The sequence below is a fragment of the Sorangium sp. So ce185 genome, from assembly GCF_051526825.1.
Taxonomy (GTDB): Bacteria; Myxococcota_A; Polyangia; order Polyangiales; family Polyangiaceae; genus Sorangium; species Sorangium cellulosum_D.
The window spans coordinates 4079214-4136884 of record NZ_CP150316.1 but is presented as its reverse complement, the minus strand read 5'-3'; the positions used below and the strand labels follow the sequence as shown (position 1 = coordinate 4136884).

At 74.1% G+C, this 57671-nt stretch carries 44 protein-coding genes and 1 tRNA gene; 30 read left to right on the top strand and 15 right to left on the bottom strand.

Going from position 1 to position 57671, the window contains the following annotated elements:
- Positions 1-248 precede the first annotated feature (248 nt).
- Positions 249-1301 (top strand): class 1 fructose-bisphosphatase, encoded by a 1053-nt coding sequence (fbp, locus tag WMF26_RS15365; RefSeq protein WP_437320021.1) that lies wholly within the window; start codon positions 249-251, stop codon positions 1299-1301.
- Positions 1302-1367: 66 nt separating this feature from the next.
- On the opposite strand, the gene WMF26_RS15360 is transcribed toward fbp, so the two are convergent.
- From WMF26_RS15360 to nadC, 3 genes are all read right to left on the bottom strand, one after another.
- Positions 1368-2021 carry a radical SAM protein gene (locus WMF26_RS15360; protein ID WP_437337760.1) on the bottom strand — a complete coding sequence of 218 codons (654 nt, stop codon included), beginning with the start codon at positions 2019-2021 and terminating at the stop codon, positions 1368-1370.
- A 118-nt stretch (positions 2022-2139) separates the two neighbouring features.
- Positions 2140-2961, bottom strand: coding sequence for a biotin--[acetyl-CoA-carboxylase] ligase (locus WMF26_RS15355; RefSeq protein WP_438000931.1), 822 nt, complete (start codon positions 2959-2961; stop codon positions 2140-2142).
- Positions 2958-3809 carry a carboxylating nicotinate-nucleotide diphosphorylase gene (gene nadC, locus WMF26_RS15350; protein ID WP_437954071.1) on the bottom strand — a complete coding sequence of 284 codons (852 nt, stop codon included), beginning with the start codon at positions 3807-3809 and terminating at the stop codon, positions 2958-2960. The genes WMF26_RS15355 and nadC overlap by 4 nt, the downstream gene beginning before the upstream one ends.
- Positions 3810-4119: 310 nt before the next feature.
- On the opposite strand from nadC, the gene WMF26_RS15345 reads away from it, so the two are divergent.
- The 3 genes from WMF26_RS15345 to WMF26_RS15335 all read left to right on the top strand — a co-directional run bounded on the left by WMF26_RS15345 (position 4120) and on the right by WMF26_RS15335 (position 7448).
- Entirely contained in the window at positions 4120-6183 is a 2064-nt protein-coding gene (locus WMF26_RS15345) for a protein kinase domain-containing protein (RefSeq protein ID WP_438000930.1), read from the top strand.
- Positions 6184-6216: 33 nt separating this feature from the next.
- Complete coding sequence (locus WMF26_RS15340) at positions 6217-7146, top strand: hypothetical protein (protein ID WP_438000929.1); 930 nt, start codon at positions 6217-6219, stop codon at positions 7144-7146.
- A gap of 98 nt (positions 7147-7244) precedes the next feature.
- Positions 7245-7448 (top strand): hypothetical protein, encoded by a 204-nt coding sequence (locus WMF26_RS15335; RefSeq protein ID WP_020735039.1) that lies wholly within the window; start codon positions 7245-7247, stop codon positions 7446-7448.
- 46 nt (positions 7449-7494) lie between these two features.
- Here the strand turns inward: WMF26_RS15335 and uvrA are convergent, their stop codons facing one another.
- The 3 genes from uvrA to WMF26_RS15320 form a co-directional block, all read right to left on the bottom strand.
- The gene (uvrA, locus tag WMF26_RS15330; protein WP_438000928.1) at positions 7495-12855 is read right to left on the bottom strand and encodes an excinuclease ABC subunit UvrA; all 5361 of its coding nucleotides are present in this window, start codon (positions 12853-12855) and stop codon (positions 7495-7497) included.
- 301 nt (positions 12856-13156) lie between these two features.
- On the bottom strand, positions 13157-14527 hold the full coding sequence (locus WMF26_RS15325) for a collagen-like protein (protein WP_438000927.1): 1371 nt from the start codon (positions 14525-14527) through the stop codon (positions 13157-13159).
- 13 nt (positions 14528-14540) lie between these two features.
- Positions 14541-14897 (bottom strand): hypothetical protein, encoded by a 357-nt coding sequence (locus WMF26_RS15320; protein WP_438000926.1) that lies wholly within the window; start codon positions 14895-14897, stop codon positions 14541-14543.
- A gap of 319 nt (positions 14898-15216) precedes the next feature.
- Here WMF26_RS15320 and smpB point away from each other — a divergent pair, with 319 nt between their 5' ends.
- From smpB to WMF26_RS15305, 3 genes are all read left to right on the top strand, one after another.
- Positions 15217-15774 carry an SsrA-binding protein SmpB gene (smpB, locus tag WMF26_RS15315; protein ID WP_438000925.1) on the top strand — a complete coding sequence of 186 codons (558 nt, stop codon included), beginning with the start codon at positions 15217-15219 and terminating at the stop codon, positions 15772-15774.
- Positions 15771-16073 (top strand): hypothetical protein, encoded by a 303-nt coding sequence (locus WMF26_RS15310; protein ID WP_061621826.1) that lies wholly within the window; start codon positions 15771-15773, stop codon positions 16071-16073. Before smpB ends, WMF26_RS15310 begins: the two co-directional genes overlap by 4 nt.
- 205 nt (positions 16074-16278) lie before the next feature.
- Positions 16279-17733 (top strand): DUF362 domain-containing protein, encoded by a 1455-nt coding sequence (locus tag WMF26_RS15305; protein WP_437337752.1) that lies wholly within the window; start codon positions 16279-16281, stop codon positions 17731-17733.
- Here WMF26_RS15305 and WMF26_RS15300 read toward each other — a convergent pair.
- The 7 genes from WMF26_RS15300 to WMF26_RS15270 form a co-directional block, all read right to left on the bottom strand.
- The gene (locus WMF26_RS15300; protein WP_061621824.1) at positions 17711-18253 is read right to left on the bottom strand and encodes a hypothetical protein; all 543 of its coding nucleotides are present in this window, start codon (positions 18251-18253) and stop codon (positions 17711-17713) included. The two genes, WMF26_RS15305 and WMF26_RS15300, sit on opposite strands and share 23 nt — an antisense overlap.
- A gap of 44 nt (positions 18254-18297) precedes the next feature.
- Complete coding sequence (locus WMF26_RS15295; protein ID WP_437337750.1) at positions 18298-18711, bottom strand: hypothetical protein; 414 nt, start codon at positions 18709-18711, stop codon at positions 18298-18300.
- A 151-nt stretch (positions 18712-18862) separates the two neighbouring features.
- Positions 18863-19627, bottom strand: coding sequence for a hypothetical protein (locus tag WMF26_RS15290; protein WP_438000924.1), 765 nt, complete (start codon positions 19625-19627; stop codon positions 18863-18865).
- Complete coding sequence (locus tag WMF26_RS15285; protein WP_438000923.1) at positions 19617-20786, bottom strand: ABC transporter ATP-binding protein; 1170 nt, start codon at positions 20784-20786, stop codon at positions 19617-19619. The genes WMF26_RS15290 and WMF26_RS15285 overlap by 11 nt, the downstream gene beginning before the upstream one ends.
- The gene (locus WMF26_RS15280; protein WP_438000922.1) at positions 20783-21481 is read right to left on the bottom strand and encodes a hypothetical protein; all 699 of its coding nucleotides are present in this window, start codon (positions 21479-21481) and stop codon (positions 20783-20785) included. Before WMF26_RS15280 ends, WMF26_RS15285 begins: the two co-directional genes overlap by 4 nt.
- A gap of 255 nt (positions 21482-21736) precedes the next feature.
- Entirely contained in the window at positions 21737-23023 is a 1287-nt protein-coding gene (locus WMF26_RS15275; RefSeq protein WP_438000921.1) for a formylglycine-generating enzyme family protein, read from the bottom strand.
- Positions 23024-23027: 4 nt separating this feature from the next.
- On the bottom strand, positions 23028-24467 hold the full coding sequence (locus WMF26_RS15270; RefSeq protein WP_437339484.1) for a sigma-54-dependent transcriptional regulator: 1440 nt from the start codon (positions 24465-24467) through the stop codon (positions 23028-23030).
- 289 nt (positions 24468-24756) lie between these two features.
- On the opposite strand from WMF26_RS15270, the gene WMF26_RS15265 reads away from it, so the two are divergent.
- The 12 genes from WMF26_RS15265 (at position 24757) to cyaY (ending at position 35901) form a co-directional block, all read left to right on the top strand.
- Complete coding sequence (locus WMF26_RS15265; RefSeq protein WP_438000920.1) at positions 24757-25617, top strand: tetratricopeptide repeat protein; 861 nt, start codon at positions 24757-24759, stop codon at positions 25615-25617.
- A 256-nt stretch (positions 25618-25873) separates the two neighbouring features.
- Positions 25874-26983: a hypothetical protein gene (locus tag WMF26_RS15260; RefSeq protein ID WP_438000919.1), complete on the top strand. Its 1110-nt coding sequence runs from the start codon at positions 25874-25876 to the stop codon at positions 26981-26983.
- Complete coding sequence (locus WMF26_RS15255) at positions 26980-28281, top strand: hypothetical protein (RefSeq protein ID WP_438000918.1); 1302 nt, start codon at positions 26980-26982, stop codon at positions 28279-28281. Before WMF26_RS15260 ends, WMF26_RS15255 begins: the two co-directional genes overlap by 4 nt.
- Before the next feature lie 10 nt (positions 28282-28291).
- Complete coding sequence (locus WMF26_RS15250) at positions 28292-28870, top strand: hypothetical protein (protein WP_438000917.1); 579 nt, start codon at positions 28292-28294, stop codon at positions 28868-28870.
- 135 nt (positions 28871-29005) lie between these two features.
- The gene (locus WMF26_RS15245; protein WP_437337741.1) at positions 29006-29707 is read left to right on the top strand and encodes a winged helix-turn-helix domain-containing protein; all 702 of its coding nucleotides are present in this window, start codon (positions 29006-29008) and stop codon (positions 29705-29707) included.
- 3 nt (positions 29708-29710) lie between these two features.
- On the top strand, positions 29711-31081 hold the full coding sequence (locus WMF26_RS15240; protein ID WP_061625065.1) for a histidine kinase dimerization/phospho-acceptor domain-containing protein: 1371 nt from the start codon (positions 29711-29713) through the stop codon (positions 31079-31081).
- A 295-nt stretch (positions 31082-31376) separates the two neighbouring features.
- Positions 31377-32117: a polyprenyl diphosphate synthase gene (gene uppS, locus WMF26_RS15235; RefSeq protein WP_438000916.1), complete on the top strand. Its 741-nt coding sequence runs from the start codon at positions 31377-31379 to the stop codon at positions 32115-32117.
- Between the two features lie 105 nt (positions 32118-32222).
- A tRNA-Arg gene (locus tag WMF26_RS15230) sits at positions 32223-32296 on the top strand.
- Positions 32297-32360: 64 nt separating this feature from the next.
- On the top strand, positions 32361-32642 hold the full coding sequence (locus WMF26_RS15225) for a hypothetical protein (protein WP_020735016.1): 282 nt from the start codon (positions 32361-32363) through the stop codon (positions 32640-32642).
- A gap of 103 nt (positions 32643-32745) precedes the next feature.
- Positions 32746-34023, top strand: coding sequence for a phosphonoacetate hydrolase (phnA, locus tag WMF26_RS15220; RefSeq protein ID WP_438000915.1), 1278 nt, complete (start codon positions 32746-32748; stop codon positions 34021-34023).
- 33 nt (positions 34024-34056) lie between these two features.
- Positions 34057-35505: a phosphonoacetaldehyde dehydrogenase gene (gene phnY, locus WMF26_RS15215; protein ID WP_438000914.1), complete on the top strand. Its 1449-nt coding sequence runs from the start codon at positions 34057-34059 to the stop codon at positions 35503-35505.
- A 57-nt stretch (positions 35506-35562) separates the two neighbouring features.
- Positions 35563-35901, top strand: coding sequence for an iron donor protein CyaY (gene cyaY / locus WMF26_RS15210; protein ID WP_061625070.1), 339 nt, complete (start codon positions 35563-35565; stop codon positions 35899-35901).
- 10 nt (positions 35902-35911) lie between these two features.
- Here the strand turns inward: cyaY and WMF26_RS15205 are convergent, their stop codons facing one another.
- Complete coding sequence (locus WMF26_RS15205) at positions 35912-37537, bottom strand: PEGA domain-containing protein (protein WP_438000913.1); 1626 nt, start codon at positions 37535-37537, stop codon at positions 35912-35914.
- Between the two features lie 434 nt (positions 37538-37971).
- Between WMF26_RS15205 and WMF26_RS15200 the strand changes: the two genes are divergently transcribed.
- The 9 genes from WMF26_RS15200 to WMF26_RS15160 all read left to right on the top strand — a co-directional run bounded on the left by WMF26_RS15200 (position 37972) and on the right by WMF26_RS15160 (position 53167).
- Positions 37972-40179: a pseudouridine synthase gene (locus WMF26_RS15200; protein WP_438000912.1), complete on the top strand. Its 2208-nt coding sequence runs from the start codon at positions 37972-37974 to the stop codon at positions 40177-40179.
- A gap of 252 nt (positions 40180-40431) precedes the next feature.
- A complete protein-coding gene (locus WMF26_RS15195) occupies positions 40432-41919 on the top strand; it encodes an HD domain-containing phosphohydrolase (RefSeq protein ID WP_437561950.1) in 1488 nt (495 codons plus the stop codon).
- Positions 41920-41922: 3 nt separating this feature from the next.
- A complete protein-coding gene (lipB, locus tag WMF26_RS15190; RefSeq protein ID WP_438000911.1) occupies positions 41923-42771 on the top strand; it encodes a lipoyl(octanoyl) transferase LipB in 849 nt (282 codons plus the stop codon).
- Between the two features lie 101 nt (positions 42772-42872).
- Positions 42873-45146: a hypothetical protein gene (locus WMF26_RS15185; protein ID WP_438000910.1), complete on the top strand. Its 2274-nt coding sequence runs from the start codon at positions 42873-42875 to the stop codon at positions 45144-45146.
- A 169-nt stretch (positions 45147-45315) separates the two neighbouring features.
- Entirely contained in the window at positions 45316-46014 is a 699-nt protein-coding gene (locus WMF26_RS15180) for a hypothetical protein (RefSeq protein WP_438000909.1), read from the top strand.
- A 127-nt stretch (positions 46015-46141) separates the two neighbouring features.
- Positions 46142-46696 (top strand): hypothetical protein, encoded by a 555-nt coding sequence (locus WMF26_RS15175; RefSeq protein ID WP_061621744.1) that lies wholly within the window; start codon positions 46142-46144, stop codon positions 46694-46696.
- A 107-nt stretch (positions 46697-46803) separates the two neighbouring features.
- On the top strand, positions 46804-47847 hold the full coding sequence (locus WMF26_RS15170; RefSeq protein ID WP_438000908.1) for a PQQ-dependent sugar dehydrogenase: 1044 nt from the start codon (positions 46804-46806) through the stop codon (positions 47845-47847).
- 181 nt (positions 47848-48028) lie between these two features.
- Complete coding sequence (locus WMF26_RS15165; RefSeq protein WP_438000907.1) at positions 48029-50947, top strand: hypothetical protein; 2919 nt, start codon at positions 48029-48031, stop codon at positions 50945-50947.
- A 123-nt stretch (positions 50948-51070) separates the two neighbouring features.
- Complete coding sequence (locus tag WMF26_RS15160; protein ID WP_438000906.1) at positions 51071-53167, top strand: S9 family peptidase; 2097 nt, start codon at positions 51071-51073, stop codon at positions 53165-53167.
- 125 nt (positions 53168-53292) lie between these two features.
- Here WMF26_RS15160 and WMF26_RS15155 read toward each other — a convergent pair whose 3' ends face one another.
- Complete coding sequence (locus WMF26_RS15155) at positions 53293-54012, bottom strand: hypothetical protein (RefSeq protein WP_438000905.1); 720 nt, start codon at positions 54010-54012, stop codon at positions 53293-53295.
- 378 nt (positions 54013-54390) lie between these two features.
- Here WMF26_RS15155 and WMF26_RS15150 point away from each other — a divergent pair, with 378 nt between their 5' ends.
- On the top strand, positions 54391-54987 hold the full coding sequence (locus tag WMF26_RS15150) for a hypothetical protein (RefSeq protein ID WP_438000904.1): 597 nt from the start codon (positions 54391-54393) through the stop codon (positions 54985-54987).
- A 39-nt stretch (positions 54988-55026) separates the two neighbouring features.
- Positions 55027-57270 carry a type VI secretion system Vgr family protein gene (locus tag WMF26_RS15145; protein ID WP_438000903.1) on the top strand — a complete coding sequence of 748 codons (2244 nt, stop codon included), beginning with the start codon at positions 55027-55029 and terminating at the stop codon, positions 57268-57270.
- The last annotated feature ends 401 nt before the right edge of the window (positions 57271-57671 follow it).

Sequence of the window (57671 nt, the reverse complement as noted above, 5' to 3'; positions counted from 1 at the left end):
CCGTCCTGCCCCGCGGCCCGGGTCGACGCCAGCGAGCGAGGAAGCCCTGGCATTGTCCGAGGACCCGAGACGAACGTATCGAGCCGAACACCCCGGTCGAGCAGCGCTTGGAGGATGTTGTACGGAGCCGTCGGATACGCAATTCTCGTCGCCGCGCCGGTCGGCTCTGCGGGAGCAATCAGCAGCAGAGGCCGCGAGCGCGAGCACGTGGCGGGGCGGCGACGTCCTTGCCATCACGCGGAGGGATCATGTCGCTCTCATCGGACCAACGGAATCTGAGCTGGAAGCCGCCCGAGGCGCAGTCGCGCATCGGGATCACGCTCGAGACGTACATCCTCGAGGGAATGCTCGGGTTCCCCGCGGCGACGGGGGCGTTCACCTCGCTGCTGAACCAGTTCGGCCTGGCGGCGAAGCTCGTGACATCGAAGGTCCGGCGCGCCGGCCTCGCCAACGTCCTCGGGTACACCGGCCAGACGAACGTGCAGGGCGAGATCGTGCAGAAGCTCGACGAGGTCGCCAACGAGACGCTGCTCAGCGTGCTCGGACGGCGCGGGCACTGCGCCGCCGTGGTGAGCGAGGAGCTCGGCGAAATGAGGCTCCTCTCCACGGATCCGCGCGCCAAGTACATCGTCGTCGTGGACCCGCTCGACGGATCGTCGAACATCGACGTGAACATCTCGATCGGCACGATCTTCGGCGTGCTCCGCAAGAGCGACGCCAAGATGGGCGCCGACCCCTCGGATTTCCTGCGCCCCGGCCGCGATCTGGTCGCGGCCGGCTACGTGCTCTACGGGTCGTCGACGCTGCTCGTCATCACCACCGGCCTCGGCGGCGTGCACGGGTTCACCTACGATCCGACCGTCGGCGAGTTCTTCCTTTCCCACGAGAACATCCGGATTCCGGAGCGCGGCTCGACCTACTCGATCAACGAGGGCCACAGCGCGCGGTGGCCCGAGGACGTGCGCCGCTGGAACACGTGGATCAAGGAGGAAAACAAGCACGAGGGGAGGCCCTACGGCGCCCGGTACGTGGGATCGCTGGTGGCGGACGCGCACCGGACGCTGCTCAAGGGCGGCATCTTCGCGTACCCCGCCGATCGAAGCGGCCAGGGCAAGCTGCGGCTGCTCTACGAAGCGAACCCGTTCGCCTTCATCTTCGAGGCCGCCGGCGGCAAGGCGAGCACGGGCTCCGATCGCATCCTCGATCTGGTGCCGAAGTCGCTCCACGAGCGCGTGCCGCTCGTCCTCGGCTCGCCCCGCGACGTCGACGACTTCGAGCAGTTCCAGCGCGGCGAGCGCTGACGCCGCGAGAGGACGCCGCCGCCCCTTCCCATTACGAGCCGAGCGTGGAGGGGGCGGCCCCGCGGGTCAGACCCCCTGCGCGTCGGCGCCCCAGATCACCTTGTGGAGCTGCACCTGCACGCGGACGCGAAGGCCGTCGTCGAGCACCCACTGGACGAGATCTCTCGGCGCGAGCTTGCCCCAGACGCACGAGGCGAGCAGCGTCACGCCGCGCGCGTCGAGGCGGCGCTCGCGGATGGTGCCCCGCATCCATTCGTAGTCCGCCCGATCGGCGAGCACGAACTTGATCTCGTCGCGCGGCGTGAGATGGTCGAGGTTCGACCAGCGGTTCCGGTGGGATTCCCCGGAGCCGGGCGCCTTCAGATCCATGATCTTGTGCACGCGTGGGTCGACGCGCGACACGTCGGCCTCGCCGCTGGTCTCGACGAGGACCGTGCGGCCCGCGTCGCAGAGCTCCTTGAGGAGCGGGAGCGACCCGGGCTGAAGGAGGGGCTCCCCGCCCGTGAGCTCGACGAGCGGCGTGCCGAGGGCGAGCGCGCGCTCGAGGACGTCGCTGCGGCGGAGGCGCTTGCCGCCGTAGAAGGCCTGCGAGGTGTCGCACCAGGCGCAGCGCAGGTTGCACCCGGTGAGCCGGACGAAGGTGCACGGCAGCCCGGCAAACGTCGATTCGCCCTGCACGCTGGCGTAGATTTCGTGGACGACGAGGGTGTCTTCTTTCAAGGAAGCGACGCCTCCGAGGAGCTCGGGCCGGCCTCGGCGGCTCCGCGCCGCCGGCGACCCGCGATGAGGCCGCAAGCTTTGGCCGCGCCGACCGCGCAACGCAAGCGGCGCGAGGCGCTCAGCCGGTGATGACGCTGACCTCGCCCGCCGCCACCGCGCGGAGGACGCCGTCCCCTCCGCGGATCAGCAGGTGCCCCTCCGGGTCGATCCCCGCCGCGACGCCGGCCACGCCGGCGACCTCGACGCGACGGCCGCGCAGCCAGTCCATCCGGGCGAGATCCTCCGCGAAGGGCGCGAGCCTTCCCGCCTCGAACCTCGACGCGGCGTCGCCGATCGCCTGGAGCAGCTCCGCCGCGACGAGCTCGCGCGGAACGTCGTCGATCCCGAGCATCGCGAGCGACGTGGCCCGGCCCGAGAGCTCCGGCGGGAAGCTCGACGCGTGGACGTTCAGCCCGACGCCGACGATCACGCTGCTCACCGATTCGCCGCGCAGCTGGGCCTCGACCAGGATCCCCGCCAGCTTGCGGCCCCCGGCGAGCACGTCGTTCGGCCACTTGAGCCGCACCTCGGCGGCGGCGCCGTCGCCGCGGCGCGGACCGGGCGCGAGCCGTGCGAGCTGTCGATCGACGACCGACGCCACGGCGAGGCCCATGACGAGGGCAATGGGGGCCACGCTACTCGCCGGGAGGCCGGGGCGCAGCACGACCGACAGGTACAAGTTCTCCCCGGGCGGAGAGTGCCAGGCGCGCCCGCCGCGCCCGCGCCCCTGGGTCTGCGCGTCGGCGAGGAACGCCGCCCCGTGCGGCGCCCCGGCGGCCGCCGCGTTCCGGGCGTCGTCGTTCGTCGACGCCGTCTCCCACGCAACGGCGAGCGGCCTCCCGATCGGCGCGCCGAGGCGCGCGAGCTCGCGCTCGATGGCCCCGGCGTCGAGCCGCCTCACAGCGAGAGATCCAGCGCGATGTCGGCCGAGCGGGCCGAGTGCGTCAGCGCGCCGACGCTGATGATGTCGATGCCCGCCGCGGCGAGCTCGGGGATGCGCTCCAGCGTGATCCCGCCGGAGACCTCGAGGAGAGGCCGGCCGTGCTGCGCCGACCGGACGCGCGCGGACGCCGTCTTGACGTCGGTCAGCGTGAAGTTGTCGAGCATGATGATGTCCGCGCCGGCAGAGAGCGCCTCGTCGAGCTCGCGGAGCGAGGCGACCTCGACCTCGATCTTCGTCGTGTGCGGGGCGCGCGCCCGGGCTCGGCCGATGGCGGTGGCGATGCCGCCCGCCGCGACGATGTGGTTGTCCTTGATGAGCACCGCGCTCCCGAGGCTGTCGCGGTGGTTGTGCGCGCCTCCGACGCGCACCGCGTAGCGCTCCAGCGCGCGCAGGCCGGGCGTCGTCTTGCGGGTGTCGGTGATGCGCACGCCGGACCCCTGCGGGATCGCCGCGGCGTAGCGGCGCGCCTCGGAGGCGACGCCGCTCATCCGCTGCGCGAAGTTGAGCGCGGTGCGCTCCGCGCTGAGGAGGGTGCGCGCGAGGCCGCGCACCGTCCAGAGCACGGCGCCGGTATCGACCGCGGTGCCGTCCGCGATCAGCACCTCGCCCTCGACCTGCGGATCCAGGCGCTGAAAGACGCGGAGAAACACGTCCCCACCGCAAACGACGAGCGGCTTGCGCGCCACCGCCTTCGCGGTCGCGCGCGCGGAAGCCTCGACACAGGCCTCGGTGGTGAGATCGCCTCCCGCGAGATCTTCTTCCAGAGCGCGATCGATCAGGGCATCCAGCAACGGCGCAGCCAGCACAGGCATCTCCTCGAGCGCCGCAACCCCCGGCGGCGCCCCCAGGTATACTCGTTCCCGCACGCGCGCATCAGCGACGTCGCACCCCCCCGAGGTGGGCGACGCAACGCGTCATCAAGAGTCGTGCCAGGGCGTACGAGCTCGGCGGCGCGGCTGCCCGGGACGGGAGCCCTGCGGCGCGGATCGGGCCCGCGGCGCCGAAAAGCGGTGCGGTTCGCGACCTTCGCGACGCTGTGTCGCACAAATGGGGCTGACGTTCGTCTACCAGCCTGTGAGACTCTCCGAGCAACTCCAGCGCCCTCAACGGAGATCGATGCGTCCGCAGGCAGGCCAGGTCATCCACAACAAGTACCGACTCGTGCGCCTCATCGGCGACGGCGGCATGGGGAGCGTCTACGAAGCCCGCCACGAGGTGCTGGGGACGACGGTCGCCCTCAAGTTTCTCCACCCCGAGCTGTCCCGCCGCTCCGGCCTGGTGCAGCGCTTCCTGCAAGAGGCGCGCGTCTCCGCGCAAATCCAGAGCGCGCACGTGGTCCGCGTGGTCGACGTCGACCAGACCGCCGGCGGCCTGGCGTTCATCGTGATGGAGTACCTGGAGGGGAAGACGCTCCAGACGCTGTACGAGGAGCTCTACCGGGCCGGCATCCGGCTCGCCTACGCCGACGCCCTCGAGTACGCGATGCAGATGCTCGAGGGCGTCGAGGCCGCCCATCGCGCGGGCGTGGTCCACCGGGACCTCAAGCCGGACAACGTCATCATCACGAGGACGACCAAGGGAGAGCCGCTCATCAAGCTGCTCGACTTCGGCATCGCCAAGCTGAAGGTCACGGGGGAGCTCGATCGCGGGCTCACGCGGCCGGGCGTGATCATGGGCACCCCCGAGTACATGGCGCCCGAGCAGGCCTACTCGGCGGACTCCGTCGACGCGCGCGCGGACATCTTCTCGCTGGGCGTCATCATCTTCGAGATGCTGGCCGGCCGCCGGCCGGTCGGCGGCGACGAGCCCCAGCAGATCGCGGGCGCCTACCTGTCGGGCCAGATCTCGCGGCTCTCGGACCTGGCGCCGGAGCTCGCGCCGGGCCTCTGCGCCGCCGTCCACCGCGCGATGGCGGCCTCGCCAGCCGATCGGTTCGCGACCACCGCCGAGCTCCGCGGCGCCCTCGAGCCGTTCGCCCGCGCCGCCCGCGCCCCCTCGGCGCTCACCCCATCGCCGTCCGAGGTCAGCGTGGCGCGGTCGTCCGGGCCCGCCCTGCCCGCAGCCCTCGCCGCGCCCGCGATGCTTGCGGCCTCCGCGGCTGCGCCCGCGGCCAACCCGATGGGCGACGGTCGCACGAGCTCCGTCCCCAAGACGATCCCGCCCGAGAACGGCGGCGCACCGCACGCTGCGAGCGCCCCCCCGGGCGCGCTCGGACCCTCGACGCCCCTGGGCGGCTTCGCCTCGGACGCCCGGGGTCCGTCGGCGTCGACGCCGGGAGCGCCAGGGTTCACGCCCAGGCCAGAGCCGTCCTCGGGCCCGTACTTCGCTCAGGGCGGCTACCCCCCGGTCGGCCAGCCTGCGACCGTGAGCGCCGCGCCCTACATGCCCCCGCAAGGGGTGCCCGGCGTGCCAGCGACGAGCTACGAGCCCGGGCCGTTCGATGTGTCGCCTCGCCCAGGCGGGACCGCGGTCGGCAACGCGCCCTTCATGGACCGGAGCTCGGCCGGCGCGTTCAACGGAGCTCCGGCGCCCGGCTACGGCGGCGCCTACGGGGGCGGCGCGCAGGGGTACATCCCTGGGACGGCGCCGATGGATCCGCTGCCCAGGACCTCGCACGCCGCGTCGGCGCACGGGGCGAAGCAGCCCGCGCGGCGCGGGACCTCGCTGTTCACCATCCTGCTGCTCGCCACGGGGATCACCGGGGCCGTCGTGGGAGGCGTGTACATCGCCAGCGAGCTCGGTCGGAGGGAGCAGGCCGACGTGGCGCCGGCCATGCCGACGTTCCAGCCGACCGCGACGGCGCCCTCGGAGCCGAGCACCCCCGCGACGACGGCGCCCCCCGCCGTGACGCCGCCCCCGGTCGAGCCGCCGCCGGTGGTCGCCAAGCCCCAGCCCCGGCCGACGTCGACCTCCACCTCGAAGCCGCCGGCGACGCCGAGCGCGACGGGGACGCAGCCGGCGCCGACGACGCGCCCCAGCGGGACGGCGATCCTCCCCAACCTGCCGCCGATCGTCATCCCGTCGACGTTCCCGTTCCCGTTCCCCGCGCCGCCCGGCGCGCAGCCGCCGGCCAACAACCCCCAGCCCACCCCGAACACGACGACCCCGGCGCCGACGACGCCGCCCACCACGCCGTCCAGCAAGCCGCCACGGCGCGTGATCATCGTACCGAACAACTGACTCGCCCGGCGCAGGCGGTAGGATGCGATCTCGATGAGCAATCAGAATAGCGGTCCGCCGCCCGGATGGCCTGCGCCCCCGAGCGGCATGTACGGCCCTGGCAAGACCGTGCCCGGCGAGCCTCCGCTCGCAGGGCTCAACTCGCCTCAGGGCGCCTTCCCCGTGCCGCCCGGCACCGCGCCGCACGATCCAGGAGCCGCGGGCGGAGCCGTGCCGCGGACCATCGTCGAGGGCGGGGGCAACAGCGCGCCCCCGCCCGGCGCGCCAGCCCCTTACGGATCCCCGGCAGGCGCGTACAGCGCGCCGCCGGCAGGCGCGCCCGGCCCGTACGGGCCCGGCGCAACCGCGAATTACGGCGGCCCTCCAGGACCAGGGGGCGCCTACGGGCAGCCGCTCCCGCCTCCCGCGAGCCCGTACGGCGGCTCGCCGTTCGGGGCTCCGAGCGGGGCCGCCGGCGCGCCGGGGTTTCACGGCGGCGGCGCTCCGGCGCTGCCGGGCAGCGGCGGGCCGTACGCGGCGCCGATCCCCGCCCGGCCTCGCCCGAAGAGCTCCGGCCCGACGCTCGCGCTGATCGGGATCGGCGCCTTCGTGGTCATCGGGGGCCTCACGACCGCCTTCTTCGTGATGCGCAGCGGAAGCTCGTCCGACGGCGCGACGGCGCTGCCGTCGGTCGACACGCCGCCGGCGCCGGCGTCCGTCGCCAGCGATCCGGCGCCTCCGCCGCCGGCCGCAACCACGACGCCCGAACCGCCCCCGCCGGAGCCGGTCCCCGTCCCCGCAGCGGCCCCGAAACCGCCGCCGAAAGCACAGCCCAAGCCGGCGAACCCGACCACCACGCCGACGATCCCGTCGACGACCGCTCAGCCGACGATCCCGACGACGCCCAGCGCGACGACCCCGACCACCACCCCGTCCGCATCCTCGACGGGCCGGAAGAAGATCATCCTGCCCGGCAGGAATTGAGCGGATCTCTGCGGCCTGCCGCGCCGCAGCGGGCGCAATCCGAAGCTTTCGCTCGAGTCCGCTTGACAAGGCGATCAGGGTGATCAGCTTCCGACCTCATGAGCAAATCCGGGATCGCCGCAGTTCTGTCCTTTCTCATTCCGGGCGTTGGGCAGCTCTACAACGGCGCGTTTCTGCGCTGCATCTTCTGGCTGATCGTCACCCCCGGCCTGTGGATCGGCACCGGCGGATGGCTCGGCTGGATCTGCCACCTGATCTCCGCCTACACCGCGTACCAGTACGCGAAGCGCTCGGGCGGCTGAGCCGCGACCCGCGAGGCGGCGCGCCGGGCCGAGCCGGCGCGCCCGCTCACGTCGCCTTCGCGAAGATCCTCTTCAGCACCTCGCCCGTCGCCGTCGGCTGACGCGAAAGCTCGCGCGGGGTGCCCTCGGCCACGATGCGCCCCCCGCCGGCGCCGCCCTCCGGGCCCAGCTCGACCACGTGATCCGCGCAAGCGATGACCGCCGGGTGGTGCTCGATGATCACCAGCGTGTCGCCGCGCTCGACCAGGCGATCGAGCACGCGGACGAGGCGCGTCACGTCCGCCAGGTGCAGGCCGGTCGTGGGCTCGTCGAGGACGTAGAGCGTCGGCTTGGGCCGCACGCCCGCCGTCAGCTCCGCCGCGAGCTTGAGCCGCTGGGCCTCGCCGCCCGAGAGCGTGTGCGAGCCCTGGCCGATGTGGAGGTAGCCCACGCCGAGGTCGCACATGGTCGAGAGCGGCGCGCGGATCCGCGGGTGCGCCGCGAAGACCTCGACCGCCTCCTCGGCGGTGAGATCGAGGACCTCGCCGACGGACAGGCCGAGGTAGCGCACGTCGAGCGTCGCCGGCTCGAAGCGCGCGCCGCCGCACGCCTCGCACGGCGTGGTCACGTCGGGCAAAAACGACATCTCGTGCGCGATGACGCCCTGCCCCTCGCACGCGGGGCACCGCCCGCCCGAGGCCGTGTTGAAGGAGAACCGCGCGGGGCCGTAGCCGCGCACCTGCGCGTCGGGACAGGCGGCGTAGAGCTTGCGAACCTCGTCCCAGACGCCCAGGAACGTCGCCGGGATCGAGCGCGGCGTCCGGCCGATGGGCGACTGGTCGACGGCCACCGCGCGCAGGATGCTCTTCGGCAGCCGCAGCGCCTTGTGCGGGCCCGGCTCGGGCGCCTCGAGCTTCAGCGCGCGGCGCGCGGCGGGGTAGAGCACCTTCTGGATCAGCGTGCTCTTCCCGGAGCCGGACACGCCGGCGACCACCGTCATCCGGCCCGCGGGGATCCGGAGCGCGTCGCCCTGGAGGTTGTGCGCCCGGGCGCCGAGGAGCTCGATGTGCTCGCGCGCCGGCGGGCGCGCCGGGCGCGCGCTGAGCAGGGCGTCCTCGCCGGCGAGCGCGCGCGCGGTCGGCGAGTCGGGGTTCGCGAGCACCTCGCGCGACGGGCCCGCCGCGACGATCCTGCCGCCCTTGCGGCCGCCCGAGGGGCCGAGATCGATCAGGTGGTCCGCGGCGCGGATCGTGTCGGCGTCGTGCTCCACCATGAGCACGGTGCTCCCCATGCTGGCGAGCCGCCGCAGGTTGGAGAGCAGCCGATCGGTGTCGCGCGGGTGGAGGCCGATGGTCGGCTCGTCGAGGACGTACAGCGCCCCGGTGAGGCCGCTGCCGAGCTGCGCCGCGAGCCGCAGGCGCTGCATCTCGCCGCCCGAGAGGGTCGACGCGCGCCGATCGAGCGTGAGGTAGCCGAGGCCCACCTCGCAGACGAAGTCGAGCCGGCGGCAGAGCTCCTTGTGCGGCGCCTCGGCGATCAGCGCGCGATCGCCCGTGAAGCGCAGGCCCCTCGCCCAGGCGGCGGCCGCAGCCACCGACCGGCCCGACGCCTGGTGGTAACGCTCGCCGGCGAGCCGGACGGCCCGGGGGATCGGCGCGAGGCGCGAGCCGCCGCACGCCTCGCACGGATCGGGCGTCGCGAGCGCGTCGTCGTCGAAATCCGAGGCGCCGGTCCCCTCGCACGCCTCGCAGCGGCCCTGCTTCGTGTTGAACGAGAACCAGCGGGGATCGAGCTCCGGGACGCCGACGCCGCAGCGCGGGCAGGTGCGCGTGGTGGAGAGCAGCTGCTCGCCGCCGCGGCCGCCGGCGAGCTTCACCGCGCCCCGCCCGAACGCGAGGGCGCGATCGAAGAGCGCGCGATCGAGGGCGTCCATGCGCCCCTCGTAGATCACGAGGTCGATCGAGTGCTCGCGGCGCTTGTCGAGGCGGGGAGGGCTGTCGGTCGCGCACGGCTCGCCGTCGGCGAGCGCGCGGGTGATGCCGGCGCGGGCGGCCGCGGTGAAGACGTCGAGGTACGTCCCCTTGCGCGCCACGACCGCGGGGGCGAGCAGCGTCCGCGCGCCGCGCGTCGCGAGCAGCGAACGATAGACCTCGTCCGGCGAGCGCGCCTCGATCGGCACGTCGCAGTCCGGGCAGCGCGCCTCGCCGACCTTGGCGTAGAGCAGCCGCAGGTAGTGCGCGATCTCGGTCACCGTCGCGACGGTGGAGTTGGCGCCGGAGCGCGTGGTGCGCTGCTCGAGCGCGATCGACGGCGGTACGCCGGTGACGCGATCGACGTCCGGCCGCGGCAGCGTGGGGAGGAACTGGCGCGCGTAGGGGGTCAAGGTCTCGAGGAAGCGCCGCTGGCCCTCGGCGAAGACCACGTCGAACGCGAGGGTGCTCTTGCCGGAGCCGCTCGGGCCGGTCACGACGACGAGCTCGCCGTGCGGGATCACCGTCGAGACCTCGGCGAGGTTGTGCTCGCGGGCGCCCTCCACCTCGATGCGCCGCCGATCGAGCGACGGGCGCGCCGCGCCGTTGCCATGGCCGTTGCGTTTGCCGGACTTCGGGGCGGCGGCAGGCGCCGCGGCCTTGGCGCCGCGGCGCGGCCTCGGCGCCGCGCCGTCGCCCCGCAGCGCGAACCACTCGGCCAGCGCGCCGCCGGTCCGCGTCGCCGTCCTGGCCACCGCCTCGGGCGTCCCTTCCGCGACCACGCTCCCGCCCTCGCTGCCCGCGCCCGGCCCGAGATCGATGACCCAGTCGGCCGCCGCGATGACGTCGAGGTCGTGGTCGACCACGAGCACGGAGGCGCCCTCGGCCACGAGCACCGACAGCGAAGCGTTGAGGTGCTTCACCTCCTCCGGGTGCAGGCCGGCGCTCGGCTCGTCGAGGAGGAAGAGCGCGCCCGCGCAGGGCTCGCCGAGCGCGCGCGCGATCTTGAGCCGCTGCGCCTCGCCGCCGGAGAGCGTCGAGAGCGGCTGGCCGAGCGTGAGGTAGCCGAGGCCGAGCTGCTTGAGCGGCGCGAGCGCCCGCCGGACCGCGGGCTCCCGCTCGAAGGCCGCGAACGCCTCGTCGATCGAGAGATCGAGCACGTCGGCGACCGAGCGGCCGTCGAGCTTCACCTCGAGCACCTCGTCGCGGAAGCGCTTGCCCTTGCAGGTCGGGCAGGTCAGCGACACGTCGGCCAAGAACTGCATCTCGATCGTCTCGCTCCCCTCGCCGGCGCACGCCTCGCAGCGCCCGAGCGCGACGTTGAACGAGAAGTGGCCGGGCCCGAGATCCCGCGCCGCCGCCTCGGGCTGCTCGGCGAAGAGCGCGCGGATGCGGTTCCACGCGCCGGTGTAGGTCGCGGGGTTGCCCCGCGAGGTGCGCCCGAGCGGCGCCTGATCGACGAGCGTGACGGTGCGGATGTCGGCCGTGCCCTCGATGCGCCGGTACAGGCCCGGCGCATCGACGTCCTTGTAGCCGCGGGCCCTCGCGATGTGCCGGTAGAGCACGTCGTTCACCAGCGTGCTCTTGCCTGACCCGCTCGGCCCCGTGATCGCCACCACGACGCCGAGCGGGACGTCGACGGAGACGTCGCGCAGGTTGTTCTCGCGAGCGCCGTGGATCGTGATCTTGCCGCTCGGCGACCTTCGCTCCGCGGGCGCGGCGGGCAGCGGCCTCTGCGCGGCGAGCCCCTCGGGAGGCCCGTCGAAGGTGACGCGCCCGCCCTGCTTGCCCGCGCCGGGGCCGAGCTCGACGACGCGATCGCTCGCCCGGATGACGAGGGGCTCGTGCTCGATGACGAGCACGGCGTTGCCGCGGTCGGCGAGCTCGCGCATGGCCGCGATGAGCGGCGGGATGTCCGTCGGATGCAGCCCGACGGTCGGCTCGTCGAGCACGAAGAGCGCGCCCGTCAGCGACGTGCCTAGCGCCGCGGTGAGCGCGACGCGCTGCGCCTCGCCGCCCGAGAGCGTGCGCGCCTGGCGGGAGAGCGAGAGGTAGCCGAGCCCGACGCGCTCGAGGTAGCCGAGCCGCGCGATGAGCTCGCGGCGCGCCATCTCCCCCTGGCCCGTCTGGGGGCGCTCGGCCTCGAGGCGCGCGCGCGCCTCGCGGAGCTCAAGCTCGTGCCACGCGGCGAGATCGAGGCCGCCGACGCGGTACAGGAGCGACTCGGGCGAGAGCCGCTTGCCGTGGCACGCGCCGCACACGTCGTAGGTGCGGTAGCGCGCGAGCAGCACGCGGACGTGCATCTTGTAGGTGCGCGTCTCGAGCCAGCGGAACCAGGCCTTCACGCCGGGGTACTTGCCCTGGCTCCACGTGCCCTCGCCCTCGAGCACGAGCGCGCGCTGCGCCTCGGAGAGATCGCGCCACGGCCGATCGGTGCGGATGCCGTTCCGCTCGCAGAACGCGCGGAGCACCTTCCGCTCCCACGTGGTGGAGCGGCCGTTCCAGGGGCGGATCGCGCCGCCCGCGATCGACTTCGACGGGTCCGGGATCACCTTGTCGTAGTCGATGCCGAGGGTGCGGCCGAAGCCGCGGCACGAGGCGCACGCGCCGGTCGGCGACTGGTACGAGAAGAGCCCCGGGCGCGGCGGATCGAAGGCGCGGGCGCACGAGGGGCAGGCGAGCCCGCGCACGAGCCGGAGCCGCGTCGACCCAGCCCCGTTGCCGCCCGGCTCCTCGGCCTTGCGCTGCAGGTGGAGCGACGCGTCGCCTCCCCCGCCCTTCCACGCCTCCTCGATGGCGGCGCCGAGGCGCCGGCGCTCCCGCGGGGCGACGCGGACGCGATCGACGATGACCTCGACCTTGTCGGTGCCGCTCATCGCCTCGGAGGGCGCCACGCTGTCGAGGTCGCGCGCCTCGCCGCGGACGAGCAGGCGCCGGTAGCCGGCGGCGAGCAGCGACTCGCGCACGTCGAGGAACCGCTCGGTCCCCGCGACGGCGACCGGGTACGTGACGAGCGCGGTCGCGCCCTCGTGCTGGCTCGCGGCGAGCTCGGCCGCGCGCACCGGGTCGGTCCGCGCCGCCGGCGCCTCGCAGGACGGGCAGACGGGCACCGCCTCGCGCGCGAAGAGCGCGCAGAAGTACGGCTCGAGGTCGGCCATCGTGGCGACGGTCGACCGCGAGCTCTTGACCGGCGCGCGGCGGTCGACGGCGACGCCGGCCGCCACGGGCTCGAGCGCGTCGATCGGCGGCCGCTCGAGCCGCTCGAGGAACTGACGAGCGTACGGGCTGAAGCTCTCGACGAACCGGCGCTGCCCTTCGGAGTAGAGCGTGTCGAGCGCGAGCGAGGACTTGCCGGCGCCGGACACGCCGGCGATGGCCACGAGCTCGCCGGGCCGGAAGTCGAGGTCGATGCCCTGGAGGTTGTGCGTGCGGGCGCCGCGGAGACAGATGGATTGCATAGGAGGCGCGGATGGGTGGGCCCCGCGGGGGTGGCGTCCGGGGTGGACAGGCCCGCGTGAAACCGCGAGTGTTTAGCCCCCTTTCCGCCGATCGTCGCGGACGATCGTACGTGACGGCGCGCAGAGCGCGGGCCGAGTTGCATTGCGCTGTTCGGCGCGGGATTCTCGCGTTCGTGTCGAGGCGCGCGGTGGGAGCGCGCGTGCTCCGAGCTGCTCCGTCTGCCCGGTGCGTCCGTTGCGACCGACGGACTCAGCGGCTGATCGCGCTGGACTCAGCAGCTAGCCGCGGCGGCCCCTGCGGCTAGCCGCCGTTGACGAGGAGGACCGAGATGTAGCCGTAATCGTTGCTGTTCCAGTTGCGGCTCAACGTCTGGCCGCACATCCCGATGTTGTACGTGCCCGGGCTGAGGCCTGTAATGACGGCGCTGAGCCCGAAGGGCACGCGCGTGCCTGGGGGGACCCTGCCTCCAGTCATCCCAAGGCCGACCGTCTGAATCGGGCCGAACACCGGGGGGCCCTCCGGCTCGGAAAGATCCTGCTGGTAGCACATGAACAGGCTGAGGCTGTTCGCCGGCTCGGTGCCCGAGCCCAGGTAACGATGCGCGGTCGCGTAGATCGACTGGCTCCCCGACGAGACCGCCACCTTGACCGTCGGGCCGAAGAAGTCGATGGCCACTCCCGACGGGAGCGTGGGGTGCGGGCCGACGCCGCTGGCCATCACCGAGAGCACGACCCCCTGAGGCCCGGTAGGCCCAGTGGGGCCCGTGAAACCGCGGGGCCCCTGAGGCCCGACGGGGCCCTCGGGACCGACCGGACCCGTCGGTCCTTCAGGGCCCGTCGGTCCAATCGGACCCTCCGGGCCGATCGGACCTATCGGACCTTGAGGGCCCATGGGACCGATCGGGCCCATCGGTCCCATGGGGCCGACCGGGCCCTCCGGCCCGATCGGGCCCGCCGCCCCAGCAGGCCCGACCGGGCCTTCCGGGCCCCTGGGACCGACCGGGCCTTCCGGCCCCGTGGGGCCGGCTGGCCCCGTTGCGCCCGTCGGACCCGCGGGACCCGTCGGCCCTTCCGGGCCCGTCGCGCCGGTCGGCCCGGTGGGGCCCGGCGGCCCTTGCGGCCCTTCCGGCCCTTCGAGCCCTGCCGGCGAGCCGACCCACTCCCCGTCCTCGTTGATCACCTGGCCGCCGTTCACGACGACCCCGCTCTCGTCGATCACCACCGTGCTGCCGTTCGCGGTGTTCACCGTGACCGAGGTCGGCGTGATGTCGCCGTTCACGTTCCCGGCGAGGAGCGCGTACGGCACGCTCGCGACCGTCGCGCGCGGCTTCAGCTCGACGTCGTCGCCGACCGTGATGCCGAGGTACCGCTCGGCGCCGTCGAAGATCGCGCCCTGGAACGGCGTGATCGAGCCGAGGCGCACCGAGAAGAAGCCGTCCTCGAACGTGATCGCGTGGACCTCGCTCCAGATGGGGATCGACGCGTCGCGAGCGTCGTAGAGGGCGAAGACGACGTCGAGCGTCTCGTTGATCGGCGCGTCGCGATCGTCGAAGAGCCGGCCCTGGTGGGTGATGGTGGCCGGCACCGCCGCGGCCGCGGTCCCTGCGCTCGCGAGAGCGCCCGCCGCCAGGGCGGAGGCCGTCATGCGCCGCGCGATCCTCGATGTCCTCATCGCCACATCCTCGTCATGGCAAGCTCCCGTTGGCTCCGAGGAGCCCACCCTGCATCCGCACCTTGGGCGAGGCCGACGTCCCCTGGTTCTGCGTCGGCTGGCCGAGCGTGAACACCATCCGGTAGCGGGAGCTCCTCGCGACCTCGCCGGCGGTCACCGTCTCGGTCGCCTCCACGCCCGTCTCCGCGGGCACGCTCCCGCCCTGCCCCTCGCCGCCGTGCCCGCCGCCGCCGCCCTCTCCGCCGCTGCCGGAGCTCGCGCCCTGACCGCCGTCGCCCCCGACCCCGGCGCTGCTCGCGTATGGCGCGTCGACCATCGAGTCGGCGGCGCAGCTGCAGCTCCACGCGGGGGCCACCGCAGAGATCGCCACCACCGCTCCGAGCCAGGCGGAAAAGCCCCGTCCGCGATTCACTCCGTCCTCCGGCCCGACAGCACGTCGCGCTCGATGCATCCATTGGACGAGCAGCGGCGCTCGGCGTCAAGCGACCGCGCCGCGGCCGCGCGGCACAGAAGCGACGGCGCGGCGCCGCAGGGCGCCGCACGGACCGCACGACCCCACACAGGGCCGCGCCGCCCCGCCGACCCGCCGCCCCGGCGCGCCGGCGCGATCCGCCGCCCCGGCGCGCCGGCCACGGCGCCATGCGCGGAGAGGCGGTGGACAGACGGCGGCGCGCGCGCTATGCGGCCGCGTGAGCCGCGCTGGCAAAGAGAAGGAACGAGAGGGGGAGAAGCTCATCGTGCGCAACAAGCGCGCGACGTTCGACTACACCCTCGACGATCGGTTCGAGGCGGGGTTGGTGCTGCTCGGCAGCGAGGTGAAGATGCTCCGCGAGGGCGCCGCCGAGCTGACGGACAGCTGGTGCGCCATCGAGCACGGCGAGGTGTTCCTGAAGGGCGTCAACATCCCCGTGATGCCCGGGGCCGCCTTCGGGCACGAGGCGAAGCGCCCGCGCAAGCTGCTGCTCCACGAGGCCGAGATCGAGGCGATCCGCAAGGGCGTGGAGCGCGAGGGCATGACCGTGATCGCGACCCGCCTCTACTTCAAGCACGGCCGCGTGAAGGCCGAGATCGCCCTCGCGAAGGGGAAGAAGACCGTCGACAAACGCGAGAGCCTGAAGGAGAAGGACGCCGCCCGCGAGGCCCGCGCGGCGATCGAGCGGGCCCGCGGCGGCGGCGACCGCGGGCGCAGCCCCGCGCCCCGCGCGGCGCGCGGCGAGGCTCGACCGAACCCCCGGAGGCCGGAATGAGCTGGCATCTCACCTGGTCGAGGGGCGGCGAGGCGGAGCTCGTCGAGCTCGACGGCGACCGCGTGCGGCTCCGCTCGACCGCATCGTCGGCCCCCGGAGCGCGCGTCGAGGGCGCGCTCCGGTCGACGGGGACGGCGATCCGGCTGAAGGTGGCCCGGTGCCGCCTGCGCGCCCCCCACGAGCCCACCGAACAAGCGCCGGCCGAACGCATCTACGAGCTCGAAGGCCGGCTCATCGACGCGACGCGTGAGGTCCGCGCCGAGCTCGCGCGGCTCGTCGGCAGCGAGCGTCCGGGCTGATCCGCACCGCGCGGCGGCGGAGCTGTCCGCGCTGCACCACGGCGGGCGTCCGGGCCGATCGGGACCCCGCTGCGGCCCGTTCGGCAGCAGGTGTTGCGGTGACTCACGGCGACACTTACGCTGGTGATCTATGAAAATCGCGTCGCGCCCTCGTGTAATTTTGCGGCGCTGCTCGACGTATGATGTGGAGAAGATCCGCAGCATCGTGCGCAGCGGTCTCGAGGAGCTCTCGCTGCGCCCCCGCGGCCGGACGCTCATCAAGCCGAACGTCGTCGCGTCCGGCGCGCACTTCCCGCACGCCTATACGCGGCCCGAGTTCATCGAGGGGGTGATCGGCGCGCTCAGGGATCGCGACGACGGGCGCGTGACCGAGCTCGCCGTCGGCGAGCGGTGCGGCATCACGCTCCCGACCCGCATGACCTACGAGGGCGCCGGCTATTACCCGATGTTCCGGCGGACCGGGGTCAAGCACTACCACTTCGAGGAAGAGCAGCAGGTCGAGATCCGGCTCACGCACGAGGGCCGGCTGCGCGACTACCTGTTCACGCCGGAGCCCGTCGCGAAGGCCGACTTCTTCGTGAACTGCCCCAAGTTCAAGTCGCACCCCTGGACCACCGTGACCTTCTCGATGAAGAACTACATCGGGATCCAGGACGACCGGCACCGGCTCATCGATCACGACCACCGGCTGAACGAGAAGGTCGCCGACCTCCAGTACATCGTGCAGCCGCAGTTCATCGCGATCGACGCCATCACCGCCGGCGAGGGCCGGATGCTCACGCCGACGCCGTTCGACCTCGGCCTCATCATCATGGGGAACAACCAGGTCGCCTTCGATTCGGTCTGCTGCCAGATCATCGGCGTCGATCCGAGGAGCGTCGACCACATCCGCCTGGCCTCCGAGCGCGGCTTCGGCCCGATGGACCTCGGCGAGATCGAGATCACCGGCGACGTGACGCTCGAGGAGGCGAAGCAGAAGGCCAAGGGGTTCAAGGTGGGCCTCGTCCGCGTCGAGAAGTACTTCGAGGGCACCAACATCACCGCCTACGCGGGCACGCCGCCCGAGCCCGAGCACACCGACTACTGCTGGGGCGGCTGCCCAGGCGCCATCGAGGAGGCGATCGAGATCTTGCGCGAGTACGACAAGGAGTGCGACGCGAAGATGCCGCGGATGCACGTGGTGTTCGGCGCCTACGAGGGCCCCATCGACGCCAAGCCGGGCGAGAAGGTGGTCTTCATCGGCGACTGCGCGACGTACAAGGGCAAGATCGGCGATCAGCTGATCAGCATCGACAGCCTGTACCGCGAGCGCAGCGCGCGCGACCCCTACACCGCGAAGCACGACGACGTGCTGGCGAAGATGGTGAAGGTGACGACGAAGCTCGCGAAGGCCCGGAACGAGAGCGTCATCCGGCTCGAGGGCTGCCCCGTCAGCGTGGCGGAGCAGGTGCTCACGCTCGTCACGCTGGGCAAGACGAAGAACCCCTACTTCGCCGCCGATCAGGTGCTCGAGTTCAACAAGGCCTACGTCGCCTGGCGCGGGGCCTCGCTCGCGAAGCGCCTCGCCGGCAAGCCCTACCAGGTCCACGGGGCGTGCTCGCGCGGCGAGGCCGCCCCGGAGCTCCCCGCCGAGCCGCCTACCCCGCCGGCCGCAGAGTGAGGTCGAAGAGGACCTCGAGCTCGTCCCGCACCTTGAAGGCGCCGAGCGGCCCCTTGACCTCGCGCACGCCGAGCGCAGCCAGCGAGAGCTGACAGCCCCCCGTCACCCCGATGCGCCCCTCGCCGAGATCGCGCGAGGACAGGCGCGCCGCGAGCGCGGCGCTCCCCGAGGCGACCTGCACGCGCACGTCGGCGCGATCGCGCGCGGCCCCCGAGGCGCGGACCTCCACGACATCGGTGCCCCCGAGCACCTCGCCCTGGATGCGGCGCTCGATGTCGCGGCGATCCCCGGCCGAGAGCGCGTCCGGGTCGAGCCGGTCGCCGCGCAGGACGCCCGCGACGCGGAGATCGGCGACGCGGACCTCGAGCTCGGCGGTCCATGCGTCGCCGTCGAGCCGCGCCCGGCCGCGCAGCGCTGGCGCGGTGATCTCGAGGTCGTGCGCGAGCCGCGCGAGCATCCCGGCGGCGCGGGTCCGGATCGTCAGGCGGGACGCGGCAGGATCGAGGTGCAGCTCGTTCACGGGGCGGGATCCTTGGGACGCTTTCAGGAAGGAGGACGCCGCGCTCAGCGGCGCTTGGAGCGGCGCGGTCCGTCAGGGACCAGCACGTACCGGCTCGAGGCCGGCTCGGGCTGGCGGAGGAGCTCGGCGCGGAGCAGCGCCTCGGAGAGCCGCGCCTCGATGACCTCGTCCGTGACGCCGGGCTCCAGGGTCACCACCGCGGCCTGGATGTCGCGCGCCAGCGCGTCGAACTCCGCGCTGTCGAAGGCGTAGATGTCGTCGGGGAACAGGAGCGCGAGCGGCTTCCGCTCCACGGCCGTGTTCGTCAGCGCCGCGAGGTCGCTCTCGACGATGAGCATGACGCGGGCCCGCAGGCACATCCCCCTGCAGCGCGCCGCGAGCGCCTCCGCCGAGCCGACGAGCAGGACCGAGCGAGGCGTGTTGACCGCCTTGGTGGCCTCGTCGTCGTCGTGAGTCATCCCTCGAAGAGTACGTGAACGGGCGGATGAAGCCATCCCCCTCGCGTGGCCGGCAGCTCCGCGCCTCGGCACGGCGGTCGAGCGGCCGGTCGCGGCCGCCGGCCGGCCGCGATCGCCGGAACGGGCGCCCGCGCCGCGGCGGCGCGCGACGCTACTCCCTGCAGCGCGCCGCCGCGGCGAGCGCGAGGAGAACGGCGCTCAGCGCGAGCAAGCCGGCGCTCGCCGGCTGCCCGAGCCCGAGCGGCGCGGGACCGCCGAGGAGGTTCACGGCGTTGCCCCGCGGCATCAGCGCGCCGACCACACCGGCCGAGCCTCCGAAGAGGAAATCGGCCGCGAGCGGCGCGAAGCGGCCGAGGCCGCGCCGGTGGAAGGTCGCGCCGAGCGAGAACCAGCCGGCGTAGGCGGCGCCGACGAGCGCGCCGATCCACCCACTGATGAGCATGTCTTGGACAAACGGCGCAGCGCCGGGCCCCTGGGCGGTCGCGACGACGACGACGGCGAGCAGCGCGCCCACACCGGCGGCGGCGAGGGCCGTGGCCAGGGCGATACCGAGCGCGACATGGTGGGAGGACGCGCCGAAGCGGGCCGCCGGCCAGGCCGCGTCGCGCAGGGCGGTTCGATCCGCGGCGTCGGCGGCGAGGGCGAAGATCGTGAGCGGTGTGACCAGGCGGAACGTGGCGAGCAGCGCCCGGTCGACGGCGCCGGACGACCCGAACGCGAGCTCGATCACCGCCGCCGCGACCGCGAGCGCCACGCCGAGGCCGAGCGCCAGCAGCGGGCGCCGCGCGCGGAGGCGGCTCAGGGCCATCTCCATGCCGAGCCGGACGCCCACCCGCGCGGGCGTCGCCCGCTCGGAGCCCCCCTCCGCGGGGGGAACCGGCGGCGCTGCGTCGATCGGAGCGCTCTCACCCACCATGCTGGCGTCCTGTCTCCGCGGCCTGCGGCGAGCCGTCGGCCGCCGGCGCGTCGAACGCCGCCACGGCGACGGGGCCCTGGGGCGGCGCGCCGGGCAGCGGCGCCGCGCCGTCCCCCGCGGGCGCGCCGAACGGCCGGCGCGGGCGAACGGCGGCGAGGTGCAGCGCGGTCGCGGCCCGCACGTCGCGCAGCGACGGCGCCGGGGACGAGATCGCGATCAGCGCGACGTCCTCCTGCGCGGCCGCATCCACGAGCGCGAGCGCCGCTGCATCCCGGTCCGCAGCCCGGATCCGCAGCGTCGACGACGCCTCGGCCGGCCCCGGCTCCCACGCGCCCGCGCGCACCGCGGGGGAGCGCGCGAGCGCGGCGGCGAGCGCGCGAGCGCCGGGCGCGCCGGGCGCGCGCTCGTGGACGAGCACGTGGAGCTCGATCTCGGGCCCCGCGGCGCCGGGCGCGGCCGGGCTCGGGGCGACGGCGAGGCGCTCGCCGTCGCCGGGCTCGGTCCGGGCGATGACGCCGCGATCGAGCACGTGGATGCGATCGGCGAGGGCGCGCGCGTCCACCGCCGAGGACGTGATGAGCACGACGCAGGCGCCGCCCGCCGCGAACGCGCGCAGGCGCTCGCGGACCGGCGCGGGCGACGGCACGGCGACGTCGGCGAACGGCTCGACGAGGCAGAGCAGGAGCGGCTGCGGCACCCCCAGGGCGAGCGAAAGCTCGATCGCCCGGGTCTCGGCGAAGCTGAGCGAGGCGGTGCGGCGCGCGAGGAGCGGCGCGACGCCGAGCGCGTCGAGCAGCGCGGCGGCGCTGCTCGCGGGCGCGCCGCGGGCGCGGAGCGCCACCGCCATGCAGGACGCCACCGACGCGCCGTCGGGCAGCTCCGGGGCGATGGAGAGGACGCCGATCCGCGCCCGCGTCGCCGCGCTCCGGTACGGCTCGCGCCCCCCCACGAGGACGCGGCCGGCGAGGGGCGCGGCGCGCCCGGCGAGCACCTCGGCGAGCGCCAGCGTCCCGTCCTCCGGCGCGCCGAGGACGGCATGCACGCCCGGGCCGAGCGCCGCCGCCGCGCCGAAGAGGCTCCCGCGGGGGCGACCCGCCTCGCCGGCGCTGTCGCGCGCGCGCACGCCCTCGAGCGCCGCGATGGGCGCGCCCGGGATCATCCAGCGGGGCTCCCGGCCGAGCGGGCCGCGAAGGAGAGTAACGCGCCGAGCGCGCCCGGGATCGACCAGCGCGCGTCGCCGGCGAGGTCGGCGAGGGCCCAGGGGACGAGGGTCAGCGAGAGGAACAGGGCGCGCCCGCGCGCGCCGGCGATGCGGCCGCTCGCCGCGGCGAGCCCGCCGAGCGTCACGCCGGAGACGGCGCCGAACAGGGCGAGCGCGGCGCCGAACGCGAGGTGCTGGAGCGCGAGCAGCACCGAGCCGGAGAGGAGCGCCGCGAGCGCCGAGAGCGCGGCCAGCGGGAGCGCGACGACGCGCGCGATCTCCAGCATCGCGGCGAGGCTGCGCGCCCCGTGCAGCGAGGCCCGCGAGATCCCCCGCGACGCGGCGAGCGCCTCGACGCCGTCGCGGCGGTCGGACGCGGGCCGGTCGTGCGCCGCGGCGAGGGCGATGGGGCCGGCGGCGGCCCACGCGAGCCCGCGCGCCGCGGACCCGAGCAGCCCCTCGAGCGACGTCGTCCCGTCGTCGAGCCGGAGCACGAGCGCCGTGGCGCCGTACCCGAGCGAGATCAGCGCCGCCATGGCGAGGCCGAGCTGCCCGCCGCGCGCGCCGCGCAGCCGCGCGCGCCCCAGCGCGACCGCGGCGCGCAGCGCCTTCCGCGCGGCCGCGCGCCGCCGCCCGGGATCGTCCGGACGCATGCTCGGCGCGTCGCGCGGTTCGGGGTCGTGCGGGCGGGTCATCGAAGGGGGCGTGCCGAGGGAGCGTGCAGGCGGGCGCGCAGGCAGAGCGGCGGCGGCGCGCTGCTAGCGCTGCCCTTCCAGGCGCGCGGGCGCAAGGTCAATGTGCCACGGGCCGGCGCGCCGCTGGAATGTGATCGCCGCCGCGCGAAAGCGCCACCCCCGCTGTGACCGAAGCGCCGCGCTACGCGGACGCGCGCCCTGCCCGGTCGTCGCCTAGTCGAACGAGAGCCCGCGACGGCCCTTGTGCCTGCGTTTGCGCTCCTTGTCGGCGACGCCGATCTTCCCCCACTCGTAGGTGATCCGGCGGCGGAAGACGCCCAGCGCGTCGCCGCCGTAGAGCAGGAGCTCGCGCGGGGAGTCGGTCTCCCCGAGCGTGGGCTCCCAGAGGTCCGTCGAGACGAACGCGAGCAGCGCGGGCGTGCTCAGACGCATCCGCGCGACGAGGAGCCCGCACGTCGCCTTGTCGCCCGGCCGCGCCCGCTTCGCGCGCTTGCCGCGGCCGCGCGCCTCCTTCGCGCCGGGGCGCGCGCAGCCGCCGCCGAGCACGAGCTCCTCGTTGCCCCGGGGGTGCCAGGTCCACATGCGCTCGACCTTGAACGCGGCCTCGGGCGATCCGGCCTGGGCTGCGGCGCGCGCCTCCTCCGGCGCGAGCTCGGCGAGCTGCGCCGCCACGCGCGGGTCGACGAGCGGCTCCAGCCGGAGCGGGCGATCGCGCGTCACCTCGAGCACCACCTCGAAGCTGTTCACCTCCCCGGCGCAGCAGCGCACGCCGACCTCGGGGCGGCGCGTGTCCGGCTTGACGCCGCGCCCGTGGGCGCAGCGCCCCACGAGCTCGCCCGAGGGCCCGTTGCCCCCGCGCAGCGTCACGAGCCCCGGCTTGCTGGTGTCCCGCTGCCACTGGCTCGAGGTCCAGGTCCACACGCCGCCGTGGAGATCGTGCACCCCGAACGCGCTCACGCACCCGGCGTTCACGCCGTTCGGCGTCAGCACCCGGCTCTGCCCGGTCGCGCACACCGAGGCCTTGTACGCGTCGCCGTACTCGTACGTGGTGTTCGCCGGCCCCTTGCAGGCCCGCTCGATCTCGAGCTCCGTGCAGAGGCGCTTGCCCTGCGCCTCGCAGAGCGCGCGCGCCTCGTCCTGCGTGACGTTCGTGGTCGGGATCGCGCCGACCTCGTTGGGGTACGAAAAGACGTCGATGTAGAAGCCGTGCATCACCACCTGCGCGCCCGCCATCTCCTCGTCGGCGATGCGCGGCAGCCGGTCCGGCGGCGTGCCGGCGATGAGCACGCCCTTCGGGATCCACGCCATGCCGGGGCGCGGCTCCGGCTCGGCCTGGCCCACGTCCCAGGGCGGCGCGGCGTCGAGGTCGGCGTCCGTGCCGGGCGAGGCGCCGCCGCGCTCGCAGCCGGCGGAGGCCGCGAGGAGGACGGCGAGCGACGCGGCGGCCGCGAGCGCCTTCCCCCTCAGCGCGCGGACGGAGCGCTGCTCGCCGGGGCCCACGGTCTCACTCGGGGTCGCGCTCGCGGAGGTTCAGCTCCTTCATCTTGAGCTGGAGCCCCTTGCGAGAGATCTTGAGGAGCCGCGCGGCGTGGGTGACGTTGCCGTGCGTCTGCTTGAGGGCGCGCTCGATGAGGTCGCGCTCCAGCTTGCTCATCGCCGCCTTGACCTGCTCCTTCAGGCCGTCGGGCGTCGAAGGCGCGAGGGCGGTGTCGGCGGCCGCGGGCGGCAGCGACGCGCCGGGCGCCGACGGGGCGCCGCTGCGGATCTCCTCCGGCAGATCGTCGAGCCGGATGCGCGCGCCGTCGGCGAAGAGCAGCGCGCGCTCGACGACGTTCTCGAGCTCGCGGATGTTCCCCGGCCACGCGTGCGACGACAGGCGCTCGAGCGCCTCGGGCTCGATGCCCTCGATGCTCTTCTTGAGGCGCGCGTTGAACTTCGCGACGAAGTGGGCGCAGAGGTGGGGGATGTCGCTCCTCCGATCGCGCAGCGCGGGGAGCGCGATCGGGACGACGTTGAGCCGGTAGAAGAGGTCTTCCCGGAACGTGCCCGCCGCGATCTCCCGCTTGAGATCGCGGTTCGTGGCGGCGACGAGCCGGACGTCGACGTGGATGGTCTTGATGCCCCCGACCCGTTCGAACTCGCTCTCCTGCAGGACGCGCAGGAGCTTCACCTGCATCTCGGTCGGGATCTCGCCGATCTCGTCGAGGAAGAGCGTCCCGCCGGAGGCGAGCTCGAAGCGCCCCGGCTTGGAGGCGACCGCGCCCGTGAAGGCGCCGCGCTCGTAGCCGAAGAGCTCCGACTCCATGAGATCCTTCGGGATGGCCGCGCAGTTGACCTTGATGAACGGCCGGTCGCGCCGGCTGGAGTTCTCGTGCAGCGCCCGCGCGACGAGCTCCTTCCCGGTGCCGCTCTCGCCGCTGATGAGCACCGTGGTCGGCGTGTCGGCGACCCGCTCGAGGATCGCGTAGAGCTCCTGGATGGGCGGGCTCTCGCCGATGATGCCGAAGCGGTCCGAGCCGCCGCGGGGCGGCGCCGCGGAGACGTCGCGCGTGGCGTCCGCGCTCGCGAGATCGCGGGTGCGGAGGGCCTTCTTCACGACGACGCGCACCTCGTTCTGATCGAACGGCTTCGTGATGTAGTCGAACGCGCCCGTCTTGAGCGCCTCGACGGCGTTGTCGACCGTCCCGTGCGCCGTGAGGAGCACGACCGGGCGCGAGGGGTCGTCGCGGAGCGCGGCCCGGAGCAGGTCCATGCCGTCGACCTTGGGCATCCGGAGATCGGTGATGACCAGGTCGATGTGGTGCTCCTTGAGGAACGCGAGGCCCTCCTCGCCGTCTTCGGCGGTGTGGACCTCGTAGCCATCCCGGCCGAGCTGGGCGCTGAGGACCCGCCGGAGGTTCGCCTCGTCATCGACGACGAGGATCTGCTTCTTTTCGGGGAGCATCACCGGGCGAGACTAGCAGAACCGGCAACCGGGCAAGCGCCGTGACCGATCCCTGGCGCTCCGGGTCGGTCGTCGTCGGTCGTCATCGGTCGTCGACGACGACCAAGCCGCGCGCGATGGTCGCGCCGGCGGGCGCCGGATCCGGCCCGCCGCCTCGCTCGGCCGCCCGTCCCGCGGTCGACGGGCCGAGCGCATTGCCCCGAAGTCCGCCGTGATGCCTTTTTCTCGCTGCCGGCGAAACGGATCAGTATGCTGCGCCCACTTCTCGTGGAGGGCGGCTCGGATGCGTGTGCTTCGGACTTGGCTGGTCGGTCTCGGCGCGGGGATGTTCCTCGCCGCGGGGTTGGCCGTAGCAGGAGATCCGGCCATCGAGTACCCCGAGTGCAACCGCACCGCGACGCCCGCTGACCTGGAAGGCGCCAAGGGCGCACACAAGGCCGCCACGCAGTTCTACGAGCGGGCCGACTACGACCGCGCCATCCAGTACTGGAAGGACGCTTACCGGCTCGACTGCGCGGCGCACGCGGTGCTCATCAACATCGCCAACGCCTACGAGAAGAAGGGCGACCGCGCCGAGGCGGTCACCGCGCTGGAGACGTACCTGGCCCGCATGCCGGACGCGACCGACGCGCAGACGATCCAGGACAAGATCCAGAACCTCAAGAACTCCATCCGGCCGGCGCCGACCCCGACCGCCAGCGAGTCGGCGTCCGCGCCCGTGCCGCCGCCGACGCTCCCCACCGCCTCGGCGACCCCGAGCCTCTCCGCGGAGCCGCCTCCGCCGCCGCAGCCCCCGTACGGGTATGCGCCGTGGGTCGCGACCGGCGCCGGCGTGGTCACGCTGCTGGTCGGCGGGATCCTGACCTCGAGCGGCTTCGCGGACATCGGCGCCGCCGAGGACAGCTGTCAGGGGCGCGTCAACTGCGAGCCGGACGTGGCCGATCTGGGCAACCAGGGCCGCACCCACGCCACCGTCGGCGGCGTGCTCCTCGGGCTGGGCGCCGCCGGCGTCGCGGGAGGCCTCATCTGGGAGCTCGGGTTCAACCAGCCCCGGCCGTCCGCCAGCTCGCCTGCGCCCTCCGCCGGGATCCGGCTGACCCCGGTCGCCGGTCCAGGCGCGGCCGGGGTCGGCGTGTCGGGCCGCTTCTGAGCAGCCCCGGCGCGCCGCCGGCCTCCGAGCCGGCGCCGGCGCGCCACGACCGGCGGGATCCGCTGCCCTGGCCCGCGGAGGCGCGCCGCCGCGGGGAGCGCCGGGCCGCCCGCGAGCGAGCGCTCGCGGGCACATCGTCTACTCTTCCATCGTGCGTTTCAGCTCCTCCGCCCGCTTGCTCCTCACACGGTCATCTCTGAACAGAATCGCGCTTCCGGGCGCGCTGCTCGCCGCGCTGTCGGTCGCGGGAGCCGCGGTGCTCGCCCGCGGCGAGGCCCCCGCGCCCGCGCTCGCGCGGATCGGCCACCTCCTCGTGCCCGCGGCCGCCGCGGCGCCCGCTGCGAGCGCCGCCGCCGCCCGGGTCGCGATCCTCGCGACGTCGCCGGGGGCGACCCGGACCACGCTCCACATCGCCGCCGTCGGGGGTGGCCAGGCCGGCCCCGCCCTGGCCACGCTCCAGCACCTCGGCGACGCGGTCGTCCGCGCCCGCGTCGTGCCGCGGACGCCGATCGTCGTCGCGACCGCCGACACGCGCCCGTCGCGCGATCGCTCGTTCAACGCGACCCTCTTCCGCGTCGAGCCGCACGCCGAGCCGGTCGCGCTCTGCGACGGCGTGGTGCACGCGAGCCGCCCGCTCGTCACCGCCGACGGGCGCGTCTTCGTCTCGCGCGGCGTCGCCGGCCCGGAGCCGCCGATGGACGGCGACCTCGCGCAGCTCCGGGTCGACGCGCTCACGATCGACGAGGTCGACCTCGCCACCGGCGCGACGCGCACCGCGCACCGGCACACGGGCTACCTCGCCTTCCTCGCCGGCGCGTGGAACGGCGAGCTCGTCGTCTACCGCGTCTCCCCTGGGTCGGCCGACCTCGTCCTCGTGAACCCCGACTCGGGCGCGTCGCGCGTGCTCGCCCCGTCGATCCCGCCGTTCGCGCGCGATTTCTCGATCGACGCGACCACGGGCGCGCTCGTGTTCCAGGAGCGGCACGAGACCGATCCCGGCCTGTGGGTCATCGATCGCCTCGATCTCGCCCGCGGCAAGCGCGCCCGGCTCGAGGTGAGCGCGAACAGCGGCCTCGCCCCGCACGCATGGCCGGGCGGCGGGCTCGCGTACACGCCCGATCGCGCCGCCGGGCTCCGCGTGGTCGGCGCCAGCGCCGAGGTCCGCGGTCCGCTCGGCGCCGGCGTCGACGCCATCCAGGCCGTCTCGCCGGATGGGGCGTGGGTCGCCGCGCTGCACACGAACCCCTCCGCGTTCGCCGTCCCCTTCGCGATCCACGCGGAGAGCGGCGAGGCCTTCGCGATCCCCGCGCCGTCCGGCGCGCGCATCGCCGTCGCCGGCTTCACCACCGCGAAGGAGGAGCCGTGAGGGGCCGCCTTCTCCTGGTCCCGGCGGCGATCTCCGCGGCCGCGCTTCTGGCGCCGGACGCCCGCGCGGCGTACTGCCCCTGCTTCACCGCGTCGAGCGCCTACAACGATCGCGGGTGCGCGATCGAGGCCGTGCCCGGGATCAACCCGTCGGTCGCGGAGTGGAACGCCATCTTCGATCTCGTCTCGCGGGGCCCCGCGGCCTGGGGGGACGCCGGCCCGGAGACCATCGATCTCGGCCAGGGCTGCGAGAAGCCCGAGGCGCCGCGGCAGGTCGACGCGACGTTCCCGTGCGAGCTGCTGAAGGCGATCGCCATGCAGGAGTCGGGGTGGCAGCAGTTCTGCGCGCCGGACCGGCCGATGGATCAGGCGGGGGCGAGCTCGCGGACGATCATCTCGTTCGACTGCGGCTACGGCGCGTCGCAGATCACGAGCGGCATGCGCGGCGGCGACAGCCCGGATTTCGATCCGCGCCGCGTGGCCGCGGACCCGACGTACAACGCGGCCACGGGCACGCACATCCTCGCGATGAAGTGGAAGGCCACGCGCTGCGTCGGCGACCGGCAGCCGTCGATCGTCGAGCACTGGTACAGCGCCGTGTGGGCGTACAACGGGCTCTCGTACGTCAACAACCCGAACAACCCGAACTATGACGCGGGGCGCGGCGTCTACGATCCGGCGATCGGCGGCGCCGCTCCGTACCAGGAGCGGGTGTTCGGCCGGATGGAGCACACCGGCGGGCGCTGGGAGAAGATCGAGGTCGCCTACCCGGCCCTCGGCGAGATCGGCGCCGGCGGCGCGCCGGCCGCGCTCTCCGATCCGCGCTGCGCTTCGCCGACGGACTGCACGCGCACGCGGCCCCTCCACGTCACGCGCTGCGCCGACGACGGCGGCCCGACGGGCGACGGCGGCGCGGGGGGCGTGGGCGGCAGCGACGGCGCGGGCGGCAGCGGTGCGGGCGGCGGCGGCGGCGGCAATGCCGGCAGCGGCGGCGCGGGCGGAAGCGACGCTGCAGGCGGCAGCGCAGGCAGCGGCGGCGTGGGCGGCAGCGGCGGACCGGACGGCAACGCCGGAGGCGCGCCCGTGACCGCAGGCCAGGGAGGACCCGGAGGCCCCGTGGACGACGACGGCAACGACGACGGAACGACCACGACGACGGTGGGCCTCTACGGCCGGTGCTCCTGCGACCTGCCCGGGGGCGGCGGCGCCGCAGGCGCGGCGTCCTGGATGGCGCTCGGCGCGGGCGCGCTCGCCGCGGCGTGGCGGCGGAGACTTCCGAGGCGCGGTCGCGGGGATTAACCTCGCAGGCATGCCGCCTTCGCTCGGCTCCGAGCTCATCGCAGCGTGGGCTGCCCGGCGGGGCCTCGCCTTCACCGCGCGCCCCGACGAGGCCTGGTTCCGTCGCTGGGAGCCGTACGACACGATCGCGCCCCCTTCCGCCTACCTGTCCTCGTGCACGTGGACGGCGAACCCCGGGCACGCGGTCATCGCCGAGCCGTGGTACGCGGACGGCGACGCCGAGCCGCTCGAGCGATCGCTGCTCGGCTTCGCGGCGCACCCGGCGCTCCAGCGCCGCGCCGCGATGCGCGTCGGCGAGCATTTCCTGACCCGCGTCGCCTTCATCGAGAGCGCCCCGCCGCCCCGGGTAGTCCTCGGCGACGCGCTCTGGGACACCCACGTGACGACCTTCGCCGCCTCGCCGCGCGAGGCCGCCGCCGCGTTCCACCCGCGCCTGCGCAAGCTCCTCGCTCGCCGCGGCTTCCAGGGTCACCTCGAGCTCCGCCCCGGCGGGCTCGTGGTGCACTGCGCCGGCCTGCGGCCCATCCCGGAGCACTACGACCGGCTGCTCGGCATCGTGCGCGAGCTCGTGAACGCGGCGCTCCCGTGAGCGCGGGTCGCGCGGATTGCCCGGAGCGCCCGGCCACGCCACGCAAGTGCGCGTGACCACGCCACAATGTGGCGGCACGACCCCGCCGGCCAGCCCTGTCGACGCGTCCGCCGCGCCGGTCTAGGCTCCCCGATCATGGCCAAGGTCCTGGTCGTCGAGGATGAGCCGGCCATCGCCGAGTCGATCGCCTATTTCCTGCGCCGCGACGGGTTCGCCGCCACGGTCGCCACCACGCTCGCGGCCGCCGAGCGGGAGATCGACAAGGCGGACCTCATCATCCTCGACCTGATGCTCCCCGACGGCAGCGGCTTCGATCTCATCGGCCAGGTGCGGCGGAGCGGGGCGCGCGCCGCGATCATCGTCCTGTCGAGCCGCGACGGCGAGGCCGACCGCGTCGCCGCGCTCGAGACCGGCGCCGACGACTACGTGACCAAGCCGTTCTCGCCGCGGGAGATCGTCGCGCGGGTGCGGGCCGTCCTGCGCCGCGCCGCGCGGCCGCAGGCGCCCGACGCCGCCCCCGCGCCGCTGCCGCTCATGGTCGACGAGGCCACGCGGAGGGCGCACGTCAACGGCCAGAAGGTCGACCTCACCCGCGTCGAGTTCGACCTGCTCGCCTGCATGCTCGCCGCGCCGGGCAGGGTGTTCACGCGCGCGCAGCTGATCGACCGCGTCTGGGGCGACGGGTTCGCGATCACCGACCGGACCATCGACTCGCACGTGAAGGGGCTCCGGAAGAAGGTCGTCGAGGCCGGGGGCGACGCCGACCTCATCGAGACGGTGCGCGGCGTCGGCTACCGCGTCACCGACAAGCCGAGCCCCCCGGAAGGCGGCGCCTAGCCCATGGTGCGCCTCGTCGTCACCGCGGCGGCGGCCGTCTCGATCATCCTGCTCGTCGCGCTGTTCGCCTCCCGCCTCGTCCGCGCCCGGACGGCCGGGATGAGCATCCGGATGCAGATCTTCATCGCGCTCGGCGGCATCGTCGGCGCGTTCGCGTTCGGGCTCGGGCTGCTCGTCATCGATCGCATCGAGGCGCGCGCGACGCTGCTCGCCGAGGGCAGCGCGCGCGACGAGGCGGCCGCGTTCGCCGCCGTCGCCGCGATGGAGATGGAGGTCCGCGGCGTCGACCTCGCGGCCGTGCGCGCGCTCGACGGCGAGGGCCCGACGGCCCAGAACATCGCGCTGCTCGACCCGGAGGGGCGCGTGCTCCGGGCCCGCGGCGCGTCGCCGGGCGAGCCCGGGACCGTCTTCGTGACCGCGCCCATCGAGGTCCGCGGCCGGCGCGTCGGGAGCGTGCAGGTCGTGAAGCCGACCATCGTCGTGCAGCGGATGGTCGCCGACTTCGCCCCGCCGATCCTCGTGATCAGCACGGTGCTCGGCGCCGCGGCGGCGCTCTCGTCCTTCCTGATCGGCCGCGCCATCGCGACGCCGATCGAGGCGCTCACCGAGTTCGCCGTGCGCGTGAGCGAGGGGGAGGTGCGCGCGGCGCCGCCGCCGGCCCAGGGCCGCGAGGTCCAGCGGCTGACGCGCGCCATCGACTCGATGCGGCGCCAGCTCGAGGGCCGCCCCTTCGTCGAGACGTTCGCCGCGGACCTGTCGCACGAGCTCAAGAACCCGGTCGCCGCGATCCGCGCCAGCGCCGAGGTGCTCTCCGAGGGCGCGCTCGACGACCCCGAGGAGGCCGCGCGCTTCGTCGCCCGCATCCGCGAGGCGATCACCCGGATCGAGGCGCTCCTCGGGGAGCTCCTGTCGCTCGCGCGCCTCGAGGCGCGCGGCGTGGAGCACGCCGCGGTCATCGACCTCGTCGCGATCGCGCAGGCCGCCGCCGCGCGGGCGCGGGAGCGCGGCAGCCGCGTCGAGCTCGACGCGCCGAGCTCGGCGGCCGTGCGCGGCGACGAGCTCTGGCTGTCGCGCGCGCTCGACAACCTGCTCGACAACGCGCGCACACACGGCGACGCCGCGGCGCCCATCCACATCGCCGTGTCCCGCCTGGGCGGACAGGTCGCGATCGCGATCCGCAACCGCGGCGAGATCGGGCGGCACGTCGCCGGCCGCCTGTTCCGCCGGTTCGTGACGACCCGCGCCGACCGAGGCGGCACCGGCCTCGGCCTCGCGATTGTCAAGGCGATCGCCGAGGCCCACAGCGGCTCGGCCGAGTGCACCCACCGCGGGCCGCCCGAGGTCGAGTTCAAGCTGTCGCTGCCGGGGGCCTGAGCCGCCCGGAAACCACGAGCTCCCCCGCTCCATTTCACCCCCCCGACTCACCGCCAGGAGCATTTGGGTTTCCGGGAGGTTTCTCCGGTTTGACAGCGCACCCGATCGGTGGTGCGAAGACGCGGCTGGCCGCCCGGCGGAGCGCTCTGCCGGGCGCGCGCTAAGGTCCACGGGCGGCGGCCCTTGAGCTCATCCGCGGCATCCTCCACAGAACCTCCACAATCGCATCACCGTCTGCCCCCCTACCGCGCCCAAGCTCGGCGCAGAGTGGGTCGTCGTCCCCACCAGGAAAACCATGACGTCCAGCAATCTCCCCAAGCACGTCGCGATCATCCTCGATGGCAATGGCCGCTGGGCAGCGGCGCGGGGTCTCCCCCGGATGCAGGGGCACCGGCACGGCGCGCAGGCCGTGCGCCTCTCGGTGCGCGCCTGCCGCGATCGCGGCATCCCGTACCTCACGCTCTACGCGTTCAGCGTCGCGAACTGGTCGCGGCCCAAGGACGAGATCGACGCGCTGATGCGCATCTGCCAGGAGTTCGCCGAGGGGGAGCACGACGAGCTGATCCGGCGCGGCATCGCGGTGCAGATCGTCGGCGACCTCGAGGACATCCCGACCCCGACGCGGCGCGCGATGGAGAAGCTCGTGGAGGACACCTCGGGCGGCACCGAGATGACCCTGGCGCTCGCGCTGAGCTACGGCGGCCGCCGGGACATGGCGAACGCGATGCGCGCGCTCGCGGTCCGCGCGCGCGCCGGGCTCGTCATCCCGGAGGAGATCAACGAGAAGTCGCTCCGGAACTTCCTGACGACCAGCGCGATGCCGGATCCGGATCTCATCATCCGCACCGGCGGCGAGAAGCGCCTCAGCGACTTCCTGCTCTTCGAGGCCGCGTACGCGGAGCTGTTCTTCACCGACACGCTCTGGCCCGATTTCACCGAGGCGACCTTCGACGAGGCGCTCGAGATCTACGCCCGGCGGCAGCGGCGCTACGGCCGGACCGGCGAGCAGGTCCGGCGGATGGCCGCGTCGGGCTGAACCGGCGCAGCGCGGCGTGCCGCGCCCGCGCGCGCACGCCCGCGCCGCTCGTGACGCTCGATTCCGGGGCCGCGATGCAGTACGAATGACGCGCTTGTCGTCCACGCGCCCGTAGCTCAGCTGGATAGAGCAGCGGCCTTCTAAGCCGCGGGTCGCAGGTTCGAATCCTGCCGGGCGTGCCGAACGTCCCCGGTGCGTCGCTTGACGGTCCTGCCCGCAGCGGACCACCATGTTCCTGGAATCATGGAGAAGCGGGTCGTGCTCGTGCTGGGCGGTCTGGTGCTGGGCGCGGCCTGCGCGCTCGCGGCGGGGCGGGTGCGCGCCCAGGGTGTCGCGCCGAGCGCCCCCGCGCCGCGGTGGGAGCAGGACTGCGAGCAGGCGCACGGCGTCGAGGAAGCCCGCGCCGTCGCGAAGGCGCGCGGGGAGAGCGGCTGGGAGCTCGTGGCGCTCGACGCCGGCGTGATGTGCTTCAAGCGGCCGGCCCCGGCGCCTCCGAAGCCGGCCGACCCCTGGCCGGGCTACTGATCCGCCGCGGCGCGCGCCGCGCCCGCCGTTCGAGGCGGAGCGGCCCCGGCGGCGCCGCGGCCGCCGCCCTTCTCGGCCCGCGCGCTGCGTGTCAGCGTTCGGCATGATCGATCTGTGCGATCGGCGCTACGCGCTGCCCGCGCGCAAGACCGTGGTGTTCTGCGTCGACGGCTGCGCGCCCGAGTACCTCGACCAGGCGCTCGCGGACGGGCTGATGCCTCGGCTCGCGGCCACGCTCGCCGGAGGCGGCCTGTACGTGCGCGGCCGCGGCCAGATCCCGAGCTTCACGAACCCGAACAACGTGTCCATCGTGACCGGCCAGCCGGCGCGCGTGCACGGCATCTCGGGCAACTACTATTTCGACGCCGCCTCGGGGGAGGAGGTGCCGATGAACGACCCGCGGTTTTTGCGCGTCCCGACGCTCTTCGAGAGGATGGAGCAGGCCGGCGTCCGGACCCTCTGCATCACGGCCAAGGACAAGCTCCGCGCGCTGCTCGGCGCCTGCCGCGAGGGGGGGCCGCGCCCGATCTCGCTGTCGGCCGAGAAGGCGCACGAGCAGGCGCTCCCGGAGCACGGGATCGCGTCGATCACCGCCGCCGTCGGCCGCGAGAACCCGTCGATCTACGACTGGGACATCTCGCACTACGCGATGGAGATGGGCCTCGCGCTGCACGAGCGGGTCTCGGCCACGCTGCTCTACGTGTCGCTGACCGACTACGTGCAGCACAAGGAGCCGCCGCGCGGACCGATGTCGGACCGGTTCTACGCCCGCTTCGACGCGCTCTTCGGCGCGTACCTCGACGCCGGGTTCGTCTGCGGCATCACCGCGGATCACGGCATGAACGACAAGACCGCGCCGGATGGCTCGCCCAACGTGCGCTACCTCGAGGACGCGCTCCGCGAGGCCGGCCTCTCGGACTTCCGGGTGCTCCTGCCGATCACCGACCCGTACGTGGTGCACCACGGCGCGCTCGGGTCGTACGCCACCGTGTACGCCTGCGCCTCGACGCAGCCGCGCGCCGCCGAGGTCCTCGCGCGGCTCCCGGGCGTGGAGCTCGTCCTGCCCCGCGACGAGGCCGCGCGGCGCTTCGCGCTGCCGCCGGACCGGATCGGCGACCTCGTGGTCCTCGGCGATCGGAGCACGGTGCTCGGCAAGAGCGCGGCCTACCACGACCTGTCCGCGGTGCGGCGCGGGCTCAGGTCCCACGGCGGCCTGCACGAGGCCGACGTGCCGATCCTCGCGAGCCACCCGCTCCGGCCCGAGGAGCGCGCGAGGCTGCTCGGCGCGGACGCGGACGCGGCGAGCGGCCGGCCGTGCGCGCTGTCGAACGCGGACGTCTTCGATCTCTTGCTGAACCGACTCTCGATCGCCGCGGCCTAGCGCCATCGATCGAGCGCCTGAAGGGGGGACAGGATGGGCTCGACGCTCTCCATCGAACGACCGGGGTTCCATTTTCCGTGCCTGATCGGGGGCAGGCCGGTGAGCCGGGACGAGCGCATCCTCGTGCGCTACCCGTTCACGGGCGAGGTGATCGGCAGCGTGCCCAGGCTCGACGAGCAGGAGGTGACGCGGGCGATCGAGGCCGCGTCGTCCGGCCCGCCGCGGCTCTCGCGCCACGAGCGCAGCCAGATCCTGCTCCGCGCCGCGGCGCTCATCGAGGCGCAGGCGGACGCGGTCGCGCGGCTCATCACGTGGGAGAGCGGGCTGTGCCTCAAGGACACGGCGTACGAGGTGCGGCGCGCGCTCGACGTGCTCCGGTTCGCCGCGTACGAGGCGCTCCGGGACGACGGCCAGTGCCTCGCGTTCGACATCTCGGCGAACGGCAAGCCCCGCCGCGGCTACACGCTGCGCGAGCCGCTGCGCCTCGTGACGGCGATCACGCCGTTCAACCACCCGCTGAACCAGGTCGCCCACAAGGTCGCGCCGAGCGTCGCGAGCGGCAGCGCGATGGTGCTCAAGCCGTCGGAGAAGACGCCGCTCTCCGCCGTCTATCTCGCGGCCGTGCTGCACGAGTCGGGGCTGCCGCCCGGCATGCTCAGCGTCGTGACCGGCGACCCCGCCGAGATCGGGCGGGCGCTCGTGACGCACCCCGCGGTGGAGCTCGTGAGCTTCACCGGCGGGGTCGAGATCGGCAAGCGCATCGCCGGCATGCTCGGCTACCGGCGCGCGGTGCTCGAGCTCGGCGGCAACGATCCGCTCATCGTGCTCGACGACGCGGATCTGGACGAGGCGGTGCGGCTCGCCGTCTACGGCTGCTACAAGAACTCGGGGCAGCGCTGCACGGCGGTGAAGCGGCTCATCGTGAGCGAGCGCGTCGCGGACGAGTTCGCCGCGCGCCTCGCCGCCGCGTCGGCGCAGATCAAGGTCGGCGATCCGCGCGACCCCGCGACGGACATGGGGACGGTGATCTCCGAGGCGGCGGCGCGGCAGCTCCAGGCGGCCGCGGCGGACACGCTCGCGCGGGGTGCCGAGCTGTTGTTCGGGAACGAGCGCCGCGGGGCGCTGTACGGCCCCACCGTGATCGATCGCGTGCCGCGCGACGCCCCGTCCGTGCAGCAGGAGACCTTCGGCCCGCACGCGCCGATCCTCCGGGTGAGGGACATCGACGAGGCGATCGCGGTGGCGAACGGGACGAGCTACGGCCTCTCCGCCGGCGTCTGCACGAACGACATGAGGCACGTCCACCGGCTCGTCCGCGAGCTGCGCTGCGGCACGGTCAACGTGCGCGAGGTGCCGGGGTACCGCTCCGAGCTGTCGCCGTTCGGGGGCATCAAGGACAGCGGCACCGGGGTCAAGGAGGGCGTCGTCGAGGCGATGAAGGCGATGAGCAACGTGAAGCTCTACACGGTGCCCTGGGAGTGAGCGGCCTCCGGCGCTTCCCCATACCGCCGCGGCGCGCGCCGTTGTAAGCCGAGCGGCATGAGCGGAGAGCCCCTGTCGGAGCGAGAGTTCGACGCCGTGGCCGATCGGTCGCTGCGCGCGCTGGATCGGGCGATCAACGAGATCCCCGACGGCGTGGAGGCCGACCTGCAGAGCGGCATCCTCACGCTGGAGTTCGAGGACGGCGTCAAGTACGTCGTCAACAGCCACCGCGCGGCGCGGCAGATCTGGATGGCCGCCGAGCGGGCGGCGTGGCACTTCGACTACCTGCAGCCGGAAGGCCGCTGGGTGGCGCAGCGGACCGGCGAGGAGCTCTGGAGCACGCTCGAGGCCGTGGTCTCCCGGAAGCTCCGCCGCGACGTGAAGCTCGAGCGCTGAGCCCCGCCGCTCACAGCGCGAAGCGGATGCCGAGCGCGCCGAGCGGACCCGTCACGGAGGCGCCGACCCGCAGATCGAAGGCGACGCGGTCCCACGGCCGGAACGAGAGGCCGAGCTCGGGGAAGAGCAGCCACGGATAGACGACCGGCTTCAGGCCCTGGGGCTTTCCCTTGGGGCGGGTGAACCAGCTCGGCTCGGCGTAGCCGGGGTAGTGATCCGCGTCGTAGTCGAGCTGGTTGCAGTACCGGAAGCTCCCCTCCGGATTGTTCGGCCCGCGGCACTTCTTGTAGCGGTACGGATCCCCCGGCACGAAGGTGCTCTGGTCGCCGGGGACGGCGTCCCCGGGGTACGCCTGGGTCCGGTAGAGCTCGCCCATGAACATCCAGCCCACGCCGAGGCCAGCCCCGACGCGGAAGGCGAACCGCTCGTCGCGATCGAGCGGAATGTTCCAGACCAGGCGGGCGTCCGCCTGGAGCGCCTGGAGATCGCTCTCGATGATCTCGTAGTCGGTGTCGGGGTGCCCGTTCGGCAAGAAGGGCGTCTCCTGCAACCGGAAGCGCGCGTAGGCGACCGAGAAGACGAGATCGAACCGCCCGAGCCGCGTGGACAGCGAGACGTCTCCGCCGGGGAAGAAGGCGTGCCGCCCGCCCTCTCCGAAGAGCCCGAACATGACCTGGGGGACGAAGAAGCCCCGGAAGCCGGCGCCGATCCACACGTTCCGCTGCTTGCGCCGGGCCGGCGACGTGGGCTCGGGCATCTCGTCCGGCGGCGTGGGCTCGGGCATCTCGACCTGCGGCTTCGCCTTCTCGTCGGGCCCGGCCGCGACGCGCGGCTCGTCTTCCGCCGACTCCGTCGCCGCGGGCTTCGTCGGCTTCTTCCCCGGCGGCTTCTTCGCCACGGGCTTCGTCGGCTTCTTCTCCGGTGGCTTCTTCGCCACCGGCTTCTGCGGCTTCTTCTCCGGCGGCTTCTTCGCCACCGGCTTCTTCTCCGGCGGCTTCGCCGCCGCAGGCTTCTCCGGCGGCTTCTGCTCCGGCGGCTTCGCCGCCACGGGCTTCTCCGCCGGCTTCGCCGCGCCGGGCTTCGGCTTGAGGCGCAGCTTGAGCTCGCGCCGCTGCTTCTCCTTCAGCGTGATCTTCTGCGAGAGCTCCTCGTACCCCTCGGCCCTGGCGACGACCGAGAGCGGCTTGCCCGGATCGAAGCGCTGCGGCGTCGATGGGTCGCCGATCGCCTCGCCGTCGATCTCGACGACGAGCCCCGCGTAGGGCTCCGCCGGCGTGACGACGAGCGTCGGGATGCGCGCGTCGAGCTGCGCCGCCTTCTTCTTGGCCGATGTGATGGCCACGACATCCCGGCCGGTGTACCCGGGCTCCTTCTTCTCGCTCGCGACCGTGTGATAGATCTCGCTCGCCTTCAGCAGCTCGCCCTGCTTCGCGTAGCAGTCGGCGAGCGGGACCGCAGAGCTCGGGCGGTGCCGCTGGCCCTCGGCGGACTCGAGGAGCGGGATCGCCCGCTTGCAGAACCCGCCCCGGGCCGCGTTGATGCCCTGGTTCGCCTCCTTGTCGCCCGGCGCGGCGAGCGCCGCATGGGCGAACAGCACAGCCAGGACGCCGAAGAGAGAAGCGATCGGAAGACGCAAGAGGCGCTCAGTCTACCACCTCATCCACGGCGCGCGCGGGACGGACGCGCCATTTGCGCCCACGGATGTCGCGAACGGCACGGCGGCCCGAGGGAAGGAGCGGCGCGGGCGCCAATGTGGCGGCGCCTCGCGCCGCTCCTTACCTCGGCTCGGGCCGCCTCGACGGAGCGAACGCGGCCTGGACGGCCCGCCGTCCGGGCGCTCGCGCAGGCCGCCGGGGAGACACGGGGCTTTTCGGGGATCCCGAGCGCGCCCGGAACGTCGAAGCGCTGCAGACGAAAAGCTCGACGGACTTCTCTTTACACCTTCGACGCTGGCCGAGAGCCCCTGTAAGCTCCCCCGGAATGGCTTCCGGCGCAGGTATCGAAGAACCGCACGGGCTGGGCGAGAGCACCGGCGCAGAGGGATCGGGCGGCGGCGTTTTGTCCGGGCCCGTGCGGCGCACATTGAAGGCAGGCGAGATCCCGAACACGTTGATCGAGTGCGTGCACTCGGTCGAGTGCGCGGGCTGTCCGCTCATCGCGGGCGATTACGCAGAGCAGCTCAGCACGAAGCGCGCGAGGGTCGTGTCCGCGGCCGCGCACTACCCGTCGCTCGAGCTGCTCCAGACGAGCCCGGTCATCCCGGCTGATCCGATCACCGGCTATCGCGGCCGAGCGAAGCTCATCGTCGCCCCCTCCGGCGCGATCGGGCTCTACGGCCGCACAGGGCATCACGAGGTCGTCGACATCCCGGGCTGCCGGGTCCTCGCCCCGGCCCTCGCGGCGGTGACCTCGCGGCTCCGCGAGCTGATCGCGTCCCCGCCGCCGGAGGTCCGGCCGCTGCTCTTGCCGTACGATCCGGCGCGCGGCGGCGTGCTCCGCGCCCTCGACCTGCGCGAGGTCCACCTCGCGCCCGGCACGCCGCTCTACGCGGAGATGGGCGCGACCGAGGACAACCCGGCGTTCGTGCTGATCACGTTCGTCCTCCAGCGCGAGCGCGCGTGCACGCGCGACGAGCTGCGCGAGGCAGGCCGCGCCATCCGCCCGATGCTCCCCCGCGTCATCGGCGTCGCGGCGAACTTCCACGACGCGGAGGCGCCGCAGATCCTCGGCCCCGAGACGATCGTGCTCGACGGCGTCTCGCACGCGGAGGACCGGATCGGGCAGACCTACCACGTCGCCGCGTTCGGCTCGTTCGTGCAGGCGCACCGCTCGCAGGCCGCGCGCGTGCACGCCCTCCTGCTCCGCGAGATCGCGTCGCTCGAGAACGACGGGCCCGTGATCGAGGGCGAGGCCCCGATGGGCCCGGCGTCCCGGCGCAAGGAGCCGCCGCGCATCCTCGATCTGTACGGCGGCTCGGGCGCGATCTCGCTCGCCCTGGCGCAGGGCGGCAACCGCGTCCTGATGGTCGAGTCCTTCGCGCCCGCGGCGGCGAACGCCCGCGCGGCGGCCGAGGCCCAGGGGCTGAGCCAGCGCGTGGAGGTGCGCACCGGCGACGTCTCGGAGATCGTGAGCTCGCTCGTCAACGGCTCGGAGAAGTTCGACGGCATCGTGGTGAACCCGCCGCGCCGCGGCGTCTCCCCGACCGCGCGCGAGGCGATCGCGCGCCTCGGCGCGCCGCTGCTCGTCTACGTCTCGTGCGATCCCGACACGCTCGCGCGCGACCTCGATCACTTCTGCCGCCTCGGGTACTCGTCGACGGAGCTCACGCCGCTCGACATGATCCCGCTCACGGAGGAGATCGAGACGATCGCCGCCCTCCGGAGGACGCCCCCGCCGGCGCCGAAGGTCATCTACGACGACGACGGCGTGCTTGTCGTCGAGAAGGGCCCGCACGAGCCGGTGGCGCCGCAGCCCGAGTACCTCGGCTCGCTGCTCGCCCGATGCGCCCGCATCCCGGGCAACACCACGACGCCCGTGGTCGTGCACGCGCTGGATCCGGGCACGAGCGGCCTGGTCATGCTCGCGCGAAACGAGGAGGCAGCGGCGCGCTGGGGCGAGGCGCTCACGAAGACGGGGCGCCTCATCTACCTCGCCGCGGCCAAGGGCGTGACCCCGGGCAAGGGCGCGATCACCCGCGATCTCCGCGAGGGGACGCGCACGTACACCGCGCGCACGCGGTACCGCCGCCTCGCCGTCGCCTCGGGCCACTCGATCCTCCGCGTCATCCCGGACGGCGGGCGCACGCACCAGATCCGGCGGCACCTCGCCGCGATCGGCCACCCGATCCTCGGCGACGAGCGCTACGGCCACGTGCCCACGAACCGCTACTTCGAGGAGAAGCACGGGCTCGACCGCTCGTTCGTGCACCTCGTGCGCATCGAGATCGAGCACCCCCGCACGGGCGTGAAGATGATCATCGAGTCGACGCTGCCCGGCGACCTGCGCTCGGCGCTCGAGCGCTCGACCGGCCCGTCGGTCCTGCGCTTCCTCGAGCAGAAGCACGCCCTCGGCGAGCAGCGGGCCGTCGCGGTGCTGACGACGGCCACGGACGAGCCCGCTCCGAGCAGCAGGATGATCCCGCTGCGCACCGAGGACGCCGAGTCCGCGCCGCCCCCCTCCATCCGCAGCCCCGGGCCCATCTCGATCCGCGTCCCGGATCTGGACGAGTCGCCCCGGACCATCCGGCACCCCATCATCTCGACCGGCGACGAGGACTGAGCGGCCCGCGCCGCCGTCCCGCGCACGCAGGCGGCCGGCCGCCACGGTCGCGGTCGGCGGCCGCGGCGCTCCCGCCGCGACCACCTCGCGCGCGGTCGGCGGCCGCGTCGCTCCCCTACCCGCGACGCCGTCCGCCTTACCTGAGCGCCTCAGGGTCGACCGGTCCTCGCGGGGCGCGGGTCCGTCCGTGTGCCCGACCCGCCCACCTTGGACCGATGGGCTGCGAGCGGATCTGGTAGGCTTGCCGGCCGCATGTCCACGTTTCCAGAAGACCGCCCTCGCATCCTCGTCGTGGACGACGAGAAGGTGATCCGCGACATGCTGGCCGACTTCCTCGGCATGGAGGGCTACTACGTCCGCACTGCGGAGGACGGCACCAGCGCGCTGAGCGAGCTCACGAAGGGTCATTACGACCTCGTGATCAGCGACCTCAAGATGCCGCGGATGGGCGGCATCGCGCTGCTGGACGAGATCGGCAAGACCGCGCCGAACGCGCTCACGGTCATCATGACGGGCTTCGGCACCGTCGAGACCGCGATCGACGCCATGAAGCGCGGCGCCTACGACTACGTGCTCAAGCCGTTCAAGCTGGACGAGGTGGTGCACGTGGTCCAGCGCGGCATCGAGAAGCAGCGGATGGCCGCCGAGAACATCCGGCTGCGCGAGGCGGTGTCGCTCTACAAGGTGAGCGAGGCGATCGCGGCGAGCCTCTCGCTCGACCAGGTGCTCGAGACCGTCGCGGACAGCTGCCTGCACGAGGTGCGCGGCGATCTCATCTCGACCTGGCTCGACGACGGCGAGGGGAGCTTCTTCGAGCGGCAGCACCTCCGCAGCCCGTCGCTCCCGCCGGAGGCCGATCTCGGGAGGCTCGATCCGGCGCTCGTGCTCGATCATTTCCGCCCCGAGGCGCTGCTCCTCGAGCAGGGCATGAAGGGGCTCAGGTTCTTCGCGGCGGAGCCGTCGCTGCCGCTCCAGTCGCTGGTCGCGGTGCCGCTCCGCATCCAGAAGCGGCTCATGGGCTTCGTCGCCGTCGCGTCGTTCACGCGGACGAAGCGCTTCGACGAGGGGCAGCGCAAGCTCCTCAGCATCATCGGCTCGCGCGCCGCGGCGGCGATCGAGAACGCGCGCCTCTACCAGGACCTCCAGGCGACGTTCCAGCAGACGATCGAGGGGCTCGCCAAGGCCATCGACAAGATGGACCGCTACACCGCGGGTCACTCGGATCGGGTCGCCGTCTACGCGGTGATGCTCGCGCAGCGGCTCGGCCTCGGCCCGCACGAGATCGAGATCGTCCGGCAGAGCGCACTCATGCACGACATCGGCAAGATCGGGTGCGTGCTCAACCTGAACAAGCCGGGCAAGCTCACGAACGACGAGTACGAGGTGTTCAAGCGGCACCCCGTCTACGGGCGCGACATCCTCGATCCGATCAAGTTCCTGCACCCGCTCATCCCCGGCGTTCACCTGCACCACGAGCGCTGGGACGGGCGCGGCTACCCGCTCCGGATGCGGGGCAACGAGATCCCGATCATCGCGCGCATCATCTCGGTGGCCGACACGTACGACGCGATGACGAGCGACCGCTCGTACCGCCGGGCGCTCCCGCACGAGGTCGCGGTGGCCGAGATCGAGCGGTGCTCGGGCTCGCAGTTCGACCCCGAGGTCGCGGCGAGCTTCACGACGCACATCGAGGCCTACCGCGACGAGCGGCGCGCGCACGGCGAGAAGGTCCCGGAGTAGACCATGCCGACCACCTCGCTCCGCGATCTCCTAGAGCCCCCGCGAGACCAGGGCGCCGAGCTCGGGCCGCCGAAGCCGCGGCGCGCGCGCGCCGTGTGGATCGGCCGGCGCCGCTACGCCCCGATCCACGATCTGCAGAAGCAGCTCGTCGAGGCGCGCGCCGAGGGGCGCATCGGCGACACGATCCTGCTCCTGGAGCACGACCCCGTCATCACGCTCGGCCCGCGGGCGAACCCGGAGAACGTGCTGCTCGACTCCGGCGCGCTGAACGAGCGCGACATCGACCTCGTCGCGACGGGCCGCGGGGGCGACGTCACCTACCACGGCCCCGGCCAGCTCGTGTGCTACCCGCTGCTCGATCTCCGCCCGGACCGGTGCGACGTGCGCAGGTACGTGCGGTCGCTCGCGGAGGTGATGATCCTGCTCGCGCGCGAGCACTACGTCGAGGCCGGCGTGGTCGACGGGATGATCGGCGTCTGGGTCGATCGCGCGGCCCCGGAGCAGTGGGGCGGCTCCGCGTGGGCGGGCGAGCTCGCCAAGCTCGGCGCGATCGGCGTGCGCCTCTCGCGCTGGCTCACCATGCACGGCTTCGCGTTCAACATCGCGGTAGACCTCAGGGCGTTCGAGCTGATCGTGCCCTGCGGCATCCGCGAGCACGGCGTGACGTCGCTCCACCAGCTCACCGGGAGGACGCTCACCGTCGCCGAGGTCGCCCTCGCCAGCGCGCCGCAGCTCGCCCGCGGGCTCGAGCTCGAGGTCGACCGCGTCGAGGATCTGTCGGCGGTCGCCGATCTCGCCGGGGCGCTGCTCGCCCCGGACGCCGCGGCCGGCGAGAGCCACAGCGCTCCGTAGCGCCGCGCGCCGGCGCGACGCGGCGGGCGGCGCGGCCGACGCCGCGGGCCGCGCCGCCGAGGCAGTGTCGCTCGGCCGTGCCGTGGGCTAATAGCGGTCCCGTGCGCGCGCAGCCCACGACACGGCCCCGTGAAGGCGACGGCTCCCTCCCGCACCGCGGCGCCGCGGCCCCGCGGCCGCGCTGGCAGCGCGCCCTCGTCCTGGTGCTCGCCACGGCGGCCGTGGCGCTCTTCGTGTTCGTGCTCCTCGCGCCCGTCGCGGTGGTCTTCGCCGGCAGGCGCAGCGCCGCGGCGTGCCTCGCGTCGATCGAGGCGCCGCGCGGCCCCGCGCTCCCCGACTGCCGGCCCGAAATCCGCTGGTTCGCGCTGCCGTCGCGGCTGCCGTGGACCTACGGCGCGGCGAGCGCGCTGGCCGAGGAGCTCGGCGTGCGCGCCGCGATCGCCGAGTACGTCGACGCCGCCGTCGGCCGGCCGGACGGCGCGGCGCTCGCCAGGGCGACCGAGGCGGTGGCGACGGCCGAGGCCACGGTCGCCGCCGGCTCCAGGCGCATCGCGTTCGACGAGCTGGGGCCCTCGCGCGGCGCGCCGAGCCTCGCGCGCGAGGCGGCGCGGCTCGGCGACCGCCGCGCGCTCCTCGGGCAGCCGGATCGCTGGCCCGACTGGCACGTGCGCGTGCAGACCCTCCGCGCGGCGCTCGCCGAGGGCGACCTGCCGCGCGCGCTCGCGATCGCGAACGGCTACGCGGGGATGGACCCCCGCGACGAGGATCTGCGCACGACGATCGCCGCGATCCTCTGCCTCGGCACGAGCGCGGACGCGAAGCGCGGCGCCGAGCTCCTGACGCTGACCCAGGACGACCGGGCCTCGAAGCGCCACGCGGGCATGGCGCGCAACTGGGGCGAGGTCCGCGCCGTCCTCGTCGCCTGCGCTGCCCGGGCGGGCGTGGAGCCCCCGCCGATGCCGGAGGCCCCTGAGGCCGGCGTGGCCGACGCCGTGGAGGCGCGGCTCGCGCAGCGCGCCCGCCTCGCCGCCGCCCGCGACGACGCCGCCGACGCGAAGGGGCGCGCCGCGCGCGCGATCCGGGACCTGCTCGTCTCGGCCGACGCGCTCGATCCGGACGCCCGCGGCGATCTGCTCGCCGTCGCGCTGGCGGAGGACGGCGCGCTCGACGCCATCGAGGCCGCCGCGCTCGCGCGGCCGGAGGGCGACGGGACCGAGACGGCCGGCGCGGACGCCGTCGTGCTCGGAGGCGCCGGAGCCGGCGCTGCCCCGGCGCGCGCGGCGGCCGGCGCGGCGCTCTCGCGGAGCGCGGGCTCGCTGCGCGCGCTCGACTGGCTGCCGGAGCGCGGGCTCGCGAGGCCCGTGGTCGCCGGCTCGCTGCGCGCGCGCGCCGCGGCGCGCGCCGCCGAGCTGGCCGCCGCCCCCGAGCTCTCGCCGTCCGACGGCGACGCCCTGCGCGCCGCCGCGGGATCCCTCGCGCTGAAGGCCGCGCGCGAGCTCGCCCTGGAGGGCGACGCGCCCGGCGCGATCGACGCCCTGGATCGCCTCGGCGCGCTCGCCCCGGAGCTCGCGCCGGAGGCGGCCCGCGCGCTCGCGCGATCCAGCGCGTGGACCCTCGCCGGCGATCGCCCGCGCGCGCTCGACCTCATCGAGCGCGTCGATCTCGCCGCCGCGCCGCCGGCCCTCCGCGCGGCCGTGCACCTGCAGCGAGCCGAGCTCCTCGCCTCGCTGGGGCGCCGGCTCGACGCCGCGCACGCGGCGGTGCTCGCCGACGAGGAGGCCGCGGCCGCGCGCGCGGCGGGCGCCGTCGACGCGCCGCCGGGGCTCGCCGGGCTCGCGCTGCTCGAGGCGCGCGCGCGGTGGACCCGGCTCGCCCTCGCCCCCTCCGAGGGCGGCTCGCCGCTCCGGCAGGGCGGCCCGCCCGCGCTGCTGCCGGCGGACCTCTCGGCTGCGTGGCCCTGGGTCGGCTTCGCGCGCCTCGACGCGCCCTGGGCGCGCGGCGACCAGCCGGCGTTCGCGCGCGCGCTCGCCGCCTGGAGCGCCGCGCGCGACGCGCCGCCGGCCACGCGCCGCGCGCTCCGCTACGCCGCCCTCCGCCGCCGGGGCGACGCGCCGCCCGCGCTCGTCCCGTACGCCGCGCTCGCGGCGCAGCTGCTCGGCGAGGGCGAAGGGGACGCCGAGGTGTGGCTCGACGCCTTCCTCGCGCTCGACGCCCCCCGCTTCTCGCTCCGCCACGTCGCCTTCGCCCGGGCCGAAGCGGCGCGGTGGCGCGGAGACGACGGCAGCGCGGCCGCGTGGCAACGCCGGTACGAGGCCCTGCGCGCCGTGGCCTCCGACCCGGCCCGCGCCGAGATCGCGCGCTACCTCGGCCTCTGACGCCCGCGCGCCGGGCGCATCGCGCCGGGACGGACCCCCACCGCGCCGGCGTTCCGCGGCATGCCCCCGAAAAACCTGGAGAGCACATCATCGTACATCTGGCGGTGGGGGAGCTCGGTTCCTACGCTACAGCCTGGCTCGCGAAGAGCTGCTCGCGGAGAGAGTCCTCATGTGTCCTCATTGCGGAAAGAACGCGCCGGTCATCCACCGCGGGCTCGCGGCGTACTGCACCGCGTGCGGCCGGGAGCGCCTGCCCTTCGCGGGCAAATCGGTCAGCCTGGCGGGGAAGCCGTCCACGGTCGGCGGGGCCGTCGCGGGCGTGCTCGGCTGGCTGGTCCTCATCGGGGGCACCGCGCTGGCGCTGCTCCTCGGGCTGGGCGCGGCCGCGCTGTTCCCGGGCTCGATCGCCGGGCTCGCGATCGGCTTGCCGATCGGGTTCATCGCGCTGACGCTCGGCCTGCTCCTCCTCATCAGCGGGCGGAAGCTCTCCCGGTCCGGGGTGAAGGCCTCCCGCGACGCGCAGGCCCAGGCGATCTTCTCCCTCGCGTCGCACCGCCGCCGCCCGCTCACCGCGCAGGAGGTCGGCGTCGCGCTCGACCTGCCGGCCCCGGAGGCCGACGCCCTGCTCACCGAGCTCGCCAAGGAGCGCCCCGACGAGGTGGGCGTCGAGATCGGCGATCGCGGCGAGATCCTCTACACCTTCCCCGGGGTCTCGGGGGCGGCCGGCGTCCGCTTCCCCCAGCCCTCGCTCCGCATCGATCCGGGCCACGGCGCGGCCGACCCCGCGGCGCGGGTCTACGCCGAGGAGTTCGAGGAGGAGGACGCGGGCGCGTCCCGCGCCTCCCCCCGCCGCGAGCAGCTCCGCTGAGCATGTCCCGCGGCGCGCGTGCTAGCCTCGCGCCGCGCGCGCCCCTCGAGCGCCCGGCGCGCGCCGCCGTCGCCCTCGCTCCCTGGTTCGGCGCGGGGGCGCCCTGGGCTGCTCGCCGCCACCGACCATGAGACGCTCCCCTGCCCCCCTGCTGACCGCCGCCGCCGCGCTCGCGCTCGCCGCGCTCCTCGCCCCCTCGCGGGCCGACGCCTTCGAACGGCAATGGCACGCAGGCGCCAGCATCGGGTACGCGCTCCTCGCGGACGGCGGGACGTACCCGGGGCTCGGCGGCGGCCTGCACGTCGCCTACGGGCTCACGGACGCCTTCAACGCGATCGTCGAGCTCGACACCGCGTCGCACCCGGGGGGCGATCTCATGTTCCTCGGCGCGTCGGCCGGCGCCACCTACGTCATCGATATCCTGCAGTGGGTGCCGTACATCGGCGTCATGACCGGCGCCTACGACAGCGTGCGCCTCGCGCCGTGCGGCTCGTATGGTCAGCCGAGCTGCCACCGAGGGCAGTTCGGGGTCTCGGTCCCGTTCGGCATCGACTACGCCTTCAACCGCCAGTTCGCCGCGGGCTTCGCCGGCAAGTACACGCTGCTCCTCCCCGGCGCGGGCGACGGTCCGGGGAGCTACTTCACGGCGTTCGCCCGCGCGGAGTTCCTCTGGGGCTACTAGGTCGCGGCCCCATCGCGGCCGCCGCCGTCGCGGCGGCGCTCGCTCCCGGCTGCACGTGCGGCTCGCCCGCGCCGCCGCCGCCGCCGGCCGCGGACGCCGCCCGCGCGGTGACGCTCTCCGTGTTCGCGCGCGGGCTCGACCAGCCCGTCGCGCTCACCTTCGCGCCGGGCGACGCGCGCGAGCGCCTCTTCGTCGTCGAGAAACCCGGGCGGATCCGCGTCCTTGCGGGCGGCCGCGCCCAGGGCACGCCGTTCCTCGACGTCTCTGCGCTCGTCTCGACCGGGGAAGAGCAAGGCCTCCTCGGGCTCGCGTTCCACCCGCGCTACGCCGAGAACGGGCGCTTCTTCGTCAACTACACCGATCGGCGCGGCGACACCCGCGTCGTCGAGTACCGCGCGGCGCAGGGCGACCCCGAGCGCGCGGATCCGGCCACGGCGCGCGAGCTGCTCCACGTCGCGCAGCCGTACTCGAACCACAACGGCGGCCACCTCGCCTTCGGGCCGGACGGCAGGCTCTATGTCGGCACCGGCGACGGCGGCAAGCGCGACGATCCCCACGGCCACGGGCAGAACCGGCGCTCGCTGCTCGGCAAGATGCTGGCGCTCGACGTGAACGGCCACGGGCAGGAGCGGCCCGCGCCGGAGATCGTGCAGATCGGGCTCAGGAACCCGTGGCGCTACAGCTTCGACCGCAAGACCGGCGACCTGTACATCGCCGACGTCGGCCAGGACCGCTACGAGGAGGTCCACGTCGTGCCTGTCGACCGGCTCGCGGGCCACAATTTCGGGTGGAACGTGGTCGAGGGGGACGGGCACTGCCTCCACGACCTCCCCTGCAGCCGCGAAGGGCTGACGCCGCCGGTCCTGGAGTACCCCCACAACGACGGCTGCTCGATCACGGGCGGCTTCGTCTACCGCGGCGCGGAGCTGCCGGAGCTCGACGGGCTCTATTTCTACGCGGACTACTGCACCGCGATCCTCCGCAGCTTCCGCTGGAAGGACGGGCGCGCGACGGAGCCGACCGACTGGAAGCCGATCCTCGATCCCGACGGCGCCCTCTCGCGCGTGACGTCGTTCGGGGAGGACGCGCGCGGCGAGCTCTACGTGCTCTCGCAGGACGGCGAGATCTACAGGTTCGTCCGGCGGCCGTGACCCGGGCGCGCGCGTCGTCCCGCCCTCGCGCGCGACGACGCGACGACGCGACCGGGCGCGCTCGCCGCGAGGTCCCGGCGAAAACGCTGCCATTCCCATGACGTGCGGTACGGGAAACGTCTACAAAGAGCGGGCGCAGTCGTGCGAGGCCTCCGAGCGAGCCATACGGAAGGAGCGGACCGTGGAACAGCTTTGGCAGCGCGTCTCTGAGGGCAGGCACACGGCCTTGCTCGACATCGTCCCCGGCGAGCCTCCGTCCCACCTCGGGCTGCGCATCCTGCGCGTGCGCTGCGACGTGCCGGAGGTGACGCTGGGGCCGCTGCACGAGGTGAGGACCAAGGTCGAGCGGCTCGTCGGCGGGGCGCCCCCGCTGCTCGATCAGGCGCGGAGCCGCGTCGTCTCGGGGCTCCGGCGCCGGCTCCTCGGCGACGTGCACGAGCGGATGGTCGACGTCGAGTTCATCGAGACCGCGAACCGCCTCGCGCAGCAGACCGATCGCAGGTGGGCCATCGTCTTCGACGCGGTGGAGCTCGCCGATCACGCCTCGCTCGACGTGCTGCGGCGGGTGATGTCCCGCCCCGAGGCGCTCCGGGTCGCGCTCGTCCTGTCCTTCCGCCTGCACGCGCCCGCCGGCCCGGCCGGCGAGCTGCTCAACGCGGTGCGCGCCGCCCTCGGCCCCGACGCGATCCTCCGGCCGCCGGAGGCGACGACCACGCTGACGAGCGTGAGCGCGCCCCCGCCGCCGGCGCAGATCGCGCTGCGCGAGCTGCCCGGCGAGGTGCTCCGGGTGCTCCGGGCCGGCGCGATCGTCGGCTCGGGGTTCGAGAGCGAGCTCGTCGCCGCGCTCCTCCGCGTGGACGCGGTCGACGTGCTCGAGGCGCTGCAGCGCGCCGCCGACGCCGGCGTTCCGGTCGAGGACCGCGGCGAGGGCCGGTTCCATCTCCCGCCGACGACCGTCGAGGCGCTCCGCGGGTCGATCCTCCCGTCGTTGGCGCGGCTGTGGCACCGGCGGCTCGCGACGCTCCTCAGCGAGGAGCCGGTCGCGCCGGACGCTCCCGCCGCGCACGAGCCGCGCACCGCCGCGCCCGACCCCGCGCCGGGCCTCGCCGCGGCGCCTCCCGCGCCGCCCGCTCCCACCGCCGCGCCGCGCGGCGACGACGTGGCCGCGCGGGCCGCCGGGCTGGCGAGGCCCGGCGCGGCGGCGCCGATCGCGACCACCCCGTCGTCCACGTCGATCCCCGCCGTCGCGACGCCGCGCACGAGCGCGGTGATGCCCCCGCCGACCGCCGCATCGCCGGGCGCGCCCGCCGCCGCGGCGTCGCAGGGCCCCGAGGCGAGCGGCGCGGCGGCCGCCGACGAGCGGGACAAGGGCGCCGACGCCGCGCTCACGGCGGCGCGCGGCGGGGTACCTCGCGCGGCGGACACGCTGCGGCCGCCGCCGGTCGCGGCCTATGTCGGCGGCCCGTCCATGAGCAGCGCGCGGCGCGCGCCGCCCCGCGTCGGCCAGGACAGGTCCACGCCGATCGCGCCCGCCGGGCCGGGCAACCCGCCATGGCCTTACGCCGAGCTGTTCCACCGCAACCCGGAGAGCCGCCGCCTCTCCGAGCCGCCCGAGTCCGTCCGGTTCGACGCCCCGCCCGACTCGCTGGACGCGCCCATCCCGGGGCCGGTGCGGGTCCCCCGCGATCTCGTGCCCGGCGGCGCCGGCGCCCCGGCGGACGAGCCGAGCCGCTCGCTCCGCGGGGCCGCGCTGCGCGTCCCCGCCGCGCTATCCGAGCGGTCGTCTCCCGGCGGCTCCCGCCCGTCCTTCCGGCCTCCGGCGGCCGACGCCGCCGGCGGAGCGCGCGTCGACCCGGCGCGCGCGGCGGCCGAATCCCTGCGCGGCGCGGCGCCGCTCGGCGTGTCCGTGCACCCGGCCCCGCCGGAGCGCGACCCCGCCGAGGCGCCGAGCGCCCCCGCGGCCAGCGCCGGACGCCGGCCCCACGACGCGCGCGCGGCAGCCCACCTGACCGAGGCCGGCGAGCTCGAGGAGGCGGCGCGGCGTTACCGCGCGGCCGCGGCGGAGGCGGCCGCCATGGGCGCGTATCCCCAGGCGCTGAGCTACGGGCAGAAGGCGCTCGCGCTGCTCGACGGCCTGCCGGCCACCCCCGCGCGCCGGCGGCTCCGGATCGGCGCGCTCGCGGGCATCGCCCGGGTGCAATGGCAGGCGGCCGGCCCGGATCCGGCGTTCACGCTCGCGGGCGCGCTCGAGGTGCTCGACGCCGCGCGGGCGCTCCTCACGCAGGGCGACCCGCCGGAGCTGCACGCCGAGGTCGCCGCGCTCATCGCGAGCGTCTGCTACGACCTCGGCGACATGCGCTCGCTGGAGCGCGCGCTCGAGGAGCTCACGACGGCGAGCCGCCTGCTGCTCGACGCCGGGGACGCGCTCGGCTCGGCCCGGCTGCTCAACGATCAGGCGGCGGTCTACGTGCGCATGGGCGATCCCGTCCGGGCGACGCACCTCCTCACCGAGTCGCGCCGGGTCTTCGAGGAGCGGGCCCGCGTCGATCCGGTGGCGCGCGTCGAGCTGGCCGAGACGGATCACCTCTTCGCGCGGATCCCGCTCCACGTCCCCGCCCGGCCCGGGCGCGAGTCCGACGCCCTGTCGATGGGGATCGATCACGCGCTCGCCGCCGAGCGCACCTACAAGCAGCTCGGGGACACCCGGGAGATCGCCCGGGTGTGGGAGACGATCGGCCGGCTGGAGCTCCGCAAGGGCCGCCTCGATCGCGCGACGCAGCGCCTGACCGCGGCGATCGAGGCCGAGGAGGCGCTCGGCGATCTCATCGGCCTGGCCCGCTCGACGGCCGCGCTCGCGGAGGTGCTCTCGGCGAAGGGGCTGCACCGGGAGGCGCTCTCGCTCTTGGCCGAGTCCATGGCGATGAACCTCGAGAAGGGCTCGCCGCTCGGGCTCGCGTACAACCGCCGGGCCTTGAACGCGCTCGTCCCGAACATCTCGCTCCAGGGGGAGGAAGCCGAGCTGCTGCGGAAGATCGCGGCGGAGCTCGCGGCGGCGGAAGCGGCCCTCGGCCGCCTGAGGCTCCCGGGCGAGCCCGACTGAGCCGCCCCGGTCGCCGCCGCGGCATCGGGCGTCGCCGGGGCGCCGCCGCTCCGGCGATCCGGGCCGGTCGCGCCGCGGCCTTTGACCTTGCCGGGGCGCCGCCGCTCCGGCGAAATGCGCGGCATGTCGTCCCGTTCGACGCGGCGCCCGCGCCACGACGGCGCGCTGCGCTCCTTGCTCGGCTTGTTGGCCCTCTCGGCGGCGTGCGCGCCCGCCCCGACGGCGCCTGCGCCGGCCGCGCCCCGGCCGGCCGCGCCCCGGCCGGCCGCGCCCGCGCCGCCTTCGCCGTCGGCCCCCGCCGAGGCGCCGCGGCCTGCGCCCGAGCGGCCGGGGTACGAGGGCCACGGCGCGGCGAGCGTCTCGCCTGAGATCCTGGCACGTTACGCCCCGCCTCCGCTCCCGGACGACGTGTCGCGCCGGATCCAGGCGCTGCTCGACGTGCGCGCGCCCGGGGGCGGCGTCCTCGGGCCGGACGGCAAGGCGCTCTACTTCACCTGGACGATCACGGGGACGAGGCAGGTCTTCCGGCTCGATGGGCCGCAGCGCTTCCCGCTGCAGCTGACGGGCGGCGAGGATCCGACGGTGGTGGTGGACGTCACGCCGGACGGCGCGCACCTCGTCCTCTCGCGCGATCGCAAGGGCGAGGAGAACCCCGGGCTCTATCTCCAGGACGCGAAGGGCGGGCCGCTCCTCGCCATCCAGCACAAGCCCGGCGTGCAGACGCAGCTGCAGCTCGTCTCCGACGACGGGCGAACCGTCTATCACCGGGCCAACGACATCAAGAAGGACGCGTATGCCATCTACCGGTATGACATCGCGTCGAAGCGGCGCGAGCTCGTGTTCGATCGCGAGGGCATCTGGCGCGCCGTGGACGCCGCGGCGGGGGGCCGCCTGCTGCTCGCCAAGGACGTCGGCTCCAACATGAGCGAGCTCTACGAGTGGGCGCCGGGCGCCGCAAAGGCCGATCCGGCGGCCGGGACGCTGACTCCCCTCTTCGGGCAGGGCGAGCGCGAGGACTACAGGGCCATGTACGGCGCGGCGCCCGGCGAGGTCCTCGTCCTCACGCCGCGCCTCGGGGAGCACCGCCGGCTCTGCAGCTGGAAGGCGGGGAAGCTCACGCCGATCACGCCGGAGATCCCGTTCGACGTCAGCGCCTTCTCCATCGATCGGGCGCGGAAGCGGGTGCTCTACACGGTGAACGAGCGGGGCTACACGCGGCTCCGCGCGCTCGACGCGAGGTCGTACCGCGAGGTCAAGCTGCCCGCGCTGCCGGCGGCGGATCACGTGGTGCCGGTCGCGACGACGCCGGACGGCCGGTTCACGACGCTGCTCCTGGAGACCTCGAGGGCGCCGGCGGCGAGCTACGTCCTCGACTGGACGACCGGCAAGCTGACGCAGTGGCACACCCCGAGCATGCCGGAGATGCCGCCGGACGCGTTCGCGGCGGTCACGCTGGAGTCCTATCCGGCGCGCGACGGGGCGCAGATCCCGATGTTCGTACGGCGCCCTGCCCAGTGCGAGCGGCCGTGTCCGGTCATCGTCCATTTCCATGGCGGCCCGGAGAGCCAGACCAGGGCGGGGTTCAACGCGCGGGCGCAGATCTTCGTGGACGCGGGGTTCGTGTTCGTGGAGCCGAACGTCCGGGGGAGCGACGGTTACGGCAAGACCTGGCTGCACGCGGACGACGGCGCGAAGCGGCTCGACGTGATCACGGACATCGAGGACGCCGCGAAGTTCGTCAGGGCGAGCTTCGGTCACGAGGGCCGGCCGCCGAGGGTCGGCGTCTTCGGCGGCAGCTACGGCGGCTATGCCGCGCTGATCGGAATGACGATGTTCGCCGGCGCTTACGACGCGGGCGCGGCCGTCGTCGGCATGAGCAACCTGGTGACGTTCCTCCAGAACACCGCGCCTTACCGGCGCATCCTCCGGATCTCCGAGTACGGAGATCCCGAGAAGGACCGGGAGGCGCTCCTCAAGCTGTCGCCGATCACGCACCTCGATCGGGTGAAGGCGCCTCTGCTGATCATGCAGGGGGTGACCGATCCGCGCGTGCCTGCGGGCGAGTCGGTGCAGATCCAGCAGGCGCTGGAGGCGAAGAAGATCCCGTCGGAGCTCATCCTGTTCGCCGACGAGGGGCACGGCGTGCAGAAGCGGGACAACCAGGTGCTCCAGTACGGGCACCTGGTGCGGTTCTTCCGGACGCACCTCGCGGCGCGGTAGGCCCGTCTTCCTGGCGGCTCGACATCGTCGCTCCCCGCGCCGGGCGGCGAGCGCGCTCGCCTCGGCCCCGCGACGTCGCGGCCTGCGGGGCGGATGCGGTCAGACCCTGGAGAGGACAGGAGGCTTCACGCGGCGCGGGTGGCCGGACGCTGCGCCGGGCTCACCGGCTCGCCGGGGGCGCGGCCTGCGCCGGCGAGATCGTCGAAGACCTGCGGCATCAGGGACACCTTGCCGTGGAGCCGGAGCACGCACTTCACGAGGAGCTTCGCCGCACCGTAGACGGTGAGCCACTCGGCGCGCGCGGCCTTCGCCTCGGGGGTCATCGTGCGGCGGGCGAGCCGGGCCTTGCGCACGCTCCGGAGGAACGGATCGAGGGCCTCCCGGGCGCGCTCCAGCTCGGCCACCCACGCCTCGCGCTCGGGCAGCGGACGCTTGCGCTGCTCGAGCACCTCCGCCGCGTGCGCCAGCGCCTCGGCGAGCTTCGCGGGGCGGGCGCGGAGCGCCGTGGCGAGGCTCTGGCCCTGGAGGAGGTCGCGGGCGAGCGCGACCCCGCCTGGCCGAGACGCGGCGCGCTCGACGATGCGGCGCAGCAGGTCGCGCCCCCTCGCGACCGCGGCGGCCTCGCGTCTCCTCGCGGCGCTGGACGCCGGGGCCGCCGCCGCGGCCGCCGTCGCCTCCACCATCGCCTTGCGCGAGGCCTCGGTCGCGGCGTCGAGCCGCGCCGCGACGGCGCGCAGGGCCTGCTGGAAGCCCGCATCGACCGGCACGATGAGCTTCCGGATCTGCGACGCGGTGAAGCGGCCGTATGCCTCGATATCGCGCTGGTAGATGTAGGAATCGGACATGGGGGGCAGCTCCACGGCGCAACGGGCGGGCCCAGCCAGAGCTCTCTACCTGAGCCGCGCGAGGGGCGGGAGGGGATTTCGTGGTCCGCGACGACGCCGGCACCGTGGTACCTGTCGTGGACATCCACGACGGCGAGCCGGCCTGGAGCGCATCGGAGCGGCGGGACAGCGATGATAACGAAACAGCTCAAGCGCCTGCTGATGATCCCATCGCCCAACGCGTCTCGCCCCCGATCTCTCGCGCTGCCCCCGGAGCCGCCGGGCGCACGCGTGGAGGGAGCCGGCGCGGCTCGCCCGGAGACGTCTCCGCCGGCCGGGCCGAGCGAGCCCCCCGCGCCCAGACCGACCGGCGACCCTGCCCCGCGCCGCGCGCCGGCGGTGCCCAGCTTCCTGCGCGCAGCGCCGACCGCCGCCGAGCCGCCCCGCGCCCCGCCGGCGCCGGCCGACCCGGCGTCGCTGGTCCCGCCGGGCATGCGCAAGTTCACCGATCTCCGGTCGACGCAGCCCACCTCCGACGCCGCGTCCTCCGCGCCCGTGCTGCCGTTCGGCCTCCCTGCGCCGCCGGAGCCCGCGCGCCTCGGCGCAGCCGCGGCCGAGGTGCCCAGGGGCATGCGCCACTTCACCAGCTTGACCGGAACGCAGCCGACGTCCGGAGCGCCCGCGGGCGCGGCGTTGCCGTTCTCGTCCAGCGCGCGCGCCGCGCCGGCTGCGCCCGCGGGCGCACCGCCGGGGCCGGCGCTGCCCCTCGAGCAGTACGCCGCCCTCTGCGCCGACCTCGCCGTCGCCCCCGCCAGCGCCGAGGCCCTCTTCGCGCAGTACGGGCTCCGGGAGCCCGAGGCGCGCCTCGCGGTGGACGGCTTCTGGCGCGATCGCCTGGCGCGCGACCAGGCGGCCTACCAGCGCTGGCAAGAGCTTTACTGGCAGCACCGGTCCCGCTCTTCTCCCGCCGGGAAGAGCCCGAACGAGCCGAAATGACCGCCGCGCCCGGCGGCGCGCCCCCGAGGAGACCCGACCATGGCCATCGACGTGCGCCTGACGTTCCCCCGCTCCGGAGTCACCGGCTTCGAGGTCCACCAGCTCGACTACAGGGACGCGCTCAACGAGCTCTTCGAGCTGACCCTCGACGTGGTGAGCACCGATCCGGAGGTCGATCTCTCCAGCGTGGTAGGCGAGGAGATCGTCGTCGAGCTCGACGGCGAGCCCCTCCTCAAGAGGGTTCACGGCATCGTGCGGCGGGTGCGGCAGCTCTCGGCGGAGCCCACCGGCGTGTCGCGCTACGAGCTCGCCGTCGTGCCTCCGCTGTGGCTCGCCACGCGGGGCGCGGATCACCGCATCTTCCAGGGCCTCACGGCGGACGACGTCTGCAAGGTCGTGGCGGGGGCGTACGGCGGCCGGATCCCGGCGCCGCGATCGCGCATCGCCTCGCCGGACCGGCCGGCGCGCGAGTACCGCGTCCAGTACGGGGAGACCGACTTCGACTTCATGTTCCGCGCCCTCGCGGAAGAGGGCCTCATCTCGTATTTCGATCACGGGTCCGGGAGCAGCGACTGGGTGCTCACCGAGGACACGGCCTTCACCGACGGCGGCGCGCCCCGCGTGCCGTTCGTGCCGCCGGCGGGCGCCGGCATGAGCGCGGCGGGCCCGACGGTCTCGTTCATCGCGATCACCTCGTCGATCGAGACGTCGATGATCACGGTGCGCGACTACGACTTCAAGAAGCCGGAGTACGTCCTCGAGCAGCGGGCCGAGGCGTCGCAGAGGGCCTTCGTCCGCGAGGCGACGCTCGAGCGGTACGAGTTCTCGACGAACAGGTTCACCGCCGCCACCGAGAAGCACGGCGAGGCGCTCGCCCGGCGGGCTCTGGAAGAGGCTCGGTCGGAGCGGCGCGTCCTCGAGTGCCACACGAGCTTCGCGCTCGGCGCCGGCGGCCGCTTCACGGTCGAGAAGCACCCGCGCGCCGACGTCAACGGCCAGCTGCTCGTGATCCGGTCGCGCTGCACGGTGACGGAGGGGGCCGACGGGCACCCGGTGCGGCGGCACGCGCTCGTCTGCGTGCCCGCGGGCGACCCGTGGCGCCCTGCGCGCCGGCCCAAGCCGCGCATCTTCGGCACGCAGACCGCGTTCGTGGTCGGCAACAAGGCCGGCGTGGACGAGATCGACGTCGACGAGCACGGCCGCGTCAAGGTCGAGTTCCGGTGGGATCGCCGCGATCTGCACGAGGGCAACCCGACCCGCTTCGTCCGCGTCTCGCAGGGCTGGGCGGGGCTCGACTACGGCATGGTGATGCTGCCGCGCGTGAACGAGGAGGTCATCATCGCGTACCTCGACGGCGACCCGGACGAGCCCGTCGTCGTCGGCCGCCTGCACAACGCATGGAGCGCCTCGCCGCTGAAGCTGCCGGCGGAGAAGACGCGCTCGATCTGGAAGAGCAAGACGTCGCCCGGGGGCGAGGGGTTCAACCAGATCATGATGGAGGACAAGAGGGGCGAGGAGCTGCTCGAGCTCCACGCCCACCGCGACAACGTCGTCACGGTCGGCGCGCAGCAGGCGGTGGACGTGGGCGGCGACCAGAAGGTCCACGTCGGGGGCAAGCGGGGGGACCACGTCGAGGGCGCGGTCGAGGAGGACTACGACACCTCCCTGAAGACGACCGTCGGCGGGAAGCAGGAGACGACCGCGAAGGACGTGGTCGAGCGCTACGCCAGCCAGGACACCGAGATGGCGGGCAGGAAGCACACGAAGGCCGGCGCCGTGGACGAGGACTTCGAGAGCCTCGAGACGACGGTCGAGGGGCTGCACAAGGACAAGTTCGGGACGATGAAGCTGGAGGGCGGGGCCGTGGAGTGGCGGGTCGGCGCGCTCGACTGGGAGGCGAAGGGGCTCAAGTGGACGCTCGGCGGGGGCGGCACCATCAAGGCGCCGAGCTTCGTGATCGACGCGCCGGAGTTCAAGGTGACCAACGCGGGGAGCCACAAGGAGGTCAAGGGGTTCTGTGATACGGTATGCGCAGCATTGACGGACACGACCGCTCATAAAGCAGCATTTCTAACGACGGACACCAAGTTCGTAAAATTCGAACAAAAGGCTTTCGTCACCAGCGTCAACGTCGGCGTATTCAAACTGGATGTAACCGGCGCAAAGATCGACATGGCCGGAGCAAAACTTCAGAACAACTCATTCAACCTGAAGAAGATTGACACTGTCACAGACATGAATGCGCTCAAGATAGCTATAGCAGGAATTTTCTCGATCGCGTAGAACCGCCTTCGCTTGGCGCTGTTCGCCACATTGATGCTCGCCATCAATGCAGCGATGCGAGCCTGCGCCCGCCAAAGGACGCTATACTTCTACCCTTCCATAACCGAGGGCACTGGCTCGACATGGCTTTGTCTATATGATCCTCGGGTCACCCATGCTCGTACCCTGCCACCATCACCGCCGAGCCGAGCGAACTCCTGCTCGCTAAGGTTCCATAGAGAACCTCTCCCCAACACGATGTCCGGCTGACGCGGCGGCGTAATCAGCACTGGCGTAAACGACAACGGACGCCATGAACCGCATATACGACCGACCGCTTCATGCTCAGGCCGGCAGACACGCGCGTAGCGCCAGCGTCCTCTCAGCCAGAGCAATACGGCGAATGTGCCGGGAACAAGGAC

Coding starts and splice junctions, on each gene's coding strand:
- WMF26_RS15335 (WP_020735039.1), top strand. CDS start 7,245: ATGAGCAAATCCGGGATCGCCGCAGTTCTGTCCTTTCTCATTCCGGGC.
- WMF26_RS15245 (WP_437337741.1), top strand. CDS start 29,006: ATGGCCAAGGTCCTGGTCGTCGAGGATGAGCCGGCCATCGCCGAGTCG.
- WMF26_RS15195 (WP_437561950.1), top strand. CDS start 40,432: ATGTCCACGTTTCCAGAAGACCGCCCTCGCATCCTCGTCGTGGACGAC.
- WMF26_RS15145 (WP_438000903.1), top strand. CDS start 55,027: ATGGCCATCGACGTGCGCCTGACGTTCCCCCGCTCCGGAGTCACCGGC.
- WMF26_RS15180 (WP_438000909.1), top strand. CDS start 45,316: ATGTGTCCTCATTGCGGAAAGAACGCGCCGGTCATCCACCGCGGGCTC.
- WMF26_RS15285 (WP_438000923.1), bottom strand. CDS start 20,786: ATGATCCCGGGCGCGCCCATCGCGGCGCTCGAGGGCGTGCGCGCGCGC.
- WMF26_RS15280 (WP_438000922.1), bottom strand. CDS start 21,481: ATGCGTCCGGACGATCCCGGGCGGCGGCGCGCGGCCGCGCGGAAGGCG.
- WMF26_RS15175 (WP_061621744.1), top strand. CDS start 46,142: ATGAGACGCTCCCCTGCCCCCCTGCTGACCGCCGCCGCCGCGCTCGCG.
- WMF26_RS15290 (WP_438000924.1), bottom strand. CDS start 19,627: ATGGTGGGTGAGAGCGCTCCGATCGACGCAGCGCCGCCGGTTCCCCCC.
- cyaY (WP_061625070.1), top strand. CDS start 35,563: ATGAGCGGAGAGCCCCTGTCGGAGCGAGAGTTCGACGCCGTGGCCGAT.
- WMF26_RS15250 (WP_438000917.1), top strand. CDS start 28,292: ATGCCGCCTTCGCTCGGCTCCGAGCTCATCGCAGCGTGGGCTGCCCGG.
- WMF26_RS15295 (WP_437337750.1), bottom strand. CDS start 18,711: ATGACTCACGACGACGACGAGGCCACCAAGGCGGTCAACACGCCTCGC.
- WMF26_RS15225 (WP_020735016.1), top strand. CDS start 32,361: ATGGAGAAGCGGGTCGTGCTCGTGCTGGGCGGTCTGGTGCTGGGCGCG.
- phnY (WP_438000914.1), top strand. CDS start 34,057: ATGGGCTCGACGCTCTCCATCGAACGACCGGGGTTCCATTTTCCGTGC.
- fbp (WP_437320021.1), top strand. CDS start 249: ATGTCGCTCTCATCGGACCAACGGAATCTGAGCTGGAAGCCGCCCGAG.
- uvrA (WP_438000928.1), bottom strand. CDS start 12,855: ATGCAATCCATCTGTCTCCGCGGCGCCCGCACGCACAACCTCCAGGGC.
- lipB (WP_438000911.1), top strand. CDS start 41,923: ATGCCGACCACCTCGCTCCGCGATCTCCTAGAGCCCCCGCGAGACCAG.
- WMF26_RS15160 (WP_438000906.1), top strand. CDS start 51,071: ATGTCGTCCCGTTCGACGCGGCGCCCGCGCCACGACGGCGCGCTGCGC.
- WMF26_RS15325 (WP_438000927.1), bottom strand. CDS start 14,527: ATGAGGACATCGAGGATCGCGCGGCGCATGACGGCCTCCGCCCTGGCG.
- WMF26_RS15310 (WP_061621826.1), top strand. CDS start 15,771: ATGAGCTGGCATCTCACCTGGTCGAGGGGCGGCGAGGCGGAGCTCGTC.
- WMF26_RS15270 (WP_437339484.1), bottom strand. CDS start 24,467: ATGCTCCCCGAAAAGAAGCAGATCCTCGTCGTCGATGACGAGGCGAAC.
- WMF26_RS15345 (WP_438000930.1), top strand. CDS start 4,120: ATGCGTCCGCAGGCAGGCCAGGTCATCCACAACAAGTACCGACTCGTG.
- phnA (WP_438000915.1), top strand. CDS start 32,746: ATGATCGATCTGTGCGATCGGCGCTACGCGCTGCCCGCGCGCAAGACC.
- WMF26_RS15155 (WP_438000905.1), bottom strand. CDS start 54,012: ATGTCCGATTCCTACATCTACCAGCGCGATATCGAGGCATACGGCCGC.
- WMF26_RS15340 (WP_438000929.1), top strand. CDS start 6,217: ATGAGCAATCAGAATAGCGGTCCGCCGCCCGGATGGCCTGCGCCCCCG.
- uppS (WP_438000916.1), top strand. CDS start 31,377: ATGACGTCCAGCAATCTCCCCAAGCACGTCGCGATCATCCTCGATGGC.
- WMF26_RS15240 (WP_061625065.1), top strand. CDS start 29,711: ATGGTGCGCCTCGTCGTCACCGCGGCGGCGGCCGTCTCGATCATCCTG.